This is a genomic window from Psychrobacter sp. CX21 (genome assembly GCF_057396255.1).
This window is the reverse complement of sequence record NZ_JBXYJG010000016.1, coordinates 1-57,671: the sequence shown is the minus strand read 5'-3', so window position 1 is coordinate 57,671 and position 57,671 is coordinate 1. Positions and strand designations below refer to the sequence as shown.

Below are 57,671 nucleotides of genomic sequence, written 5' to 3'. Positions count from 1 at the left end.
TTAATATGGTTAACCTATCACATTGCATATTAAAAGTTTATAAACATATTTATGAATTAACCTAAGAATGCGTTGTACATCCAGATAAGTTTCTCTTGCTCTAGTACATAGTCATCAACTAAGTCAGCTGTACCTTGGTCTTCAGCTTCTTCAGCGGCTTCAGATACATTACGCTGCTCTTCAATAAGCTCTTGAAGACCTGATACAACACCGCGAACACAGTCGTTACCAGCGAAAACGTTTTTATCTTCACTTATTTTACTGTGCTGAGAAAAATCGCTATAAGCATGTAATGGGGTCCCACCAAGCGTTAGTACGCGTTCAGCAATTTCATCAATTTGAACTTGTAAATCAGTATACAGTTCTTCAAACTGCTCATGTAGTGAGAAGAAATGCTCACCTTTAACGTTCCAGTGATAACCACGAACGTTGATATAAAAGATATGGTAGCTTGATAACAAGTTATTTAGTTTTTCAATAACAATTGACATATCTCTTTTTTCAAGACCGATTTGGTTAGTAGTCATAACATTTATCCTTATTTTTATTAATTATTAATTATTGATTAATTTAATTTAGACCGTGTGACGATCTAAATTTTTAGAACTTATCTAAAATTAAAATACTTTAGCGATTATAGAATACCTATAACTATGGTTAAAACTAATAAGAATTAAATCATATACATTTTAACTAAAGTAAAATTGGGCATAGGTTTTATACACACCTATATAAGACATAACATAATTAAGCCATAACCTAAATATTATATCGCTCAAATATCTAGTGATTATTATGATAACAAATGAATATAAATAATTAAAATTGAACGTTTTTATAATAGTGATTTATTATTCTAATCATAAAAATTTAATTCAAATATTTTAGATAAAGATTCTTTATGGTATCCACTGGTATAAATGTAAATAAGCTTTATCATCTAGATGTTTCGTTTATCTGATTCATATATTAGCGATAAAATAATACGAACTAAATAGTTAGATACATATATATAAGGAAAGCCAACTTATTCTAACTCTATAATTTATAATGTTATAGAAAGATGACGAAAGTTGGCTTAAATATAGGGTGGGTTAACAACTCTGTGTTCATCAGTTAAGACTTATTTACTGTGTGATTGCTTGAGTCTGTAAACCTTTTTCTGGAATAACTTCTAATAAATGGGTACGAACGGTATCAATAGGAAACTTATTTGCTTTTAAACGCTTTGGAATGATTTGACTGCCTTGTTGACCTTGCATTTCAAATAACATAAATATGTAATCGTCGGTCTCTTCCCAGCTTTTAATCGATGTCCACGGAATAACCGCTTGTTGCATATTTGAAGCTCGCATTTGCATACCTCGCATAGACTTTGGCTGCATACCTGCATTTGGCGCAGGCATTGACATAATCAAACCATGCTTTTGTACACCAAGTTTGAGCTGCTTCATTTCATCAGGCATCTCTTGTTCAGCCATCTGTTTTTCAAACTCTCTTTTAACGTACCACTTCATTCCAAATGTCCGCACTAACAGATAGATCACCACTAAAGCTAACATGACCCAAAATATAATAGTTGAATAGCCATTAACGTACAATAATCCAGCCACTGCAGCAATAACCGCAATAGCCATAATTATCCATTCTTTAGGCTTAATACTGGACAATCCGAAAGAGGGGTTGGTTTGTTCAAATAATTCGTACTGAGCTTGATGAAACTCTTCTTCAGTTAAATTTATATCGATAGGTTGGAGGGTGTAGGGGTAGAGAGCCATAGATTTACTCAAATAAATGTTAAATAGGTCGAGGATTCAAAAAATAGTTGTATTAGCAGGCGATCCGCCTTTGTATCGCTATCTTACCTAAAAGTAGTTACAAATGAAACTTATAGATGCTTATCTATTTAATTCAATTGAAGTTAAAATCAGTGCAAATCAACATCAATGCGATTTACTAATCATCCAATATATTAATTCAATATATGTGAATGTTTTTATCCACATAGATCCTAATTATTAAAAATAAATTATAAAGATTCGAATTTACTAAAAGCAATGAATGAACACACGGTTACTAAAATTTTTAAGGTTTGTACATTTTTGAAAGTTTAAACATAGTCAAATATGCTTTCAATTGATATCATACCCCTTAACCAAAATGCCATAATCATATATTTATTAGTTATAAAAAAATTATAAAGGTGCGCCATGATAGACCCAAAATTACTTCGCCAGGATTTGACAACCTTAAAGGATAAACTTGCCACCCGTGGTTATGCATTAGACGTACCTTTCTGGGAAGACGTAGAGTCGCAGCGTAAAACGTTACAGGTCAAAACCGAAGAGCTGCAAGCACAAAAGAATGCTGGTGCTAAGAAAGTAGGCATGCTCAAAAAGAATGGTGAAGACGCTACTGAGTTACTCGCACAAATGCAAACCATCAGTAGTGATATGAAGCAAGCAGAAGAACAATTAAAAACACTACAAGACACAATCAATAACGCTGCGCTACAAATCCCCAATATCCCAGCCGATGACGTACCTATAGGCGGGTCAGAAGAGGACAATGTTGAAGTTCGTAAGTGGGGCGAACCACGGCAGTTTGATTTTGAGATTAAAGACCATACTGACATTGGTGAAGCTTTAGGGTTGCTTGACTTTGAAACCGCTGCTAAAGTTACGGGTAGTCGCTTTAGTGTGCTTAAAGGGTCACTGGCACAACTTCACCGTGCCTTAATTCAATTTATGCTTAACACGCATATCAATAAATATGGTTATACGGAATGCAATGTACCTTATATTGTAAACTCCGATAGCCTACAAGGCACAGGGCAATTACCAAAGTTTGAAGATGATTTATTTAAGCTGACCAATCATACCAATAATGACGGCACTAACTTCTATTTAATTCCCACTGCCGAAGTACCGATGACCAACTTGGTACGCGGTGAGCGCTTACATGCTGATGAGTTACCGCTTAAATTCACTGCGCATACACCTTGTTTTAGAAGCGAAGCAGGCTCGCATGGTCGTGATACACGAGGGCTTATCCGTCAGCATCAGTTTGAAAAAGTAGAAATGGTAAATATTGCCAAACCCGATGAATCAGACGATCTGTTAGAAGCCATGACCGCCCAAGCGGAATTTATATTGCAAGAACTGGACTTACCGTACCGCGTGGTTAAATTGTGTACTGGTGATATGGGATTTAGCGCCAAACGTACTTACGACATTGAAGTCTGGTTGCCAAGCCAAGATACCTACCGCGAAATATCAAGTTGTTCAAACTGTGGCGACTTCCAAGCTCGCCGTATGGGTACGCGCATTAAAGAGGGTAAAAAAACCACGTTGGCGCATACCCTTAATGGTTCAGGCTTAGCAGTTGGGCGTACCCTGCTCGCCGTCATGGAAAACCATCAGAATGAAGATGGCAGTATCTCCATTCCAGAAGTATTACGTCCATTTATGGGTGGGGTAGATAAGATTAGCTTGTAAACTCAATTATCAATAGGTATCAGTAATTTGAAACCATATATATAAGCAACAGACCCTAATAAGTAGATAACGTTTTTCAATACACAAATCGACTATTAATTTACTTTATTAATCTCTAGTTTAAAGGTAGGTTTCTAACTTTACAGTTAGATAGTATTTAGGATTAGTTTTAAAGTCTAAGCACATTTTAAAATCAAATTATAGCGACTGCCAGTACGGCTAACTTCATGTTAGAATAGCGCCGAATTTTATATGCTAGATAATAAAATTGTAAGTGCTTTATTAAGATCCTTTACCTGTTTTGCAATCTCTTCATACTTTATTTAAAACCTAGGATACTCTATGTCGACCCCAATAGCCGAGCGTAAACTTGCAAATGCCATCCGTGTACTCTCATTCGATGCGGTACAAAAAGCCAACTCTGGTCATCCGGGTGCGCCCATGGGCATGGCAGACATCGCTGAAGTGTTATGGCGTAAATTCTTAAAGCACAACCCTGCCGACCCAAAATGGCACAACCGTGACCGCTTTGTTCTATCCAACGGTCATGGCTCTATGCTGATTTATGCGCTATTACACCTCACCGGCTATGACGTCAGTGTCGAAGACCTAAAACAATTTCGTCAATTACACTCTAAAACCCCTGGTCACCCAGAGCTTGGCTACACTCCTGGTGTTGAAACCACCACAGGTCCACTCGGGCAAGGTATTGCCAATGCCGTAGGCTTTGCCATTGCTGAAAAAACGTTAGCGGCACAATTCAACCGTGACGGTCACAACATAATCGACCACAACACCTACGCATTTTTAGGTGATGGTTGCTTAATGGAAGGCATCAGTCATGAAGTCTGCTCGCTAGCTGGTACGCTAGGACTTGGTAAACTCGTTTTCTATTACGACGACAACGGTATCTCAATCGACGGTGACGTTGAAGGTTGGTTCACCGATGACACCCAAAAACGTTTTGAAGCCTACGGCTGGCAAGTCATCAAAGTGGACGGTCATGACACTGATGCCATCACCCAAGCCACCGAAGACGCCCTAGCGGAGACCAGCAAACCAAGTCTTATCATCTGTAAAACCATCATCGGTGTCGGAAGCCCTAACAAACAAGGCAAAGCCTCAAGCCACGGTGCGCCGCTTGGTGACGAAGAAATTGCACTAACTCGTGAAGAGTTGGCTTGGAAACATGCCCCGTTTGAGCTAGACGACGAAATCTATCAAGCATGGGACGGCAAAGTCAAAGGCGACGTCCAACAAAAAAACTGGCAAGCCGACTTTGACGCCTACAAAAAAGCCTACCCAGAGCTTGCTGAAGAGCTTTTACGTCGTCTAAATGGTGACTTACCAAGCGACTTTAATCAAAAAACCCAAGACTACATCGCTCAATGCCAAGCGCAAGGCGAAGACGTCGCCAGTCGTAAAGCCAGTTTTAATGCGATTAACACCTTCCAGCCCATGCTACCTGAACTCATGGGCGGTTCAGCCGATCTTGCAGGTTCCAACTTAACCCTGTTTAAAGACGCTAAAGGTATCGACACCGATGCGGACGGCAACTACATCTACTACGGCGTGCGTGAATTTGGTATGACCGCCATCGCCAACGGTATTGCCCTACATGGTGGATTTATTCCTTACGTCGCCACCTTCCTTATGTTTATGGAATACGCGCGCAATGCTGTTCGCATGGGTGCGCTTATGAAACAGCGTGTTATTCATGTTTACACTCATGACTCCATCGGTCTTGGTGAAGATGGACCCACGCACCAGCCCATTGAGCAACTTACCAGCCTACGCACCACGCCAAACCTACATACCTGGCGTCCTTGTGACACGGTCGAAACGGCAACCGCATGGACTGAGGCTCTAAAAGCGGATAGTACCCCAAGTGCGCTTATCTTTAGCCGTCAAGGTTTACCGCATCAACAGCGTGACGATGAACAAGTCGCCAACATCGCTAAAGGTGGCTACGTACTTGCTAAAGAAAAAGGCGGCGCTGATAATGAACTGCAAGCTATTATTATCGCCACTGGTTCAGAAGTTGGGTTGGCGATGGATGCTTATAATACGCTAAGCGAGCAGGGCATTGGTGTTCGTGTGGTCTCCATGCCATGTGCCGAAGTGTATAGCCAACAAGATGCTGATTACCGTGAGTCAGTATTGCCATCAAACATTTTGGCGCGTGTTGCAGTCGAGGCGGGTCATGTGGATTATTGGTACAAGTTTGTTGGACTTGACGGCAAGGTTATCGGCATGACCACTTATGGTGAATCTGCCCCAGCAAGTGAACTGTTTAAAGAATTCGGCATTACGGCTGATGCGGTGGTTGAAGCGGTCACCGACTTAGTTAAATAAAACTAAGTCTCTAAATTGCAAAATAATAAAGAGTTGACAGAATTACTGGCAACTCTTTTTTTTGGTTTAAATAAAGATTTTTGAAGCTAATCTCGCTTTTCACGCCTATCTTACTTGCCCACTGGGGCGGTGACTAAAGCCAGTAGCGTTCCTGTTGCCTCGATAACACTCCTAGCTAAGTCACCGCAACCCAGTGGTCAAGCAAGTATATCCGTTTCAATCGAGGCTAAACCGCTCCTCCGTTGCAACTTTTTATTGTTACTCATGATGAAATTTATAATAGTAGTTGGGTAGAGTAGGCGTTAACCTGTGACATGAAGTATTTCTTCGTAGGGTTTTACTTCGCTTAACCTACCTACATTACGTTTTATAAATTTTATAAATTAAATAAAAATCTCTATCCCCATATTAACCCCTAAAAAAAAGCCAATTGCAACTCATCAAACACAGCTATTAAATCAATATCTTCAGGCTTAACCAATTCATTCTCAAATAACCGTTCTTGCCAGCCTATATCATTACTATCATCAGCTGAAGGTACATAACAGATAGATTCCAACATATCTATATATAACGTACTTTTCTCTAATATGAATCCGATTCTATTACTACACTTTATCGACTGTCCTGTCTCATAATCCAAATAAAACCCATTGTTATCGTTATATAGCTGACTGCTGAATAATTTAGGTACCGAGGCATAACCTATATTTAGATTTTGACTAATCGTTTCATGGGTATTAAGGTCTGTTATCACTATCATAACGTCCCCAAATAATGATGAGTCGCAAAATGCTTGAGAGTTATCACTAGGGCGAAGTAACGCTATCAACTCCTCGACACCGTCTTGGGTTAAATCTTGCTTAATAACAGATTGAACTTGAAGTAAGTCTGATATTGACCATAAAGATGAGCTGTCATTAAACACCTCGTTCTCAATAGTACAGTTGCTTGAGAACTGCTCAATTGATATCACCTGTAATGCACTTTGCATAATGGCTTGATTTTCGAGCAAGGTAGATGTTGTCTCTACTTTTTTTTGGACATTTGTTTGGGTACAAGAACCGGTTAATAATAAAAGACAAAGCAGTGGTATAAATCTCATTAAACAACGCTCCAAAAGCGGTAAGACTAAATTTAGGTGGCATTTATGTTACGCTTATGTCTTCCTGACTAATACAGTGATTTTACTTAAATTATGTCATAGCGCTCATAAAATTTGTGCAACCTCTACAACATAAGTATTGCAATAGTACAGTCAAGGCGTACCAAAGGAATATATTAAAGTCATTAACAGGTGTGAAAATATTGACGACTAAACCCTACTGTAACTTATCGTTGGAGAAATAATATGTCCCTAAAATCCACCCTAAAAGGTATGCTAGGCGAAGCGGTTATTAATGTCGGCACTTGGCTAATGCTCGATAAAGAAGTCTATCACCGTATCAACAACGTCACCTTGCCATTACCTGATGGCGGCAGTACTCAAATCGATCATGTTATTGTCTCAAAATTTGGTATCTTTGTGATTGAAACCAAAAACTACAAAGGTTGGATATTTGGTAGCGAAAACCAAGCGCAGTGGACGCAGGTATTGCACAAACGCAAGTTTAAGTTTCAAAATCCATTACGCCAAAACTACCTGCATATCAAAACGCTTAGCGACTTACTACAATTAGAAGAAGACAAGTTTCATTCAGTCATCGCATTTATAGGCGACTGCCAGCTAAAGACAAAAGATAAGTTACCCAAAAATGTGTTGGCTAATGGCTGGATTCCTTATATTAAAGACAAACAAACAGAGTTGCTAACGCCACAGCAAGTATCTCAAATAGTCGCAAACATTGAGTCGGAACGTTTTAGCAAATCCTTTAAAACTAATTTACATCATAAAGCCTATGTTAAGCAAAAGGTTAAAGACAAGAATAATATAAAACTTAACCAAACGTCGAATCATCAAATGCAAGCGTCGCAGAATCCAGCCCTACCTAAATTTGCTACATCTACAAATGAACAAACTCAATCAACGCATAACCAAACTACACATAATCAAACAACACATAGTCAAACAACCACTTCAAAGTCATTATGTGACGATAAAATCGATGACAATACGCTATACTTAAATACCTCAAATCTAAAGGCTCAAAAATCGCCACAGACCTCATCTACGGGTGGCGTAGCTATCAATGAGCCTACGATAGAGCAAAGTACACCGATGTTTACAGTGGCAACCTGCCCAAATTGCCATGGCGAAATGATTAAACGCAAAGCCAAAAAAGGGGCTCGTCAAGGTCAAGAATTTTACGGCTGTGCTAAATTTCCTAAATGTCGTGGCGTTGTTAATATTACATAAATTGTTGATTTGAATATGAGACTTTAATGATAAAAATAAATCAGTTATTTATTAGCGTACTGATTAGCCTATTGCTATCTAGTTTATGCTCACTAAGTGCAACTGCTAATACTAATAACAGCGTAACCGATAGTGTGGCGGGTCAATATGAGCCTGATGCTACAAATATAAAGCTTAAGCAGGATAAAGCACTGATAGAGAAGATTGATGCACAATTTTCATTACAATATTCTAAATGCGATGCTGATAATATAAAAGTCGTAAGCTATTATACCAATTCGCATAATTGGATTATATGTGAACCATCTCAAGGTCATAGGATCATTAGCATCAAGTCATTAGAAGACTATATAGAGATGGGCGAAATTTATTATGACATCAATAATGAAATTATTTACGCTATGGAATGGGAGTATGTAAAATCTAATGATGCAGAAATCTTAGATATTTGGAACTATCAGTATTATTTTAAAGATGGTGTATTGAATGGCGAGACCTCACTTGGACATGGTAAATCTGAACGTAGTGATTGGAATCCTGAAAACATCGTCAACATCTATAAAAATAGGCTAGACCAGCTAGATAATTTAGATTCTATAAATCAGGCTCATAAATAGTAACCACCGCGCTTATTAAAGAATTGGCAATAGATAGATTGATAGCTGCAATCGAATTAAAGCGATTCAATATGACCAGCCAAAGTTTTTAAATGCGGCACAATGTACGTAATATAATCAGTTTTATTCCATACCGCTCTTGGCACACTGGCGTTGATAGAATAATGATATTCACCAGTAAGAGAATCGTATAGAGGTACGGCCACCGCTAATATATCTTGTGAAAACTCCCCATCTGAATAGCAATAATGATGTTCTTGATAAAACTCAGTTGCCTCGTTGAGCTTTTGAAGTGAATCTTCTCGAATCTCGCGACTACTTTTTCCGTTATTAGAATGTGTGCATTTATTTTTATCTGGTTGATTATACTGCTCGTTTAGACCTTCCATGCCTAAGTTCAATTCATTTATAAGTTGCTGCTTAAGAACAGGGCTTAACGCAGCATAGTAAGCCCGCCCAATCGCAGTTTGTGCTATAGGTACGGTCGAGCCTACTGCTAAATTAACGGCCAGTCTCGCTGGGCTGCGGTAACATGCTAAATAACGCATTTCACCTTCGCTTTGAGTCGCAATATTCACTGATACTTGATGTTTTAACGCAAATTCTTTTAACAAAGGTAATGCTTCTTCAACCATATCATGGTTTTGCAGGGCGCTCGCACTAAGCTTGAGTAAGTTTTTACCAAGTTTATAACGCTCGTTATGAGTGCGGTTAATAAATTTTAAGGTTATTAAGGTATGCAATAGTCGACTTATGGTAGCCTTTGGCAAGGCTGTTTTATCGCACAATTGATGATGGGTCAGTTCCTGTTCATCCTCAAACACGCTCAATAATAACAATCCTCGTGCTAGCGCCGTGATAAAGGCTTTATCTTCATGTTCTTTAGCGCGCTTTATATCATCCATTATGCTCGTACGCAGAGTATTCATATTTTTTATATTCATCCATTGTGTGTTTGTGCGACATGCATCGGACATCTTTATTCTTATAAATCGAATTATAGTCCATGAAATACTAAACGATTACGGTGTTAACCTCGCTCGCCCTACTATAGTCAGCGAACTTATAAAGAGTCACGGTGTTAACCTCGTTAAGCCTACCCTAGTAGTACTTGCACTCGGTTACCTTCTAAACATTTTAGATTTCTTTAACTGTGGCTCGAAGTGTTTGGAGCTATAAATTTGAAGATCAATTAGCTTTAGTGCCAATAGTAATTATAAATTTAATCGCAATGTCTTTACTTAACTAAAGGAATTTGGTTTAATAATTTCAATAAACGAAACTTTGTTCCGCTATACGAAACATGATAAGTTTATCAGCTATTTTATTATTTGGCTATAACGCTAAACGTCGATTAATCAAATCATTTTAGTTAATCTGTTTCTTAAGTTATAGACACATCTAATCAACCATCAATTAACTAGCATAATTTAGCACCAGACAAAAAGTTATCACCAAACTATTATCTTTAAATAATTAAACGGAGTTTGTTATGTCATCAGATACCAATACCGCTTACGCAACCGAGCGTCCAACTTTTGAATGGTCAGATGCATTTTTATTAAACAATCAGCTCACCGAAGAAGAGCAGATGGTGCAAAAGTCGACGCACGATTTTTGTAAAACTGAATTGATGCCAGGTATTTTAAAAGCCAATCGTCATGAAAACTTTGATCGTAACATCATGCGCCAAATGGGCGAGCTTGGATTATTAGGCGTGACTATCGACGGTTATGGGTGTGCAGGCTTATCAAGTGTCGCCTATGGCGTTATAGCAAGAGAGGTTGAAGCCATAGATTCAGGCTACCGTTCTGCGATGAGTGTTCAATCAAGTTTGGTTATGCATCCAATATGGGCGTATGGCACAGAAGCACAAAAGCAGAAATACTTACCAAAACTAGCCACAGGGGAATATGTGGGTTGTTTTGGTTTAACTGAGCCTGATGCGGGATCTGATCCAGGATCGATGAAGACGCGCGCAAAAAAGGTAGAGGGTGGCTATCGGTTAAAAGGCAGTAAAATGTGGATCACCAACAGTCCTATTGCAGACGTGTTTGTGGTATGGGCGAAAGACGATCACGATGAGATTCGCGGATTTGTTTTAGAAAAAGGCATGGAAGGATTATCTGCACCGAAGATTGAGGGTAAGTTCTCACTACGCGCTTCAATAACGGGTGAGATTGTCATGGATAATGTGTTTGTGCCCGAAGCAAACGCGTTCCCAGAGATACGTGGACTAAAGGGACCCTTTGGATGCCTAAACAAAGCGCGTTATGGCATCGCATGGGGCTCTATGGGTGCGGCAGAGTTTTGTTGGAAAGCGGCGCGTCAGTACACGCTCGATCGAAAACAGTTTAACCGTCCTTTAGCGGCGACTCAGTTGGTGCAGTTAAAACTGGCAGATATGCAAACTGAAATCTCACTAGGTCTTCAAGCCGCTTTACGTGTCGGACGCCTAATGGATGAGCATAACGCCGCCCCCGAAATGATTTCTCTTATTAAGCGTAATAATTGCGGCAAAGCCCTAAATATAGCTCGCGTGGCTCGTGATATGCATGGCGGCAACGGTATTAGCGATGAATATCATGTCATTCGTCATGTTATGAATCTTGAAGCTGTCAATACCTACGAAGGTACACACGATGTGCATGCATTGATATTAGGACGTGCGATTACTGGCATTCAGGCATTTGCTTGAGTCTACTGTGTTTTTTTCAATTTGTGCTTGCCATATTACCTTATGGTTGATGTATCGTTCAAAACATCTTTCTCATTGTTTATTTAATGGTGAAATGAATGTTTTGGACGATTCTTAGTTTAACATCGTTTCATTATTTTAAATCAGGTTCGTGCTTGGTAATAGGTCAACTTCTCATCTCAATCAGTAAGTAGATAGACTTTAAGAGAGTACATTATGCTATCAAATCAATCATCGTCTGATCCTTCCAATCATCTGTCTTCGAAAGCCCCTAATGCAGCATTAGCACAACAAGCATTAAAAGGCATTAAGGTTCTCGATTTATCACGAGTATTGGCAGGGCCGTCGTGTACCCAGATATTAGCTGATTTGGGAGCCGAGGTTATCAAAGTTGAGCGTCCGCTTATCGGCGATGAAACCAGACATTGGAACCCGCCTAGCTTTGTAGACCCGAAGGACGGTACAAAAACAGCAGCATACTTTGCGACTGTCAATAGAAATAAAAAATCAATCACGGTCGATATTACAAAACCTGAAGGGCAGCAAATAATCAAAACTTTAGCCGCCGATAGTGACGTACTGGTTGAGAACTTTAAGGTCGGCGGGCTTAAAAAATATGGTCTAGATTATGAGACTATAAAAGAGATAAACCCCAAGCTTGTATATGCTTCTTTAACCGGTTTTGGGCAATATGGTCCTTATGCTAACAAACCTGGATACGATTATATTATCCAAGGTCTGTCGGGGCTCATGAGCATCACAGGCCCCGCTGATGGAGAGCCCCATAAAGTAGGTGTGGCTGTAGTTGATCTGTTTGCTGGACTGCAATTGACCATAGGTATTGAAGCGGCGCTGCTGGCACGTGAAAAAATGGGTAAAGGTCAATATGTCGATGTGGCCCTATTGGATAGTGCAGTGGCTATGCTAGCCAATATTGGTATGAACCAATTGGCATCAAATACAACGCCGCCGCGACTGGGTAACGCGCACCCTAATATTACCCCTTATCAAGTATTCGAAACGGCTGATGCCAATCACTTTATTCTCGCTTGTGGTAATGATAGTCAATTTGCAAAAGTCTGTAAGCTATTAGAGCTACCCCTAAATGAAGATAAACAATACGCTACCAATCCAAATCGAGTGGCTAATCGAGACCGCTTACAGGCCATGTTGTCTAAAGCTTTTAAACAAAATACTCGGGATTATTGGTTAAGTGAGCTTCAAGCTATGGGTGTGCCCTGTGGTCCTATTCATAATGTCACAGAAGCTTTGGCCATGCCTCAAGTTGCCGCGAGAGAAATGATTGTCAGCTTCGAGAATAGTCCAATTAAAGCGCTTGGAAGCCCGATAAAACTATCAGACTCGCCGGTAAGCTATCGCACACCGCCGCCTAAACTTAGTGAACATACTGATCAAACCCTATCTGCACTTGGGTATGACCGCGAAACTATAGATAATCTTAAAGCAGATGGTATTATTTAGATTTAAAAATATTGAACAATAAAGGAGTATTTTTAAGGTTTGAATGTTAACTTAATTATTAAGTGTATATAATAAACTAAGTCCTAAACTTTATACCTTATACCTTTTGCTAGGGATCGCGCCTTGAACAAAATTTACCTTCAACTTTATAAGGCTCTATTATTGAGCCTTACCTTTCTCATACCCCTAAATGCATGCACCAATGAACCTGATCAAACCTCCCACAGTGATGAAGAACGTCCTTCAGTATTTAATTATACCGGCAATCCGGTAAATGGTTTTACAGATGTATACTCAGCTGCATTGAATGGTGATGAGATCGCTCAAATTCAGTTGGCACAAGTTTATGAGGATGGACTTGGTATACCACAGGATTATGCCAAAGCAATTGAATGGTATGAAAAAGCCGCTAATCAGGGTAATAGAGTGGCTCAATATAATTTAGGTACGATTTACAATGATGAGAACAGTGGTGTTCAAGATTTTGATAAAGCTATGCATTGGTATAAAAAAGCTGCGCAACAGAACTACCCATTAGCGTTAAATAACATTGGGTGGATGTACTTTGAAGGTAGGGGTGTAGAACAAGATTATCAAAAAGCGATAAATTGGTTTGAAAAATCGGCTGAGTTTAAAGAACCCTCAGCGTTAAATAACATGGGATGGGTATATCATCAAGGAAAAGGCGTCCCCAAAGATATAAAGACAGCTTCGAGCTGGTATAAAGAAGCAATCAAATACAGTAGTTTTTTGGCGCGAAATAATCTAAACGCTCTTGAATTAGAACAACGAAAACCTTGTGTAGAATATAATAATACAAGCAAGCATTTCAAAAAGACGCTTAAAGCCGCTGAGCACGGTAGTAAACAAGCACAGTATGAACTAGGTGAGATTTATCAAAGTAGTGATGAGGTCTGTCCAAATATTGATAAAACAGTCGAGTGGTTTACTAAATCTGCTGAACAAGGGCATGCTAAAGCATTAAACGATTTGGCGGTCCTTTATGAATATGGGCAGGGCGTTGAACAAGATATTGATAAAGCATTCGTTATGATTAAAAAATCCGCGAATAAAGGCAATACAATTGCTATTTTTAATCTTGGGACATTTTATTTTAATGGAAAGTCTGTACCTCAAAATATTGATAAAGGTATTGAACTGTATACTAAAGCTGCAAATGAAGGATTAGATATAGCTCAATATGAATTAGGAATAATCTATGAAAATGCTAAAGGTGTTCCTAAGGACTCGACGCAAGCATTATACTGGTATAAAAAAGCTGCAGAACAAGGCCATGCTTTAGCTCAGTATAATCTCGGAATCAACTATCGCGATGGTTTATATGTAGAACAGGATTATGCAAAAGCCATGTACTGGTTTAAACAAGCCGCAGAGCAAGATCTTCCCTTAGCGCAAAATAACTTAGGCTGGATGTATCAGCAAGGTGAAGGTGTTGATGTGGATTATGAGAAAGCCTTGATGTGGTATCGCAAGGCGTCAAGTTGGGGAAATGAGACGGCTAAGATTAATCTTGCAAATCTTAATGGATATGTTGATTGAGTTAGTATTTAAACGTTATTTCTTTAGTTGTATAAATTTAGATTTCGCTTAACAGAAATAGTAAAACTATAAATGACCCTATAATTAAAAGCTATAAATATGAAACTTCTTTTATGGAAAAAGATAGTATCTTTTTCAAAAACACTAAATTCGATTAACCAAAATTTTATCAGACCCGAACTTAAAATAATTAGTAACTGTTCTGTACTGTCCTTTGTCATTTTCAGCTTAATTGCCAGTGCCAGTGCCAGTGCCAGTGCCAGTGCCAGTGCCAGTGTCAGTGCCAGTTCCAATATCAACGAAAAGGTTGCCGCGTCCTATGTTAGCACTGACTCAACTAAAGTTTGTCTCCCGCAAACGGTGGAGGATATAGATCACGATGACTATAATTTAAATAATCCTTATGGTTTAAAAATTAGAGTTCATGGTGCTACATATGAATTAGTTGATAAGTATAATAATACCCTATTTTCAAATATTTATAATATAAGAAAATTCAGTGACTTTAGAATAATTGCTAAGAGAAATGGACTCAAGGGTGTTATTGGTTCAGACGGTAAGCTTATACTTGATTTTAGTTATCACGATATATTGCCAAGTCATGACCCTAGTGTTTATTCTGTCAAAATTGTGGATGGCAATTCAAAAGGATCGGCTTTAATTAATGATAAGGGTGAATGGATATTCCCTAAAGCTAGTGAGAATGAGAATGCTCTTGAATTATCTAAAAAAATTAAAACAATATATCCGATCCATACAAATTTTGAAGATAATAAAAGTTTTTTTAAGGTAATTTATAAAACTAATATTCAGTTCGTCGATAAAATTAAAAACAAAGGTGTGATAGATCATACTGGTCAGATTGTTCTTCCTATAGAATACTACCGAATTGACACAAAATATAGTTGTTTAACCAATAAGCTAATATTCGTTCACTATGTTAATAATAGGGTTGGAGTTACCGATGAAGATGGTAAAACTATTGTTGAAGAAGATTATCGTAATAATATAAATATATTTAATGATGAAATTAACCTACTACGTCAATCAATCTCACTATTTAAAAGTTCGCCAAATGATTTTCATAATGGTAATAATATTATATTAGAAAGGATAGTTAATGATAAAGGTGAAACCATCATTGAGTCTTCACGTAGTCTAAAAGGTTTAGGCGATGATATATATCAATTTACTATAAATGAGAAACATGGCCTTATTGACGGTAGTGCTAATGTAATATTACAACCTATTTATGATGACATTATAGATTCATATTCTATCAATAAACCTATAGTCGTTGAACAAGACAATAAACAATCAGTTTTGATCTTTGACACAACAAATAAAACTTTAAAACCAAGTTTTTTCTATGATCACATACATCCATTGAGTAGACTACATCCAATTGATTTGGATAACATGACATCAGGACCTAAACCAGGTTCGCTCAAATATTCTATACCAACGAATAATGAACTTTATTTATCATCCAATAGTAATTCAAAATTAACACCCTTGATTATAGATAGCGACACTAGTTTGAATTATAGCTACTCATATGATGCTAACTCTATATTTATGAATACCTTAAATAATAAGCGTGGTTTGGTAACCGCTCATAATGAAATTATCATTCCCAATATTTATGATGATATTTACCCTCAAGACAGGTTTTTAAAAGTTCGCCTTGGTGATAAGTACGGGTTAGTTACCGTGTTTAATGAAGTCATATTGCCAATTGAATATGACGCTATATCCCAGATAGGTTCTAATACCAATCAACCTGATGAAAAAAAACTATATGAAATTAAGCGTAATGGATTAACAGGTATTTTAGATGCTAACGGTCAACTGGTTGTACCGATGCAGGATATGACGATACCAGTTTTAAAAAATTCTGGTTATGATGATTATCTATTCATTGAAAATAAAGGTTTGTTTGGATTGATAGAGCTTACTCATGGAAAGCAAATTCTACCTACTGTATTTCAGGATATTAACGCTGATGAATATAATGATTTTATCCTTACTATAAATAATGGGCACTACGAGCTATATAGTCTTAATGGGGAATTGTTATTAAAAGCAGAAAATAGTATTACTTTAGTTGAACCTTTGAATACTCAAATTTTAATCGATAAAAACGGTGACAGTAATGAATATTTGAAACTTCAATCTACTGAACAGTTTATTAGGCTAGAAGATATCAAAGGATATTTGAGTTTATGGAATTTGAATAAAGGTAAAGAGGTTATTAAGGGTAATTATGATGATATTAAATATGCAGGAATTGCAAATACCAAAGAAGATTTAATAAATAATATTATTACCCCAATGTTTATAGTGACTATTGGTGACAATAAAGGAGTGATTGATGCTAATGGTGATTTATTGTTTTTGGATAAATATATAGGTATAGCTTCTATTAACTATCCTCCTCATTTCATTGCTGCAAAATCTGTTACGATTAAAGGTGAATATGATTCAGATAAATTAACGAAACAATTGGAACTTGATGGATTATCTGGCGAATCGTTAAATAACTCTAAAGTAATAAAATTTGGCTTAATTGATAAGTCAGGTAACGTTTTATTGCCATTCGACTATGATTATATTGAGGTTTCTTATGCCGAAGATGAGGTTTATATTTATGCATTTAGTAAAGGTTTAGTACATAAATATGATCACGATTTAAATCTAATAGAAATTAGTCATGATTCTAAATTTTGATATACACAGTTATTCAAAAAACTAAACATATCAATCAAATACGCTCACGTTTATAAAGGCATACCCATTGATAGTCTATAGAAAGCAGTTTTTAACCTCACTACTTGTAGCCATTATCTGTATAAGTCATACCACCTATAGTTATGCTGATACTGATACTGATTTTGATGAGTTTTATTTAAGACAGCTAACAAGTGATGATCACGCTTATAGCGGTGATATGGATGAAACTATTTTTAAAGTTTTAATTGATTATACAACTGAGGGTTATCGTAACATCAGTAGAATAGATCCCATAAATTTTGATAAATATGATTTTACCAATGCAATAGCTGGGTCTATCGAACGTACTGATTACAATATTGGAATCATAGGCAGTAATTACCAACGTTTAATTATGAAGATCGATCAAGTTCGACAAGTTCCCAATCAATTTCAGCGTTATCAAATATTAGGGACATCTAAAGTTAAAAATAATTTAAATGATTTTGAAGGCGTATTAACTCTTAACGATATTTATATCTACGCAGATTTTGATTATGGGGTTGATGAGGAATATAAAAACAAAGGATTGGTTGAACAAGGATTTGCAGTATTCGATTACGTATTAAAAGAGAACCCGAACCAAAAATATAGTGGTGTATTTAGTGGTAAGCTTTATAGTAAGTGGTATTTGACAGACGATAACGTAATGCACTACAACTATATTAACTATTATTCTGATAGTTACTTCAACAATCTATACTATGGTAAATGGTCTCCCTATGCGAGCGATAAAACTAAGATAGCTGTCTGGGCCGACTATAAATTAATTAATGAAATTGTCCCTGATTTGAACATCGGTGCAGGCGGCTTTTCGCCTAATCCAAAATATCTTAAATATGGGTGGGCGGATTACCATAAACAATTCCAATATAATAGCGATTAAATAGTAAACCCTATTCAACTGCCTCCCATCCGCGCGGAAATATCCTTGGCTAATGCAAGCAAAGCTTGACTCACCACTTCGCGCTGACACTCATATTCTTGTTTGACAAAACTCACGGCCATTCCTGCAATGGGCTGACCTTCAGCATCAGCTATATAAGTACCCATACAATACATACCTTCACGAAGCTGACCATCATCTAATGAGACGCCAGTTTGACGAACCTGATCCAATTCACTTAATAGCTTATCCAATGACTGTACACTTCGAGAAGTATAAGGTTCTGGCATTATGTCACCTAATAATTTAAGAAGGGTTTCATCATCATAAGCCGACAGCATTGCTTTACCAGTCGCTGAAAAAGGCGCCGGCACGCGAACACCTGACCTAAAGGTAAACCCTAAGGGAGCTGGAGACTCATGACATGCTAGAAATACTACCTCAGTACCGTCTATTTCTGACAGAGTTACTGTATGATCCAATAGAGTAGGGTGCTGCGATATCACTTCATGAAAAATATCAATAATACTGTTCTGCTTTTCATATTTACCCGACCAGTACAAAAGATATGACCCCAATTGAAAACGATTATCACGATCTTTGTACACGATATGTTTGGCCAATAAGCTTTGCAAAATATTGTGTGTGCTACTACGCGGTAACTTTAATTCTTCAGCAATTTCAGCGGAAGTTAATGGGTAATTGGTATCCGTAATTAAATCAAGAATGAGACACATTTTATCAATAGCTGGTACGCTTACCGCTGGCTTTTTATGATTAGATTTCAATATTTTAATCCTATGTAGGTATGACTAAATTTAAAGCTACACATTTTATGTTTCGCATTATAAGTGTTGATGTTATGAGAGCATAGTACTAAAGCTATATTAGGGCATTTAAAATAGCCTAAGCAAAATTATTCGTAAATCTTATTAATATGATTCATCTAAAATAAACTTCAATAATGGTATTGCATTATAAATAAGTTTATACCTATAATAATTCATCTTGTATATGAAATATGAATTCAATATATTGAATTATATCATTATTACCTTTTATTTAGAATATATTATTTCAATTTAAAAAAGGTTTTAGCAGTTACTGTTCATTTCGTTTAAAAAATTTAAAACTTACTTATATCAATACAATAGCTATTTAAAGTCAATAACATTGCAATCTCAAGGACGGTTAAAATGATAAATCTAAAAAATAAACATTTACTAAAGTCTCAATGTCTAGTTGGTACTGGCTGGATCTCCGCAGAAGATGAAGCTTCTATAGATGTTGTGAATCCTTATAATGGTGAAAAAATAGGTCACGTTCCTAGTCTGACTCAGTCACAAGTTGAACAAGCCGTCAGTGATTCAGAATCTGCACAGCGAAGCTGGGCAAAAATGACCGCAGCTGAACGTGGCAAGTTACTTAATAAATGGGCAGATCTCATTGATGAGAATCATGAAGATTTGGCAGTTATTATGACCGCAGAGCAAGGTAAGCCGCTAAAAGAATCGCGCGGTGAAATTACTTATGCAAACAGCTTTATTCGCTGGTTTAGTGAAGAGGGTAAACGTGTATACGGTGATGTCATACCAGCCACCAAATCTTCACAGCGTATTACCGTTCTAAAGCAGCCAGTAGGCGTATGCGCGGCCATTACACCTTGGAACTTTCCGTCGGCCATGATTACACGTAAAGCTGCGCCTGCATTAGCAGCAGGTTGTACCATGATAGTTAAGCCTGCGACCGAAACTCCTTTATCTGCATTAGCATTGGGAGAGCTTGCTATACAAGCTGGTATTCCAAAAGGTGTCCTGCAAATTGTTACGGGTAAGTCAGCTGTCATTGGTGACGTACTTACCTCAGACAAACGTGTCCATAAGCTATCATTTACCGGATCAACTGAGGTAGGACGCACACTGATGGCGCAATGTGCACCAACTATAAAAAAACTGTCATTAGAGCTTGGTGGCAATGCACCATTTATTGTATTTGATGATGCCGATTTAGAAAAAGCAGCTGATGGCCTTATCGCTGCCAAATATCGCAATGCGGGTCAAACCTGTGTTTGTGCGAATAGAATTTATGTACATGAAGCAATTAAAGAAGAGTTCTTAACCGTATTTTTACAGAAAGTAAAAACCTTAACCGTTGGCGATGGACTAAAAGAAGGTGTTGATATCGGGCCACTTATTAATAAGGGTGCGCTAGAAAAAGTAACCGATCTTCTTAAAGACGCATTAGACAAGGGTGCTGAATTATTAGCAGGTGGCGATCTAAACGAGGCCTCCGAATTAACGATGAATCCAACTGTGATTAGCAATGTGACACAAGATATGGACATTGCGCATGAAGAGATTTTTGGACCAATCACAACTATCTTTACTTTTAATAACGAAGAAGAAGTTATAAAAAAAGCCAACGATACAATTTTTGGGCTTGCAGCGTATTTTTATAGCAATGATTTGGCACGCTCGTGGAGAGTGTGTGAAGGTTTGGAATACGGTATGGTTGGTCAAAATACAGGTATTTTGTCAACTGAAGTGGCACCATTTGGCGGGGTAAAACAATCTGGCTTTGGCCGTGAAGGGTCCAAATATGGTATCGATGAGTATGTGAGCATCAAGTACTGGGCTCAAGAGCTTGGTTAAATTAAACTTGATTAATTGAAGCTTGTTTAATACAAACTTCTCAAAAGTTAAAGTTGTAAAGATTACTCTTTGAAAGTTTAGTTGCAAAGAGGTGGTTTAATTGGATTAAATCAATAAAGATCTACTATAAATTGGAACAGTCTCCAAGCTAAGTTTTTTTATACGCAATCTTAAAAATGAACATTAAACGTTATTTTATAGAACAATTCATTAATTAAGACAAACAATAATACTGAATTAAGGATGCATTGGCATCAAATTACAAAGGATGTGGCTATGAGCAATCTAACGAATCAATCTTTATTAGAACGCCGCAAAGCGGTTTTACCAAACGGACTTGGTATTGCATTTCCTGTATTTGCAGAAAAAGCATTGAACTCTGAGTTATGGGATGTTGAAGGCAATCGCTATATCGACTTTATTGGCGGAATTTCTGTACTTAACACAGGTCATAACCATCCAAAAATCACTGAACGTGTACGTGAACAATTAGATAAATTTACGCACACTGCGGCGCAAATTGTCAGCTATGAGAGTTATGTCAGCTTGGCTGAAAAACTTTGCGAGCTTGCGCCGATTAGCGGCGATAATAAAGCGGTATTCTTCACCACGGGTGCAGAAGCGGTAGAAAACACCATGAAAATTGCTCGTGCGAGCACTGGTCGCTATGGCGTTATCTCATTTGCAGGCGGCTGGCATGGACGTACTCATATGTGCATGGGCTTAACTGGAAAAGTCATCCCTTACAAAAATAACTTCGGGCCTATGCCTGCATCAATCTATCATGCACTATTCCCTGCGCCAGAATTGGGTGTGACTGAGGAGCAAGCTTTAGAGAGTATCGAGACGATCTTCCAATCTTGTATTCATCCCAGTGATGTGGCAGCCATGATTATAGAGCCTGTTCAGGGTGAGGGCGGATTCCATCAAGTTACGCCATCATTTGCCAAAGCATTACGCGAAATCTGCGATGAGCATGGCATCTTATTGATCTTTGATGAAGTCCAAACCTGTTTTGGACGTACAGGCACCTTATTTGCAACTGAGCAACTAGGGGTTGAGCCAGATATGATGACCAGTGCTAAAAGCTTAGCCGGTGGTTATCCAATATCAGCAGTTATTGGACGCGCTGAGGTTATGGACGCGCCTCAACCAGGCGGGTTGGGCGGTACGTATTCTGGTAATCCTCTTGGCTGTGTGGCGGCGCTAGCTGTTATAGAAGTGATCGAGGAAGAAAACTTACTTGAGCGTAGTAACGTTATTGGTGATCGTATTGCTGAATTTTTGAAAAATCTGAATAGTAATAAGATAGGCAATATTCGTCACAAAGGTGCGATGCTTGCTTTTGATATTGTTGATTCTGAAGGTAACCCTGATGCTGAAACAACTGCAAAATTAAGAGCCGATGCGTTTGAAAAGGGCTTATTATTAGCCTCTTGTGGTCGTCATGGCAATGCGATACGTATTATGGTACCACTAACTGTCTCTGATGAGGTTTTACAAGAAGGTCTGGATGTTATTAAAGCTGTGATCTAATAGGTTGCTTTGTGGGTGATTGAATTGTCATTATTAAATCATACTCATATCATTAGTTAAGAGCGCTATAACAGATACTATCAAGGAGAGAAAGATGTCTGGATTAAAGAAAACTTTAGGAATGGTCGATATTGTGGCCTTAGCGTTCGGCGCTATGGTAGGTTGGGGAATGGGTAGTTCTCGCAGGTGGATGGGTGCTGTCTGCTGGAATATGGGGCGCAGTCCTAGCTTTTTTAATTGGCGGTTTGGCGGTTATCTGTATCGGTATCACTTATGCAGAGCTCGCTGCGTCAATGCCCATCACAGGCGGTGAGCACACTTATACGCATCGAGCATTAGGAGTTCATGCTTCCTTTATATGTTCTTGGAGTATTTTATTTGGTTACCTGTCAGTTGTGGCGTTTGAAGCTGTGGCGTTACCGACAGTAATCGAATATCTCATCCCTAACTTTAATCAAGGTAAACTTTGGAATGTTGCGGGATGGGATGTTTATGCCTCTTGGGCTATTGTAGGTATGATTGGGTCCATACTTGTGACATGGCTTAATATACGCGGTGTGAAGGTGAGTGCATGGTTTCAAAAGCTAGCAGTTACCGGTATTTTATGTGTGGGTACGTTACTTATTGTAGGTGCCATACTTTATAGCCCTGATCAAAGTGCCGCTCAAACCCCTGCATTCATAGGCGGTGCTGGTGGTATCATGGCCGTTATAATTATGGTTCCGTTCATGTTTGTAGGATTTGATGTTATTCCTCAGGCTGCTGAAGAAATTGATTTAACCCGTCCAAAGATTGGTATCTTTTTGATAGTATCTCTCATAGTTGCCGTAGCATGGTATGCTGGTGTGGCTTGGAGTGTGGGACGTACTTTACCCCTTGCAGAAGCTAAAGAGTCAACATTAGCGACTGCCGATGCCATGACCAATGCTTGGAATGGTAAGTGGGCAGGGGTACTATTAGTCATCGGTGGCGTGTTAGGTATTTTATCGAGCTGGAATGCATTTTTGGTCGGTGGTAGCCGTTTGATGTTTGCAATGGCGAAGTCGCATATGTTACCAAGCTTTTTGGCCAAGCTACATCCAAAGTACAATACGCCTGTGAATGCCATTTTACTAATCGGCGGACTTGCTACGCTCGCACCTTTGTTTGGTCGCAAGATGCTTGTTTGGATAGTTGATGCAGGTGGCTTTGGTATTGTTATTGCCTATACCTGTGTTGCGATCTCCTTTTTAGTCTTGCGCTACCGCGAACCTGATATGGTAAGACCATTTAAAGTACCTGCAGGTAAAGTGTTAGGTATTATAACTATCATACTAAGTTTGGGATTATTAGTACTTTATATGCCAGGTATGCCGTCTGCGTTAACTGGCATTGAATGGTTAATCTTTATTGGATGGATCATATTAGGCTTAGCTTTATACCTTTATTCTTTAAACAAAAACCCTGGTAAGAGTCAGGAATATATGGATGCTGAAATTGATGCCGTAAAACAGCTCAATGTAGAATGGCTAAAAAATAATAAACTAAAGTAGTTAAGTGACTGACTTGTATCTTTAACCGTACCTATGCTCTAAAAATACAAAAAAACTCCGCAACAAAGCGGAGTTTTTTTGTTTATTGACTAAAGACTTATTGTCCAAGTTATATCAAAGTATACGTTGATAAAAACATCAATTGTTGGTTTTGTTAGATTGGTATAGTTTATTCTAAAATTCGTTGAGTTGGATTGTTTTAACTATCATATATCAATGATTTGCGATAGCAACCATACAATATTTTCACTCCAATATGCCTTCAGAAATATCGTAATTTAACTATACCGATTATTAAAATAGTTTTACGAATGCTGATCGATCCAGTTTTGCATTAACTCGATTTCTTGATTTTGAGCATCGATAATAGTTTGAGCCAGTTTCAGCATGTCATCGTCTTTACCATATTTAAGCTGAACTTCGGCCATATCTATGGCACCACGGTGATGCGGCAACATGCCTTTAGCAAAGGCCATATCTGGATCAGGATCTAATATTCCCTCCATCATATCCCCATGCATAGCGTTCATGCCATCGCTATAAGCTTGATGCATCTCAGCGGTATATTCCTGAACAGGGGTATCAGGATGATTATCTAGCCAGTTATCCATTTGCTCAATTTCAGCATTTTGCGTTCTGATAATATTGGACGCTAATTGGCGCATGGTCTCATCTTTGCCGTATTCTAATTGTATTTCCGCCATCTCTACTGCGCCTTCATGATGGGGGAGCATGCCTTTAACAAATGCTACATCGGCATCATTGGCCTGCATGCCCTCCATCATATCTTCATGCATATCATACATGCTATCAACGTATTCTTCGCCAAATTCAGTAGTCGCTTTAATATCCGACATATCATGATCGTCATCACGGTCCATATCTACCGTTTTCGCAGTAGGACTACTTGGCTCTACGTCGTCTACAGTGGCTGTGTCTGTATCGCTTGTCGTATCTACAGTGGGTTCGTTGTCTGTGTTGGGTTGACATGCGCCTAATAAAAGCGCCGTATAACACAAGCTCGCCACTGCAAGTTTTTTGGTAGTGGAGGTTTGTATAGTGCTTTGAATCCTATTAGTTATCATGGTTTTGTTGGTATAAGTTTTCATTTTTATCTCCTTATTTTCGTAACCCTCACTATATACATCGTATTATTTAATTTATTTTCAAGGTTGTGAGCTTCCGCTTTCAAGATTATTTAAAAAGGTTGCAAATCCGCCTTCGGTTCTGACTTGTAAACGACTACTTGTCGTGACCCGTACTTTATTCGTCCATATAATTTGATAGCCGTGAGTCTCAAATTTTTCGACCAGTGCCACATCTTCATGACACTTTAAAGTATCAAAACCCCCCACGTTAACATAGGCGTCGCTAGTAAAGCTTATGTTAGCGCCGTGTATATGGTGGTGATTCATACTGTCATTATAATGAGTTAAATAATTTATTTTGGTTTGAGGATGTAGGTGCTCCCATTTATCTATCGAAACCACGCCGCAAACCATCTCAGCACTATCTTGAATATGATGCACCATTTGCTGGTATAGCCAATTTTTGTCAACGGTGGAATCTGCATCGGTACATGATATCCAAGTTGCATCAGACTCAATTGCATGACGTATTCCAGCGTCTCTGACTTTTCCCACACACTTATATTCACAGGTTAAATACTCAACTCCTGCAGCTTTGACGAGATTAAGTGTATTATCGGTACAAGAGTCAAGCACCACAATCGGATAAGCATGGATGGTAGGGGGCAACGCTTTAATGGCTATTTTAATAGCGTCTAGACAGTCGTTAATGGTATTCGCTTCATTGTGAGCTGGGATAACTATGGCAATCTTAATAGCTGACTCAAGGAGTGGGGTAAGAGCTGTTGCTTCTAAAATAGGCACTTGAACATTCACATCTTTAGATTCATAAGGCTGTGTCAATAGTTTGTTATTGTTATTGCTATTTGAATTTATATCATGATAGGTCATTTAATACCCTAACTAGTTGGTCAACCCTTCTTGCATGGCGACAGTCTCTAAAGTATTCACCCAAACATCAACTAAGAAGTCTTTATCTTGCAACCGGCTCTGATGCGTCAATTGATGATTTGATTGAGGGGTAAGGTTAGAGTGAGGCGATTGCGATGAATTATCTAATGATTTTAAATTGTCAGACTTAGTTAATTCATGGTTATTATAGGCATCATACAAACGTTGATGTACCAGTTCACCAGTCATCTCAAACCCATCTATATCATAGCGCCAGTGACAACATATTAGGGTACCGCCTATCGCTAAATGCTTTAATACCCAATCTATGACGATATCTATATCGCTCGCTGTCAAATAATAGAGTACCTCGCTGATCACTATCAAATCGAATGAAGAGCCGCTATAGGTTGATGATTGGTTATTTAAGCCATTGTCCAAATCAGTTTTTAGATATTCATTTAAACCATCCTTCATATATTTTGCACTAAATAAAATATCAGGAATAACACCTTCAATGAGTGTTATGTGCGAAATTTGTTTTAAATTATCCTCAGCGAGCTCAATGGCTTTTGCATTGGCATCAATACTTGTTAATGAATGACAACGTGCTGCAAGCAGCTTACTAAACACCCCATTGCCGCAGCCTAACTCAAGCGCATTGTTATAATGAGGTTTAGGCAGTAAGGATAAACATATTTCTCGCTTGCGCGCTTCATACCAGCGCGTTTGATACTCCCACGGGTCATCGTTTTTATTATACAATTTATCAAAATAATTTTTAGGATATGTGGTTTTCTGTTTATCAGGATTGATCATAAATATATACTTCCCAAGGCTGATTAATTCGGTCAATAGTGTGGGCAGATAATATCGGCGCATTGCCCGTGCTTTCATCGGTACTGATCTGGCTTTTAAAACAGAGTATGGCATCAGCTTTTTGCAGGTTTTGTTGGGTATCTAAATCAACTCTATAAGCATTATGCCAAGGGATACGCTCATCATTAGGCTTAGCCCAGTGCCAAGCCCATATCAGCACTTGATAGCATTTTAACCCGTTTTGTTTTGCATATTCGCTCACAGTTTGCCCAGTTACTTCATGATCGGGATGACCATCATGGGCAAACGGTGCTACTAAAATATCTTGAGGTTGCACCACTGTGTCTAACTCTCGTTTTAATAGCGCTTGTTGGTCAGGTACCTGACCGTCTTCAATCTCAAAAGATAAGGTCTTTACTTTAGATGCTATGCCTAATGTTTCTAAGGCTGCCATACTCTCATTCGGCCTTATAACATTAAGTTTATGCGGCGGGTAAATGCTTGAATCGGGATGACTTTGGGTGCCATTAGTGACATATACGATTAAAATTGGAATATCATTGGCTGCCAACTGCTGTAGTAAGCCGCCACAACCCAATATTTCATCATCGGGATGGGGTGCAAAAATACAGACGCGAGGCTTTGAGTTATCTTCAGATATAAAATGATCTGCCACGTTTAGTCGGGGTAAATCACTCAAACCTTGCCAGTTCTGCCATGCTTCCCGGCTAGTACCTTGACCTTTAATAACTCGATCGCCCACAATAGGATGAATACGATGAGGTTCGTTAGTTGATGCATCGTCTACTAGGTTAGACATTATTCTCTCCCTAAAGATAGCAAAATTGTAGCAAAGCCTAGTACTTGACTACCTTGCATCTTTTTAGCAGCATTAAACATGCTGTATTAGAATCAGTTTTCTGCAACGCCATTTTTGACGTTAGATTTATAGATTCCATAAATTTTGTTCTTCTGCTATCGACTCATTAACCAATTCAGCAATACGCTTGAGATCAAATGCAGCATGACTTTGACGGATAAACACACTCAAATCAGCCGATAGAGTGGCAAAATGCGCATGACCACAAAATGGAGCAGCACCTAAAGCTTTACCTACTATGGTTAAAATCAGTGTTGCCAATGACTCAATATTGGCTCTTAATTGGCGAATTTGTCTTTCATGATTTACCTTGCTATTTGAGTCTATTAAGTAAGCAGTGTGATATAAATAAGATTGTGACACGGCAACTGCGGTACTAATGTCACCCAAATACATGGCTTTGTAATCGTTGGGTTTGTGATGAAATGATGTGCTTAAATAGTTAGCAATACTGATAGCGGCCCCGTACCAACATGATGCTACACCTGCGGCACCATGCCAAAATCCAACTCTATCAAGATAGTCATTGGGTTGACCCACTTTGGTAGCCATTACTTTATTGAACGTAATGGTGGCCGTATCGGTGTCCTTCATGCCTACCGCTTGCCAGCGGTTATTATCCATCTCGATACCGTCTCGACTCATATCGACAATTACTAAGTTTGACTGTCCTGATTCATCACGGTATGTCATTAACCCATAGTCAACAATATGCGCCCCTGAGCACCATGCTTTATTACCCTCAATGATACCATCGTTATAAACGATAGGTTCCGAATGACCATCTGCCGCCCATACTGCCCACAAGCCAGTAGCAGAGTGTTCATAGTTTAATTCAGCTAGAATACTCAGCGCATCTAAATGAGACTCAAACCACTTAGCCAGGGTCAAATCGATACCAGATACATATGATAATATCTGCCAACGAAGCAGTGTTTGAGAACAAAGGGTTTGAGAATAAAGGGTTTGAGAATAAAGGGTATTAGAATGAAGGCTTGAAGCGCTCGTTGAACTGTCATTGCTTAACACTTTAAGATTTTTATTTGAATTAGAGATAAATCCACTGGCGGGATGCGGTATCTTGGACGAATAAGAGATCAAAATATCTAACAACTCACGTCTCATTTTTTCATCAATTTGTAGTGTAGGATGAGAGGCTATGTTTTCAATTTTGGGAAATTGTTCTTTTATACCTGCTTTGATGTCATCCAACAATTGATTGTCTACATTAAAAATGTGCATATCCCATTCCTTTATTAACGACGCTTATTTATTCTATACTGCCCTTAATTATTGCATTATCAATAATATTAAGTTGGTGAATAACAATTTACATAGAGTATATTCGTATAGATCTTTTATATTAATCCATTTTTAATAGAGCCATTTTAAATCAATTAAACTTAATCAGGCTAAAGCTTAAGTGTCTCTCTTATTTAAGTTATAGATATCTTAACGAAGATCGTGCATAAACCTGTTTTGCCACCACTGTAAATCCTGCTGCTTAAGACCCTCTAAAAGCTTAGAATGTTGCTGTTTGCGCTCAAGCAGCGGCATTGATATTGCTTTTTTGAGCCCATCCATGACGCTCGTTATGTCCAGCGGATCAATAATAACTGCCTCATGCATTTGATGACTGGCACCTGCATAACAAGATAGAATTAAAACCCCAGGGTTTTGAGGATTTTGAGCCGCTATAAACTCTTTAGCAACGAGGTTCATACCATCTTTAAGCGAATTTACCCAACATATATCACTGTGCCAAAATAATGACATAAGTTTCTCATGACTATATACGTGTTCGTTATAGACGACTGGTTGCCAAACGTAGTGAAACATCAAATTAGTGATGGTATTTTTTAAATTTATATTAAATCTATCAAGCGGTTTTAAGTTTAATAGCTTTGTTTTATATTCATAATTTGTTAAACAGGTGGTAAGCTCTTTGGAGTCATCATTGAGCTTATTACCTTCAAATTTATTTACATAAAAATTATCTAATTTAAGTTTATTTACATTAAGTTTATCTACATCAAATCTATTTATATTAACAACGCTAGATCTGACATCTTGATAAAACTCTCTATACGTAGTCAGATCTAATCGGGTAGGGCACGCAATCTGCAATAGGTGTAAGTGGTGTTCATATTCAGGATGATGTTGAAAAAAAGTGCGAAAGCTGTCGAATCGTTCAACCAATCCTTTTGAATAATCAATTCGATCTACAGCGATGATTTGCTGATAGTTTCTCTTTTTATCCGCATATGTAGATTCATTCGTTTGTAAATCATCTAAAGTATCTGTATTTATATGAGCGACTTGCTGCTCTATTTTCCCGACGTTAATACCTATAGGGTAGGTATCTATTATGAGATGATGTGCATGTTTATCATTAGACTTTAAATCTAGCTTTAAGATTAGCTTATTTGGGGTTTGATCTGTATATTTTAAGTTATCATCGTTTGCTAAAGTATCATCAGACTTTGTAAAATACTTGATCACTTCTGCACAGTTACGTTTGTCAGCTAAAGTTTGAGTGCCTATCACATCATAATGTGCGAAATGACTAATAAGAATGTCGCTCGATTTAATCGACAGCCAATACTTTAAAGGGGCAAAAGGGATGTGTAAGAAAAATCCTATACGATTATCCATACCAAGTTTACGGCAGTAATATGCCACACTCATAAAATGATAATCATGCACCCAAATGACATCATTAGGCTCAATAATTGAATATAGCTTTTTGGCAAATAGCTTGTTAACGGATTGAAAGGTTTCAAAATCTTTTGGATCATCTTTGATTAGTTCTGGCTGCTCATGCAACATTGGCCACAGCACATTGTTTGCATAGCCACAGTAATAATGCTGATACTGACTTGATGTCAAAGGCGTGGTTAAGTAATTTATCTGACCTTCTAGGCCATGTTCAAAGCCACGTTCAAAGCCACGTTCTAAGTCACGTTCAAAGCCACCTTCTAAGCCATTTTCTAAGTCGCATACTAAATCACGTTTTGAATAGTCATCGCTTAAGCGAATAGATTTATATGTAAATCTGTCTACATCATCCCTATTATTCACTTGAGTAGGAGCGTCAATAACCTCGCCGTCCCATCCCATCCATATGCCTGAGCTTTGTTTTAAAATTTCACAAAGGGCAACTGCCAACCCGCCTGCCATCGGTGTATCTTGTGGCATTTTAACGCGGTTCGATAATACGATTAAACGACTCATAAATCAGACTTCGATATCCGTTTAGACATAGGTTTAGATGCCGATTTTGCAGATAAATTAGACGCTGAATCAAACATTGTAATCGACTCAGACGCACAGCCGATACGTTCATTATTAGGGGTTAAATGACTGGATGTTAATTGAATGGATGTTAATGGATTGGATGAAAAATGCTGAGCCTCTATAAATTCTAAAAAGGTCGCCAATAATCTCTGTACTTGATTGATATCTTTAACATAATAGCTGGCATGAGTGGGTTCATCCCCAACTTTGATAGTTATCGCATTTGAAGCCTCTGTGTAAGAATGTATGGCTTTGAACCCCGCTTCATCTGTCACATCATCACCAAAGAATATTGGGCATAGCGGTGGGTCAGCTAATTGATTTTGAGTGTTAAAATCGTCCGCGACTGGATTCTTATTACGCCCATTTTTTAATGTTTGAATAGTTGAGTTTTCAGCTTTAAGTTTGTCAGCATTAAATTCTTCAAGCAGTGTCAAAATGGCTGAGCCTTTATTGATACCTTTAGGGACTATCTCAAACACATATTTACCTTTTTGAAGCATCCAATTAGTAAATTTAGTTTCTGTTTTTCTCATTATAGAATGAGCATCGTTTTGTAATTCAGGATGTTTGCGATAGTGTAAGGCACAAGAGTAGGGCTTGTCTTCAAAAGCTAAGCTAGGATACCGCTTTATTGATTCTTTGATAAATGATTTGATCTCATTGAGCTCATTTATAAATGTATCATTGAATAGACTTAGTGAATTGTGACTTTCGGTATTACCGTCTTGTTTAAAATTAATTTCTAAGCCATGTGTCGCAGCGATACACACATCTATTGGTGAAAGCATCTGCTGTGCTTCACCCAAACTACGCCCTGTAACAGCCGCTATAGGTATACCAATATTAAGAATCTTATTAAGTAAATCTAGGGTCTGCTTTGGTATGAAACTGTCTTTAGGGTCGAGCGTGAACTCCGCTAAGGTACCATCTATATCCAAAAATAGAGCATAGTGATTAGAACGTAACAACAGACTCTTGAACTGCTGCTCATCTACAAACTTGGCATGATGATTAAATGATGTGTTATCTGTCATCACAGTTAATCCTTTAGTAAGGCTGTTGTTCATTGGATGTTGAGGAACATTATATAAGTATGTTTCTACTACAATGACAGCTACTTATGGCATAGTCGATAACGATAATGTATCTAATAGTATAGGATTAATATGTTTTAATTATTTTGAATGTTTAACTGAAATGAAAGGATCAATTGAACTGATTATAAGACGTGTTCTAGCCTGTAATTAACAAACTTACAGCGACTTCAAAAAAGTCTTCGTCTTTTACGGTAATGCTAACCTCCCCGTTGTGCGCGTTGGCAATAGCTTGAACTATTGACAGTCCTAATCCAGTACCTGAATAGTATTGACTCGTTTTATCATGACGATGAAACCGCTCAAATAACCGATTTGCTTCAGTTTGCGTCATCGGTTCGGCAAGTTTATTAGTAATCGTCACAATCAGCATAGGTTGAGTATTAAGCGTATCGCTTAGATGATTAATATTACTGACTCTCTCAACACCACCTTCAAACAACTTAGCGCCTATCTCAATGGTACTATTGGACTTAGCATAATAAATGGCATTGGATATAAGATTAGAAAATAGCCGCTGTAATAATCCATAATTACCCTTAACGTTAACAGACGACAACTCAGCAGACGAGCCTTCTATAAATAAACCCGACTTATATAAAACAATATCCCTATCCTCTGCTAGCAACTCATAATACTCAACAAGTTGACCGATTAAGCTTCGCATATTAATTAGTTTTAACAGCTCTGAGCTCATTCCCTTTTGAGTTTTAGCCAGCACTAACATATTGTTTATCATGCCAGACAATTGCTGTAAGGTTTCAAGCTGGTGATGTAATTGCTCTATATATTCCTCAGCTTCTCTAGGTTGACTAAGCATAACTTGAGTTTGAGTCGTTAAAGTAGCAATTGGCGTGCGCAGCTCATGAACAATATTATCTGAAAACCGGGAAAGTGATTTAAAATTGTCCTCAAGCTCATGCATCATAATGTTGTAGGATTCAGCAAGTAGCCTCAGCTCACTAGGCATATCAGATACTGTTATCCGTTCGCCAAGTTGTTGTAAGTTAATGCTTTTCATACGTTGAATAAAGGTAGTTAGAGGCGAGAAACCCCAATACACACTTAAAGCCGCTATTGACACTAATAATAAGGTGATCATAAATAATATGATCTTTAATTCAAAGGTGAATTGGTTTAAATAGATATGGTGCACGTCAATTGGTAATGCCAGTAGATATATACTGTTGTTAAGAGTAATAATGATACTGCGATACGGTCTATCGCCTAACTGTAATTCAAACTGCTTATCACCATACTGGTTTTTCAGCTCATTAATATTAACCCTATTTATATTCTCGAACTCTGAACTTTTATCGGTACTATAATTGGTATTTGAACCTGTAATAAGTTGACCGTTACCATTAAACTGAAACACTTTAATAGTGTAATCTAACCCATCATTATGACGATGAACTTGATTGGTGTCTTGCAATACGTTTTCTGAATTTATACTAGATTTTCGCAAATTGAATACGGCGTGGGTTAACATCTCTGCATCCATCACCTCAAAATGGCTTTTGACAGAACGCTGAATCCAAAAATAAACCATCACTTGAGATATCACCACAAATACGGTGAGTAATATAACGGTTCGCCACAGTAAGGATATTCTAGTATTCATAGTGCATGGATTCTTATTAAATGAGGGTAGATAAACGAGTTAGATGAAGGGTGTAATAAACCCTATTTTAGTTATTCTCGTTATCCAATTTATACCCCATGCCTCGTACCGTATGAATTAGCTTCGACTCAAACCCATCATCAACCTTTTTACGCAGACGCCGAATCGCTACATCAATCACATTGGTATCACTATCAAAATTTATATCCCATACTTGCGATGCAATTACCGAACGGGGCAAGACTTCGCCTTGACGCTCTAGCATAAATCGTAATAATGAAAACTCTTTGGCGGTCAATTTTATGGCGGTATTACCGCGGTGTACACTATGCTTCGCTAAATCTACTTTTAGGTCAGCAAACTCCTTTATAGTGCTTTGAAAATCCGACTGATTTGCCCGTCGTAGCAGGCTTTTAATACGTACTAATAATTCTGCAAAGGCAAAAGGTTTGGTTAAATAATCGTCCCCACCAATCTCGATACCATTGACCCTATCCACCAAATTATCTTTGGCAGTCAAAAACATAACAGGCGTAAAGTAACCTGCATCACGGTAACGCTTGACTATCTCAAATCCATTGATGTCAGGTAACATAACATCCATTATGACTACGTTATAATCATCAGACATCAGCGCATGAAAGCCATCCAACCCTGTTGCTTGATGCTCAACGACAAACCCAGCCTCGCCCAGTCCTTTAACAATATATTCTGCAAGTTTGGCTTCGTCTTCTACCAGTAATATTTTCATGCATACCTTAACTTAATGTATGTGTGACATGCTTTATATAATAGGACAATCGTCAGTGTTTGCCTAATAAATGAGTTGTAGATGACAAAAATGTAATGTTGTTGTCATCTCGTAGTCAGATGGTTTAATTTAAAATGTACTTAACATACTAGAACAAATAACATTTTGGAGTGAATTATGATGCGTTTTGGTTTAAGTATTTCAAACAATAAGACAAAACTAGTAGGACAATTAGCACTAATAATGATGTCCATGTCTATATATGCTTGTAGTCAAGATGAAAGCGTAGCTTCAAATGCTACTGATAATGTGGATACAATCAATAGTATTAAAGCTGAATCATCTAATCAAAACATGAATACTGCTATTGATGACACATTGACACTCAATAAAGCAAACAGTGACTTAACTATAAGTGAAAACAAAGGGCTAATGAATGTCTCAGCCACCGTGTACAAAGACCCAAATTGCGGATGCTGTGGAAAATGGATTGACCATGCCGAAGATGCGGGTATGACAGTCAGCGTACAACATCCTAAGCAGCTAAATCTATTTAAAGACCGCTACGGCGTACCTCAAAATATGCGCTCCTGTCACACCACAGTGACCGAAGACGGCTATGTCTTTGAGGGGCATATTCCTGCCAAATACATTGCCGAATTTCTTACCAATCCGCCCAGCGACGCCATTGGACTTAGCGTACCTGGTATGCCAGTAGGTAGCCCTGGTATGGAATATCAAGACAAATTTATGCCTTATGACATCTTACAAATGAATAAAGACGGATCAACTGAGGTTTATGAGAATGTCACATCAATAGACGATCAAATATAAAACTAAAACCATAAATATTATATCCAATATTGCATCGCTGATAATTAAATTAAGCTTGGAGACACTCATGCAACCCACACAGCATAATACGCATTCGGATAACACTAATTCAAATCATTAACAAAGCCAGCACTCTGGCATGAATCATTATGCCAAGTTTGCGATGATGATTCTGACCTCAACCTTAATCATGTACATCATGATGTAATTTAATAACCACATCTGGGATCACGTTTATATTAGCGAAACCCAAGCCTATATAGTTTTACATGGCTCTAATTATGGCAATAGTCATGATAGCGTTAATGCGTAATATGTATAAAAACAAAAAATTAAACCTAATCATTTATGGGTTAATTGCCGTGCAATTGGTAATGACAAATTAAAGACAGGGTTAAACAGTTCGATAAACAACTATCAGACCAAGCAGATAGTCGTCGTAGCAAGGGTTAAACGATGATGTATGTGGCGGCTGATAACCATCTAGCAGGACTTATCTTTGTGGCCGTCCCTATAAAAACCAGTACCAGCAAGGCAATTAATAACGGCTTTAAATAATCCAACTAAAATAACACGCACAAAAAACCCCGCTAGATATATTGTAGCGGGGTTGAAGCTTTGTATATAGTCAAAAACTAAACTAGTTTTAAAATATGGCGCAGCGGACGGGACTCGAACCCGCGACCCCCGGCGTGACAGGCCGGTATTCTAACCAACTGAACTACCGCTGCTAGTCGCTTTAGAATATTTAGACACTTTCTAAAATAAGTGGTGGGTGATGACGGATTCGAACCGCCGACATTCTGCGTGTAAGGCAGACGCTCTACCAACTGAGCTAATCACCCTAAGAAGCGTTAATAAAAGTCTGTGAGACTTTTTAGCTTCGCAAGATAAAATCACTAAAAGAGGATATTCTAAAAACTTGATACCTTTATTAGGTATTATAAAGAAAATCCCATAATAAGAATTTACTGTACACTCAACAGATATATAACCTCTGAATGTAGGAGCGTATTATATAGAATATTACTAAGCTGTCAAATATATTTTTTAAATTTACATCGGTAAAGTACTTATATAACGTTTAAAATTAATAAGATCATATTTCATCAGGTCAGTTAGGTGAATGGCTTAGCTTATAACTTAAAGGAAGTAATATGTGCTCAAACTTTGAACCTGCAAGCCCTAATCAAATCCAGAAAATTATTGAAAATAAACAATTAGAGTTAGACTTTAAATATAAAAAAAGAGTATACCCCGCAGATTTCTGTCCGATCATAATCTCTACCGAAGATGGTTTGCAAGTCGTAAAAGGTCAATTTGGATTAAGTCCGAAATGGGCGAGCAATCCAGTCGACTATGCCACCTACAATGCCCGTATTGAGACTATTGAAGATAAGAAAACTTTTAGATCTGCCTTTACTCAAAATCAGTTTTGCTTGGTACCAATGTCAGCATTTATGGAGCCGTATTATCAAAGCGGTGACCCTAAGGAGAATGAATGGCAACGAATCTATCAGAAGAACGAGGTGCCCTTTACGATAGCAGGTATGTATGAGTACAATTCTCACTTTGACGATCCAGTGTATAGCTTTACGTTGTTAACTCACAATGCAGACGATGAGCCATTTATGAGCCAATTTCATAAACCGCATAAAGAAAAGCGGTCCATATATTTGGTTGAACCCGAAAAACGTTTGAAATATTTACAAGCCTCAAGAAACCAAATTACTAAAATTATGAGTAATATAGAAGCGGATAGGTTTCAATTTGAGCAAGCTTAACCAAACCTTTGAGTTATTCTTAACATCTGTATATATATTTAAGGTAACCAATAACTAACTTATAGACGAATAAATAATAGGTACTAGAACTTCTTAAAGTCACATCTTTATTACTAGTCATTGTTAGTCATCATATATATAAAAACTTACGAATAAACTTAATAGCTTTTAGTTATAGATAGGAAGCTTTACTACAAATAAATGCTTGTTTTAGTCTATATTATACCCATATAAACCATATTTTTTTGACTGTACCGATTTGTTAAAGCGTTAACATTATGTTACTGTCCTTTACAATTCAATGAATATGGTTCAGTTATGTCGGATGTATCGCTCGATAAAGAAGTGGACGTAAAAATTAGTAAAACGCATAAACCCCTTGATAGTAATTCAAACCTAACTCTCCCAAAATTAGAAGTCAGGAATCTATACAAGATTTTTGGCGAACATCCCAAAAAAGCCATAGAGCTTGTCAATAAGCAACAAAGTAAAGATGAGATATTTGCTAAAACAGGCAACACTGTTGCGGTCAATGATGTCAGTTTGAGCATTCAAGAAGGTGAAATCTTTGTTGTAATGGGCTTGTCTGGATCTGGTAAATCTACACTCATACGCTTATTAAATCGATTGATAGAACCCACTGCTGGTAATGTATTTGTCGATGGGGAAGATGTTGTCAAAATGAATGATGACAAACTTCGTCAGACGCGCCGTGAAAAGATGAGCATGGTGTTTCAATCCTTCGCATTAATGCCTCATTTAACCACCCTACAAAACGCAGCATTTGGTCTTGAACTTGCAGGTATGGATGAAGAGTTGCGGCATAAACGAGCTATGATCGCTTTAAAACAAGTCGGACTCGACGCCAACGCCAATAGCTACCCAAATGAGCTCTCTGGGGGGATGCAGCAACGAGTTGGTCTTGCCCGCGCATTAGCGAACGATCCAGATATATTATTGATGGATGAAGCTTTTTCTGCTTTAGACCCTTTAATTCGTACCGAAATGCAAGATGAGCTACTTAAGTTACAACAGCACGATAAACGCACCATCGTATTTATCACCCACGATTTAGATGAAGCCATGCGAATTGGTGATCGTATAGCCATTATGCAAGATGGTGTGGTCATTCAAGTTGGCGCGCCTGATGAAATCCTTAATAACCCTGCCAATGATTATGTCTCCTCATTCTTTAGAGAGGTGGATGTCAGTCAAGTGTTTACGGTTGGTGATATTGCGCATCGCAGTCAACTAACCTTAATTCTAAAACCAGATACTCCGCCAGGGCAGGGTATACGTACGGCATTAAAGCGAATGAGTGAAAATGATAGAGAATACGCTTTCGTGTTATCTCAGCAGCTTGAGTTCTTAGGCGTTGTATCGTCAAAATCTCTAGAAGATGTTCTGATAGAACAAAAAGATACTCAAGCAAATTTAACACTGAGTGATGCCCTATTAGATGATGTGGCAGCCGTTCCTGCAGATACAAACATTGGCGATATTTATAACCAGTTAGCACGGACACCTTACCCGCTACCCATTGTTGATGCTCAAGGTAAGCATATCGGAAGTGTGAGTTATATCAACTTGCTAGAGACGTTAGGAAAGAATTAAAGCTTGAGTATGTTTCATATACAAAAACATTCATCAAAGCAGTTAACTAAAATTATAAAACGTGAAAAATATGCCAGATTCAAATGACGATCAAAGCTTAAATTGTGCTTCAAATAATGCATCTGAAATCGTTTCCGATAGCGCCACTGACTCACTAGTAGATAGCCCGATAGTAGCCCCAGAAGCAACTGCCAACGCATGGGACAGCGCGGGCGCAACAATCAATGGTACCTCAAATAGCAGCCTTTCGAGTGAATCAACCAGTTCAATGAGTAGTATGTCCTCTGGTGAAATAGAAAAAGCTGACTTCTCATGGTTAGACCCATTCGCTCAAACCCTTATACCCTTAGACAATTGGGTGGATAGCGCCATTGGATGGATCGTTACGCAATTTCGCCCTTTTTTTATCGCCATCAAAGTACCTATTGATTGGACGCTTAATTCTATTGAAGCTGGTTTATCCAGTATTCCAGCGCTATTATTTATTGTGCTTTTTAGCTTACTCGCATGGCAAATGGCAGGTAAAAAAATGGCCGTAGGAACATTTATCGGAATGACGATATTGGGCGCCATTGGGGTATGGGAGGAGTCTATAACCACGCTCTCTTTGGTGCTAACCGCAGTATTGTTCTGTATGATTATCGGGATTCCAAGCGGTATCATGATGGCACGAAGCGATACGATGGCAAAGATTATGCGCCCAACATTAGATGCGATGCAAACCACGCCGGCATTTGTTTATTTGGTTCCGATTGTCATGCTATTCGGGATAGGTAATGTGCCGGGCGTTGTCGTTACCATCATATTTGCCGTGCCGCCTGTTATCAGACTAACCAATCTTGGCATACGGCAGGTACCTGAAGATTTAATCGAAGCGGCCAATTCATTTGGCGCAGATAAAAAACAACTGCTATATAAAGTTCAGCTGCCTTTAGCGATGCCAACCATTATGGCAGGTGTCAATCAGACGTTAATGCTCAGTCTATCGATGGTGGTTATAGCTTCTATGATTTCAGTAGCAGGTTTGGGTCTTATGGTTCTGCGAGGTATTGGACGTTTGGATATTGGGCTTGCGACTGTCGGCGGATTAGGCATCGTTATCATGGCGATTATTCTTGATCGAATGACGCAGTCGCTAGGTCAGAATAACCGTGATAAAAAGCATCAAAAGTGGTACCAGTCCGGGCCTATTGGATTGGTATATAGTGTATTTAACAAGTCTTAGTTTTTTAACCCTGTTTTTTTAACAATAAATTTATAACTATAAATTTATAACCATAAATTTATAACCAACAATTTTTTAACTATGTATAAGGAACATATTAATGAAGTTATTTAATCAAACCGTATTATCTATTGCGATCGGTGTTACTGGTTTATCGCTTACTGCGTGTAATCCCACCGAAACCGAAACATCAGAAGAAACAACCTCCACAGAAGCCACTACCGAATCTGGGGACGTGACCGCTAATGAGGCTGGTGCTGAGAGCATGCCAGGTGAAGGTATTAGTGTTCAAGCCATTCAAAGCCCAATTTCAGAAGAAAGCTTTCAGACAATGGTTGTCAACCAAGCGCTAAAAGATTTGGGTTATGATGTAGAGCCAATCAAAGAAGTAGATTATAGTGCAGGCTATACTGCTATTGCTTCTGGCGATGCTGAATATGCACCTGTGAATTGGTATCCACTACATAACGATATGTACGAAAATGCTGGTGGGGATGAAGCGTTTTACCGTGAAGGGCACTTAATTGAAGGCGCCGCTCAAGGTTATTTGGTTGATAAGAAAACGGCAGAAGAATACGGTATTACCAATCTAGAAGCATTTGCTGATCCAAAAATTGCCGCTTTGTTTGATACAGATGGTGACGGTACGGCTGATTTAACTGGTTGTCAAGCCGGCTGGGGCTGTGAAGCGGTTATCGAACATCAGTTAGATACCTATGGTTTGCGTGATACTATCACTCATAACCAAGGTCAATATGCTGCTATTATTTCAGATACCATTGCCCGTTACGAAAGTGGCGAACCCATTTTCTATTATACGTGGACGCCTTACTGGGTTTCTGGAAAACTAGTGCCTGGCGAAGATGTGGTCTGGTTGGAAGTGCCTTATACCGCCAACCCTCATTCAGATGATACGACTGCGCCAAATGGCAAAAATTATGGCTTCTCGGTCAATAGTGAGCGTATTGTAGCCAATAAAGACTTTGCAGAAGCTAATCCAGCTGCTGCTAAGCTGTTTGAAGTTGCAAGCATTCCTTTAGCGTCAGTAAGTGAAGAGAATATGCTTATTGCGAATGGTGAAGATTCACAAGAGCAAATTAAGCAACATGCTTTAAACTGGATTAAAAACAACCAAGAAGTTTATAACGGTTGGTTAGAACAAGCACGCGCAGCTGCAAAATAAGATGATATAACTAAGTTCAAGTTTATACGTTTAACTTGAATGCGTGTTTAATTTATATCGTTTGATTTATATTTTTTATTTTAAAAAGACGAGTAGCTTAAATAGTTACTTGTCTTTTTTGTGGGGTAGGTGGGGTGGTTCTGATGGGTCTGAATTTTAAAAATTTAAACCAGGTCTATTGAGCCATTATACTATCGATCTTATTAAAGAGAGTTTCAGTTTAAAAATTTGTCAAGCTTATGGATGAACTAGATAACTTTACAGTATGAAGTATAAATACATTAAAGATTTCAATCAATAATTCTACTAACCACTAATGTATTAATCCAATATAACAACTTCCGTAAAATCTTTAGTTGGTTAAATACGATCACTGATAATTAACGCATTATCTACCTTGACCCCTGCTGTCAAATCCGTACAATTAAATTTGGAAGATTTAAGTTATGCAACCTGATGACAATAATCAGACCACACCTGTCTTGGTGATTTATAGACTAAAGACTTTTAAATACTTGGCTGATTGTAGTACTGCTTAATATAGCCAATCATATCACCGATCGTTGCAAATCTCGTTTATATAGTCAAAGAACTTTAAAGTAGTCATAAGGCAACCGAGTGCAAGTACTACTAGGGTAGGCTTAACGAGGTTAACACCGTGACTCTTTATAAGTTCGCCGACTATAGTCTTGATGGTATACCATATCATTCTTTAATACGTTCCAGAAGCTTTCTATCGGAACGTTGTCATAGCAATTACCTTTGCCACTCATTAAGCCTATAAATTGCTGCTGCTTGATGATCTTTTGATACGCATGGCTACATTACTTGCTACCCCAATCAAAGTGAACTATTAACCCTTTGCCGGGTCGTTTGTCATTAATGGCCATATTTAGAGCACGTCATACTAGATCGCAGTCATACGTTTGTAGTTGGCATAGCCGACAAGCTCTTTGGTATACAGGTCTTAAACACCAGCCAAGTACAGCCAGCCCTCGTTTGACCAAATATTATTAATATCACTGACCCAAATTTGATTAGGTCGACTGGATTCAAACTTTTTATCCAGCAAGTTTGGATATACTAGCTTGTTATGGTTAGAGTCACTAATTTACCAAGTATTCCTCTACGGTTTCTTCAGCATAGTTCAATGAGTATAATTAATGAATTAAGCAACCGAAACCACCACCCACAAAAAAACCCCGCTACATGCACTGTAACGGGGTTAAAACTTATCTAAACTAAAAGTCTAAAACTGTTTTAAAATATGGCGCAGCGGACGGGACTCGAACCCGCGACCCCCGGCGTGACAGGCCGGTATTCTAACCAACTGAACTACCGCTGCTGATCTCATTAGTAAGTTTAACCACTAACTAATATGGTGGTTTGCAATAACGGATAAACCGCGAACATTCTGACTATAAGACGATTGCTCTACCAACTCATATGACGGAAAAGATATTGACTAATATCAGTCATTCTCGAATTGGTGCACGCTATTTTATACATAAAATCGAATCTGTCAATTCTTTAAATCAAAAAACTCAAATAAATCTTCCATAAACTAAGCTAATTTGTCTAAATCAGACTTGAACTCAAGCAAACAGAAACTATAGTCAGCGAACTACTAAACGGTTACAGTGTTAAGCTCTTTAAGCCTACTCCAGTAGTACTTGCACTCGGTTGCCTTGTAACCATTTTAGACTTCTTTGACTATAAATTAGAGGATTAAATAAGCCTTTAGCCAATTATGGTAAACTATACCATACTAAAATTATTCGCTATTTTATCAAAATTTAACCCCTTACTAATTATAAAAACCCATATACAAGAGATGCCCAATGAATAATCCTAATAATCCAACGCGCATAGTCATTGACCTCGATGGTAGTTTGGATGAAATAGATGATGATGACATCACCTTGCCAGATTTGCCCAGTACGCAAGATATTCCTATTATTGAAACGCCTCGTGTTGAAGAGCCAGAAGCGGTTATTCCAGCATTTCAGACAGAGCTACCCTCAGAACCTATAGAGCCTCAAACCCCTCCAGCTGACCCCGTCATTACACCGCCTCAAGAGACTAGTCAGCAAGTAGAAGATGATAATAAAAAACGCGGTGGCTGGTTCTCACGTATGAAATCAGGCTTGACCAAGTCGCGTAAGAACTTAGCCGAAGGGGTAGCAAACATCCTAATCGGTGGTAAAGAGATTGATGATGAGCTGCTTGAGGAGGTCGAAGATCAGCTATTAATAGCCGATATTGGTGTGGACGCTACTAACAAAATTATCGAAAGCTTAACGGAGCAGACCGCACGCGGTGATTTAATTTACTCTCATTCTTTATATAAAGCGCTACAAAAAGAGTTGGTAGAAATTCTAGAACCAAAAGTTGCACCGTTGGTTATTGATACCACTAAAAAGCCATTTGTTATTTTAGTAGTGGGTGTGAACGGTGTGGGTAAAACAACCACCATTGGTAAACTTGCTAAGCGTTTACAATCAGAAGGCAAGTCGGTCATGCTAGCAGCAGGGGATACCTTTAGAGCGGCAGCTACCGAGCAATTGCAGGTATGGGGTGAACGTAATAACATCCCAGTTGTGGCTCAAGGTCATGGTGCAGACAGCGCATCAGTAGTATTTGATGCCATGCAATCTGCTAAAGCCAAGAATATTGATGTGTTAATCGCTGATACAGCAGGACGTCTACAAAATAAGACCCACTTAATGGCTGAGCTTGAAAAAGTGGTACGTATTATGCGTAAGTCTGATCCGACTGCGCCGCATGAAGGCATGGTGGTACTCGATGCAGGTACGGGTCAAAATGCTATAAATCAAGTCAAAGTTTTTAATGATGCAGTGCCTTTAACCGGTATAACCATTACCAAACTAGATGGTACTGCTAAAGGCGGGGTCGTGTTTAATATCGCCAATACCACTGACATTCCGATACGTTATATTGGTGTCGGTGAGTCGATTGATGATTTACGCGCCTTTAGTCCGAAGCAGTTTGTAGCAGCACTTTTTGAGACCGATGAATAGTCGATTAAACCTTTATCAGGTTTTAATGATTTTAGACAGCCCTAATACAGCCCCTAATATTGTTTACATTTATTCATATATATATTTATAAAATTATGGCACCTTAATAGGTGCCATTTTTATTTCATAAGGGAAGTTGAATGATAGCGACCATTACCTATATAGATAAATACCCACTGTTGTTAATAGCAGGGTCAGATTTTGATGCTCAAAATAAACTTATACCAAAACTATATACGGTTGAATGGCTCGCAGACAAACAAAGCTGGGAACAGTCTAAATCAATCGATAAATTAATAAAACATTATAAAGTGTCTAAAGCTGATTTAACGTTGATTGATAAAAATAGCCTAAGCAAAAATAATCAATTACAGTCCTTATTATTAGATACCATTTCTCAATTAGAACAGTATCAAGCTGGCAAGTTACAACAGTTTGATATCCCACTTGAATTGTCTTTAGGTACAGCGTTTCAGCAGCAAGTTTGGCATGCTTTACAACGTATACCGTATGGTGAGACTATTAGCTATGCAAAGCTTGCGTCAAACATTGATAAACCTACCGCTTTTAGAGCGGTGGCCAACGCCAATGGTAAAAACCCATTTAGTATTATTATTCCTTGCCATAGGGTAGTGGCGAGTGATGGAAGCTTAGGAGGATATACTGGGGGACTTGATAAAAAGCGGCTGCTACTTAATATCGAGCAATAAATATATAGATTCTATTTTTAGTGTTTTAAACCTTTTGACTATTCATTTTGTATAAGCACCTAAATTTATGGTTATTAAATCAAATTGATGGTTAAGCTATGCTGAAAAAACCGCAGACAAAAACTTTTTAAATTAAATAAGATAACTTGAAGCTTACCATGACTAATAAAGTTAAAGATACAGTTAAGAAATTAAAGCAGAAGCGGTTAAGGCAATGGAGAATAATGTTGGCTGTATCAGTGCCACAGCAAGGCAGTTAGGGCTACCAATGCAAACACTGGCTAATTGGCTACGCTAAGCCATTCAAGATAAGCTTAGAGGTGCTAAACAGTTTGATCCTGTGCCAATGGCTGTTATTGAAGAGAATAAGTGTTTATAGTAAGAATAAGAGATTGAGTGTTATAAGCGAGTGATATTAAATGAAGAGGAATAAAGCGAAACACTGCTTCGCCCCGACACATGGCAAGCGCCATGCTCAAGTGGAGTCAGGATTCAGCAGAGTTTAGATATGATATCGCCAAGACAGGTTTAAATGGATTTATATTCAAAAGCTAAATCAAAATCTACCAAGTTTAGGTGTACGGATTTGACGGCGTAGTCAGTAGGCTTAACGAGCTTAACGCCGTAATCGTTTAGTAGTTCGCTGGCTATATGTTTAAAACGGTACTGTTTATCTTTTAATGTCGATATGTCTATAAGTTTTTATTGATCAAACAACACTTAAGATAGCTGCTCTAATATCTCATCTGGGAAATCAACATTTGTATGCACGTCTTGCACGTCGTCAATATCCTCAAGCATATCTATCATTTTCATAACTTTTTCAGCATCATCTATATTGTTAATGATAGCCGTGGTTGAGGGCGACATAGTGACTTCTGCATTTACAGACTCATACCCTGCCTCATTCAATGCGTCTTTGACACTACCGAAATTATCAGGTTCGGTGATGACCAGTAGGCTCTCTCCATCATTTTCGATATCCAAAGCACCCGCATCTAAAGCAACCAACATAATGTCGTCTTCCAGTGTCACATCATCAAATACAATCTCACCACGCTTGGTAAATAAATAAGCCACTGAGCCTGCTGTGCCCAGATTACCATCATATTTGGTAAAGGCATGACGCACTTCACTCACGGTACGGTTTACATTATCTGTCATGGTTTCAACTAAAACGGCAACACCGCCTATCCCGTAACCCTCGTAGGTGAGCTCATCCATTTCACCGCCTTCGGTATTACCGGCGCCGCGTTCGATTGCCCGCTGTATCGTATCTTTAGTCATATTCGCTGAAAGCGCTTTTTCAACAGCAGCACGTAAACGTGGGTTTGTTTCGGGATCTGGATCGCCCTGTTTGGTCGCTGACACCAATTCTCGAATGATTTTAGTAAAGACCTTGCCACGTTTAGCATCTTCTTTGGCTTTTTTATGTTTTATGTTTGCCCATTTGGAATGACCAGCCATAGTGTATTTATCCCTATTAGAAATGTTTAGGTGTATTATAAACTTATTTATAGCTTGTTATATTTTGATAAATTATAACAGACCTTATTTCATTCAATTCATAAATTAACTTAAAACAAATATGAGTATAGAGTCACATTATTAGATTTATGAAGTATAATGAAGCACAATTATAGGTTAGCTGCCCGTATTTATGAAAAAAATTAGCTCAAATAGCCTCAATAGTTTGCGAAATAGGATTCATGTTGTCATTGAAGGCACCGACACGCCTTTAGGTAAATTCTTTGATATAATTTTATTAATTGCAATTGCTGCAAGTGTTGGTGTGGTGATGTTAGACAGTGTTCTATTTTTGCGATTGCAATATGGGACTATATTTTGGTATGCAGAGTGGTTTTTTACAGTTTTATTCACCCTTGAATACGCATTAAGGTTATTTTCTGCGCCCAATCGTATACGGTACGCGTTTAGCTTTTTTGGTATTGTTGATTTATTGTCCGTATTACCTAGTTATCTTAGTATTATTTTTGGCGGCGTACAATATCTATTGGTGGTACGCATACTGCGTATTCTTAGGGTCTTTCGAGTTCTTAAGCTTAAGTCGTATATGCAGCAAGCGGGATTTTTGGCATCCGCGCTCAAAACCAGTCAGCAAAAGATCACTGTTTTTTTCTTATCCGTATTGTTGCTTGTCACCATATTCGGCTCCGTTGTCTATGTGGTCGAAGGACCGCAAAACGGATTTACCAGTATTCCTGTGTCCATCTATTGGGCGATTGTGACTTTAACGACAGTAGGGTATGGTGATATTTCTCCAAAAACTCCCATAGGTCAAGCCATAGCGAGTATGGTCATGATTACAGGTTATTCTATTATTGCCGTGCCAACGGGTATCTTTACCTCTGAATTATCAAAGAGTATGCGTCCTCAACTGCACCCAGTGACTTGCCCGCAATGTGGCAAGTTTGGTCATGCTGCTGCTGCACAATTTTGCGATCGCTGTGGTCATGAGCTTCATATTTAATTAGCTTTATATTTAATTAGCTTTATATTTAATTAGCTTCATATTTAAAAAGCTACAGATTAAATAGACAACTATTGATTATTTATTAAAGCTGACCACTACAATCACTATGTTAAAACCAAACTAGCACCCTTTAAAAAGTAGGCTGTAAACTTATGCCAGGAATATTAAAAAAATCTTTTAATGTCGTCAATCGTGTGCGTCATACAGCAAGCGTTGCCGGGTTATCCGCTTTACGAGTGGCTAAAGGGGAACGTCCTGACGCAGTTATGCTTCGAGAAACCTTTGAGCAGCTTGGCACAACGTATATTAAAATCGGTCAATTTATAGCCAGTACGCCTTCCTTGTTTCCACGCGACTATGTCATTGCGTTTCAAGACTGTTTGGATCAGACCACACCGCTATCGTACAAATATATCGAACAAGTGCTTAAAGAAGAGCTGCTTAACGGTGACGATAGCTTTGACGATTATTTTCAAAACATTGATAAAACTCCTTTGGCTTCTGCAAGCATTGCGCAGGTTCATGCTGCTACTTTAAAAGACGGTCGTGATGTTGTCCTTAAAGTTCAAAAGCCGGGCGTAGGCACCATCATGCAAACGGATTTAGGTGTTTTACACGCTGTTACCAAGATTTTAGAACGCGTTGTGCCGAATATGAAGTTTGCAAGTTTGTCTCCTATTATTGATGAGATAAGAACGCGTATGCTATCTGAGACCGACTTTATTGCAGAAGCGCAAAATATACGTGACTTCCAGCAGTTTTTGCAAATGACTGGCAATACCAAAGTGGTTGCACCAGAGGTGGTCGATGAGCTGACTACAAAGCGTGTGCTAACCATGAGCCGTTTGTATGGGATGTCCATGGTAGATGAAGTGGCCATGCGCCAGTACTGTGATGACCCTGCGCAAGTTATGGCAGATACGCTTAATACTTGGTTTGCCAGTCTAATGTATTGTAATAGCTTTCATGCAGATTTGCATGCGGGCAATTTGATGTTGTTAAAAGATGGTAGAATTGGATTTATAGACTTTGGCATCGTCGGGTCATTAAAACCTGAAAGCTGGCAGGCCTGTTTGGGCATGATGCAAGCCTTACAACAAAACGATTATGTGACCATGGCGAGTTGTATGATTGACATGGGCATGACACATGATCGCGAAAAAGTCGATCAAGGGCAGCTGGCAGGTGATTTGGCCAAAATGATTACGCGAATTATGGCTGAAGATAAGACTTATACCAGTGGTAAGCCTTTTAATAGTAAAGAACAAGCGGATGAGCTTAATCAAATGATGCTTGAGATAGTGGAGGTGGGTAAGCGTCATGGTATTCATTTCCCACGTGATTTTGCATTATTAACCAAGCAAATGTTATATTTTGATCGTTTTATGCGAACGCTTGCGCCTAATATGGATATGTTTGATGACGCCAGAGTGAGTTTACTCGGTCAAATCAATCAGTAGTTGAATGAATTATCTTATTTAAATTCTAAAAATTAACACTATTTACAGTGATTATTGAAGGCTTATGATAACTAAGTTGCCTTTATGGATATTAATAGGCGGGGCGGTATTAGCATTTAGCGCAGGTAGCGTTAATATTATTGCACTGAGTAGTTTTACCAATCTTTCGGTATCACATGTTACTGGGAACGTAAGTTTGTTTTCGTCTGCGATTGCAAACTTTGATGCCTCATCAATTATATTTATCGGTGCATCTTTACTTTCTTTTTTAACCGGCTCTATATTAAGCGGCTTTTTAATCGGTCAGCATTCTTTGAGGCTTGGACGCCGTTATGGAGTCGCCTTGTTTATTGAAGCCGCTTTATTGTTCTGTAGTTTCTTATTATTCTTTCAGCATGATTATTTTGGTCAGTTATTAGCGGCTATGGCATGCGGGCTTCAAAACTCTATGGTAGCGACTTATAGCGGAGCTGTTATACGCACCACGCACTTAACGGGGCTCACCTCTGATATGGGCGCCGCAATAGGCAACTGGTTGGCGGGCAGACCAATTAATATCATGATTCTAGGTTTTCAAACCATCATATGGTATAGCTTTTGCGGCGGGGGTGTGCTTGGCGCCTATGCATACTTCAAGCTTGGATATACCGCCATGTTGATACCAACGGGTATTGTGATATTAGCAGCGCTATTTTACCAGTTGGCTTCCAATCGTTTACCAGAAAAGCGTGTCTTACCATCTAAACGTTAAGGTCACTTGATCTCATAATTGAATTAAATTTTTCAGTTCTACGTTGATCAAGTTATTCAGCTATTGAGCTATTTAACGATTTAACCACTCACCCTCAATTATTTGATTATTCCTCTATTAAATACCTCACGCAGCTCAAAGCTGGTATGTACCTGACTGACCCCGTCCAAACGATTTAATCGATGTAATAAGAACTCTTCATAGTGCGCCATGTCGCGAACCACAACTTTTAATAAATAATCTTCTGTGCGCCCTGTGACGATACTACAGCTGACCACTTCATCAAACTCTTGTACTCTATCTTCAAATTCTTGAAAGCGTTCTGCAGTATGTTTATCCATACTAACTGCTATAAATAAAGACAGTCTGTAGCCGAGTTTTTGGGGGTCAACACTGGTATGATACCCTGTAATAATACCCGCTTCTTCTAAACGCTTGATGCGTCTAGCACAAGGTGTCGCTGATAAATGTACCGCCTCTGCCATATCGGTTATACTCATACGCGCATCTTGTTGTAGCAACGCCAATAACTGCTGATCTATTTTATCGATTGAATAAGTATTAGCGTCATTTGTATTGTGCTGGTTTAGGTTGGTTTTATTAGTCATAGAAGTTAATAATATTATTGATAGTAGTGATTTTCACTATAACATACCTTAAAATTAATGAAATAAACTATTTTATAACTTTTATAGCTTTAATTTAGTGTAATTTTCGAAGTAAACTTTGATAAAATAACCCTCATGATAAATAACTACAGTCATTTAAACAATTAACCCTTATTCATATACTTAATTATAGATAGTAAATTTCTTATCAACTTTAATTCAATTATTCAAATAGAGTAAAGCCATGAGCCAAGTTACTGATCGTACGCCATCTACTGAACCTAAAGTAAAGCCTAAGTTTGAAGCTTTTGACTTTCGTAAATATCAGCCTTTTGCATTTGCGCCGCAGCTAAGTGATCGCACTTGGCCTGATAACACGATTACCAAAGCACCCATATGGGCAAGTGTAGATCTACGAGATGGTAATCAAGCATTAATTGATCCAATGACCATCGATCAAAAAATGCAGTTTTTTAAACTCCTTGTCGATGTAGGGTTTAAAGAAATTGAAATTGGTTTTCCCTCAGCTGCGCAAGTTGAGTTTGATTTTGCACGTAAGTTAATTGAGGAAAATCATATTCCTGATGATGTAACTATCCAAGTTTTGGTTCAAGCCCGTGAGCACTTAATTGAACGTACTTTTGAAGCTTTGCAAGGGGTTCGTAGAGCTGTCGTACATGTCTATAACTCAACCAGCAAAGTTCAGCGCGACAAAGTCTATGCAAAAGATTTGGAGCAAATCAAAGACATCGCGGTAAAAGGCGCACATATGTTAAAAGATCATGCTGCCAAGCACCCTGATTCAGAGTGGGTATTCCAATATTCGCCAGAAAGCTTTAGCCAAACGGAACCTGATTATGCCATTGAAGTCGTCAATGCCGTTAATGCCGTATGGAAGCCTCAAGATGGTCAAGAGGTTATCATCAACTTACCAGCAACCGTAGAGTCATCGATGCCAAATGTATATGCCGACCAAGTTGAATACTTCTGCCGTCATATTAATCATCGAGAGCATGTGATTATAAGCTTGCACACGCATAATGATAGGGGAAGTGCAGTAGCAGCTGCTGAACTTGGCGTATTGGCTGGCGCTGATCGTATCGAAGGTACCTTATTAGGAAATGGTGAGCGTACGGGAAATATGGACATTATGATTATGGCCATGAACTTATACAGTCAAGGCGTAGACCCTGAACTTGATCTTAGTGATATGAGTAGAATTGTACAGGTCGTTAGTGAATGTAATAATTTACCCATACATCCACGCCATCCTTACGTTGGTGAGTTGGTATTTACAGCCTTTAGTGGATCGCATCAAGATGCCATAAAGAAGTCATTAGACTTTAATGAAAAAAATAGCGATACCACTCAAAATATATGGGACGTTGCTTATCTACCAATTGATCCTGCTCATATTGGCCGTAGCTATCAAGATGTAGTGCGTATAAATAGTCAGTCTGGTAAAGGGGGCGTTGCATATATCTTGCAGCGTAACTATGGCTTTAACTTACCCCGCTGGATGCAGATTGACTTTAGCCGTGTTATACAGCAAAAAGCGGAAGACGCAGCGCGCGAGCTTAAAAACGACGAGATTCTTGAAGCGTTTGAGAGCACCTATTTACAAAATTCTGACTATCAATTATTAGATCACAGCGTCAATAATAAAGGTGGAGAAGTTGAATTTAACGGTCAAATTACTCTAAATGGTGAAACGGTGGACATATCAGGTAACGGCAATGGCCCGCTTTCATCATTCATAGATGGGGTTGCTCGCCATACAGGTAAGCAGCTGCATATCATTAACTATTCTGAACACGCGATTAATCCTGAGTTTCAGCAAGAAGGCGGTGGTGATAGTGATAAAACCAATGCCAAAGCGGCCGCTTATATTCAGCTTAATGTAGATGGGGAGATTTACTCAGGAATTGGAACTCATACCAGTACCGTTTCTGCGATGTTGAAAGGGGCGTTATCGGCGCTTTCTCAAGCGCTTTAGATAACTTACTATTGTTATCATTTAAAAGACCTATCATAGTTATAGGTCTTTTTTATTTACAACACGCTATTAATATTCCCCTAGAAGCCAACCGCTAATGTATGCAAAATACTCTCTAAACCATGCATTATAACGAATATTAAGCGGGGTAGGGCTCGATACGGGTACAATGTCGGTATAACCTTGATGCTTTGCAATAGCAATGGAGCGCGGTATGTGAAAATCACTGGTAACAATAGCAATAGAATCAGTCATATGCACACCCTGTTTTTCCAATATAGGTTGACTATATAACAGATTCTCTTCAGTACTGGTGCTTTCTTCCTCTGGAGTTATTAGCTTTTCATCAATGCCATGAACTTGAGTAAGGTAAGTCTTCATGACCTCACCTTCACTGAGCTCTTGAGAAATTCCAATACCGCCACTGGGTACGACGATAACTTGTGGGTGCTGATTTATAATTTGAGCGGCTATATCTAGCCTGCTGGCAAGTGTCGGCGTGGGTTTGTTATTCTTAACGCCGCCGCCTAATACAATTACCGCTTTTACATTTTTGATATCATCTTCGTATGTATGGCTGCTACTTAGCGAGATTGCAAAAGCAATAAAACTGAACAACCATATTATAAATCCTGACCACAATCCGCCCCAAATATATCGGCGCAGCTTGCTCGTATTGATAAAGTTTTGAATTTGATGCCAATATAGGGCGTGTATTATAAATATAATACCGATTAAAAAAGGAACGACGGTACCGAAGTTGATTTTAAATTGCATCAATAAAAACAGACAATCTAAAACCAGAACGATACCACTAACGAGTAATATAAACTTTACTATTTTTAGGTAAATAGGCGTTGAATAAGTCATGGTTTAAAATCAATAAAGTATTAGAAGTGGAGATGCCAAGATATTTAGCAGTTGTTATATAATTTAAAAACTTTCAGAGTATATCAACCTTATAAAACATCTTATTTCTGGTCATTTAAGGCGTCGAAATGAATCACACTGCGAATGCTTTTACCTTCATGCATTAACTCAAACGCTTCATTTATCTCTTCAAGGGACATGGTATGCGTAATAAACTCTTGAAGTGGGATCTCACCTGCTAGATAGCGTTCAACATAACCCGGTAATTCAGTACGACCTTTAACCCCGCCAAACGCTGAGCCTCTCCAAACTCTACCGGTTACTAACTGGAAAGGGCGCGTAGAGATCTCTTCACCCGCGCCTGCGACACCAATAATGATAGACTCGCCCCAACCTTTATGGCAGCACTCTAGAGCCGAGCGCATCACATCAACGTTACCGATACATTCAAATGAATAATCCACGCCGCCATCGGTCAAATCAACGATAACTTCTTGAATCGGTTTATCGTAGTCTTTTGGATTGATGCAATCGGTTGCGCCTAATTTTTTGGCCAATTCAAATTTGCTTTCATTCACATCTATACCAATAATGCGTCTGGCTTTGGCCATATTTGCACCGATAACAGCAGATAGACCAATACCGCCTAAGCCAAAGATGGCGACTGTAGAGCCTTCTTCAACTTTAGCTGTATTCATCACAGCGCCCATACCCGTAGTAACCCCGCAGCCAAGTAAGCAGACTTCTTCAAGAGGTGCTTCTTTATTGACTTTGGCCAAAGAGATCTCTGGAAGTACAGTATATTCAGAGAACGTAGAGCAGCCCATATAATGATATATAGGTTCGCCGTTTTTATAAAAACGGGTTGTACCATCAGGCATTAACCCTTTACCTTGAGTCTCGCGAACCGCAGAGCATAAGTTGGTTTTGCCAGAACGGCACATTTTGCAAACACCACATTCCGCAGTATATAAAGGAATGACATGATCGCCAACCTCAACACTAGTTACACCTTCACCTACTTGTTCTACAATACCGCCGCCCTCATGGCCTAATATTGCAGGAAAGACACCTTCAGGATCAGCGCCTGATAGTGTATAAGCATCGGTATGACAAACTCCGCTGGCTAATATCTTAACCAATACTTCACCCTTTTTGGGTAACATGACATCGACTTCTTCGATCTTTAGTGGCTCTTTAGGACCCCATGCTACAGCAGCTTTTGATTTAATAAATTCTTGAGACATATAACCCTCTTATTTTTATAGTTTGATTTACGTAACTTATAATAAATTGTTTAGATGAAATCTTATTGTTCTTTATTATTATTTGATAACTCAACAATGTCATTTAAACCACTTACATGAATGCTGCGCTGTGGATAAGGTATATCTATATCATGATTATCTAGTGCAATCTTGAAATCTTCAAGAAGCTGACACTGCATGGCCCACCAATCATCATTACTCGTCCATATGTTCAACGTGAGATCAACGGAATTATCTCCCAAATTTGTCACTCTTATAACTGGCTCGGGATCAGAGTAAGCTAAAGGGTTTTCTTTAGCGGTTTGCATGAGTACTTCTTTAGCCAATTTAAGATCGGCATCATAGCCGACGCCAACCGTAATATCTACGCGGCGATTAGGTAAAGACGTATAGTTAGTAATCGCTGAGGTACTAATATCACTGTTTGGAATAACCACATCATGGTTATTGACCGTGGTCACATGTGTATTGATTAAGGTTATATCAGTAACGGTACCTGTATAGCTACTAATCTGGACATAATCGCCACGTTCGAAAGGACGGAACAGTACAATTAATACGCCAGCTGCAAAGTTTGAAAGTTGATCTTTAAGCGCTAAACCTACTGAAACTGCGACACCACCTAATATAGCAACGACAGAAGTCGTATGTACGCCTAATTTACTTAATGCGGCTAAAACGACAATCACCAATAAAATGCCATATAAAATACGACTTAAAAACCCTGCTACCGTTTCATCCAAACGGCTACGGCGCATAATATTGTGACTAAAGTCAACAATTCTCTTAGCTATCCAACGTCCTATAACGAATATGAGAATGGCAAAGATAAGTTGAGTTATTAAGTATATGGCATTCTGAGTTAGCGTTTGAACATCAAACGTAAAACCTAATAGTTCCATAGTTGATCTCGCATAAGTAAATTTAAAAAAATAACATTTTTACTTTAATATCTTTAAGTATTATGTTCCCTATGCGAAAGTATAATAGTGAAACGGTCTATTACCAATTAGTTTTACTAACTATCAACATAACGTATATATTAGGCGGGTTGGAATTGAAGGGTAGGTTTAACTGGTTTATGCTCACATGTGATAATAAAAACTTGGTTATCAAAATTGGATGAATAGGCGTTATTTGTTAATAATTAATATAAATACACTAAATAAATTATTAGCGATTGAAGAAGGCAAGTTTTGAAAATGGATGTTTTTAATGCATGAATAATCCCTTAAAACTGAATATGTAGTGATTATTCCGCAAAGGATTTGTATTAATTTTAGTAAATATAAAGTCATTCATTTAATTCTTTTATTACTTTTAATTAGACTTTATTCTTATCTTGGGATAAATATAAACAAAATATAAAACCGCCCATAAAACAGGTAAAACATAGTAAATATCAGCGTAAGGGGTAATTGATCGTAGTTCTATAAAGATATTAACTTCTTGAATATTTATAAAGTTGTCATATATACCAACTATTAAAAACCAAATTGCGATAATCAAGTTAATTACAGCGACAAACATCAAAGTAAGAGTTTTTTTATTTAATTTAATATATTTAATAGATAATACAGCTATAACAACATGTATTAAAAAGATAATCGTATTAAATCTTATTAAAGCGGTTTCATATTTATCAAGATTACTAAGACCAAGAATTTGGAAATTATTTTCAGAATGAAAATACCCGTAGGTTTAAACGAAATATAAGATGATTTCAGCTATAATTATCAAAAATAAATATAATTTATGTCGGTAAAGCATACATAAACCTTTAGCAAACTGTTGATTACTAATAATGTCATATTAATAATTTAATTAAAGTGAATTATTCATGTAGTATTTTAAGTCTATTGATTTTGAAGTAGTTCAATTTCTCTTTTTAAATCCAACCATACTGATTTTAAAAAATAACTGTAAATCAATCCGAGTATATTTGACTTAGCTAGATATAATTTGCTGCTTTGCATTTTATTGATATGTAGCCTTATATTATCTATAAACTCGTGTTTGTCGTACGCCAACCATTCATACGGTACTGGCGTAAAAAATACCGAACCGTAAATAGGGGCTACTTCATAAAACAATGTATAACGTATATCTTGCAAAGAGCTTTGATAAATAATTGAGGCGATGAGACTTTCCCAAACTTTGTGTAACTGCTTATAATCCATAGTAAAGGAGAATAAGCAATGACAAAACAAACAGAACTAAAAAAACTAGCCGAACAAATGGCCAAACACGTTGGCAGCTTTGAAGACATCAAAGCATTTCAAAAAGAGCTCATGCAGTCATTTATTGACACTGCATTAGAAGCCGAGATGGAAGAGCATCTAGGCTATCCTAAGCATGAAAAGGCGGATACCCCAAACAAGCGCAACGGTCACACCAAAAAGACAGTGCGCAGTGACACAGGTGAGATTGAAGTATCTACACCCAGAGACCGTGAAGGAAGCTTTGATCCTGTATTGGTTGCAAAGCATCAAACTCGTATCACTGGGCTCGATGATAAAATCATCATGTTTTACGCCAAAGGCCAGACAACCACTGAGATTGTTGAGAGTATCAAAGATATCTATGACGTTGATATCTCAACCAGTCTCGTATCAAGGGTTACTGACAACATCATAGATGACATCACAGCATGGCAGAATCGTCCACTAAGTAGCTTATATCCTATCGTATATTTAGACTGCATTGTCGTTAAAGTACGTCAAGACAAGCAAATCATTAATAAAGCCATCTATCTGGCCTTAGGCGTCAATCTTGAGGGCAAAAAGGAGCTACTGGGTATGTGGCTATCGGAGAATGAAGGCGCTAAGTTCTGGCTAGGTATTCTCACTGAACTACAAAACCGTGGGGTTCAAGATATTCTTATTGCCTGTGTGGATGGTTTAAAAGGCTTTAGCGAGGCAATTAATACGGTATATCCAAACACACAGGTTCAGCTATGTATTGTGCATATGGTACGTTACTCTATGAAGTTTGTACCATGGAAAGATAGAAAAAAAGTAGCGGCTGGTTTAAAGGCGGTTTATGGTGCTGATACGCTTGAGCTGGCAGAGGCTAGCCTTGAGCAGTTTAATGAGATCTGGGGCGATAAATACCCGCATGTGGTTACCTCTTGGCGCAATAATTGGGAGGGCTTAACCGTGTTCTTTGATTACCCGAAAGACATTAGAAAAGCCATTTATACGACCAATGCTATCGAGTCATTAAATAGCGTGATTCGTACCGCTGTGAATAAGCGTAAGATATTCCCATCTGATCAAGCGGCGTTAAAGGTTGTTTATCTAGCGACTCAGCAGGCGTCTAAAAAGTGGTCGATGCCCATCCGTAACTGGACGTCTGCTCTTAATCGATTTATGATTATGTTCGATGAGCGTGTTAGTAAGCATTTAATCTAAATTGCAGTTACACAGAATTCAGGATGGGCTC

44 protein-coding genes, 3 tRNA genes and 2 pseudogenes are annotated in these 57,671 nt (G+C 38.3%); 25 read left to right on the top strand and 24 right to left on the bottom strand.

All coding sequences use genetic code 11. The annotated features are described in order from the left end of the window. Positions 1-56: 56 nt before the first annotated feature. Both AC2SLP_RS09730 and AC2SLP_RS09725 read right to left on the bottom strand, forming a co-directional pair. Positions 57-527 (bottom strand): Dps family protein, encoded by a 471-nt coding sequence (locus tag AC2SLP_RS09730; RefSeq protein WP_486536479.1) that lies wholly within the window; start codon positions 525-527, stop codon positions 57-59. Positions 528-1,127: 600 nt separating this feature from the next. Further along, the gene (locus AC2SLP_RS09725; protein WP_486536478.1) at positions 1,128-1,778 is read right to left on the bottom strand and encodes a YcxB family protein; all 651 of its coding nucleotides are present in this window, start codon (positions 1,776-1,778) and stop codon (positions 1,128-1,130) included. 432 nt (positions 1,779-2,210) lie between these two features. Between AC2SLP_RS09725 and serS the strand changes: the two genes are divergently transcribed. Further along, positions 2,211-3,497: a serine--tRNA ligase gene (gene serS, locus AC2SLP_RS09720; RefSeq protein ID WP_486536477.1), complete on the top strand. Its 1,287-nt coding sequence runs from the start codon at positions 2,211-2,213 to the stop codon at positions 3,495-3,497. Between the two features lie 342 nt (positions 3,498-3,839). Then, entirely contained in the window at positions 3,840-5,852 is a 2,013-nt protein-coding gene (gene tkt, locus AC2SLP_RS09715; protein ID WP_486536476.1) for a transketolase, read from the top strand. Between the two features lie 415 nt (positions 5,853-6,267). Here the strand turns inward: tkt and AC2SLP_RS09710 are convergent, their stop codons facing one another. Next, positions 6,268-6,957 carry a hypothetical protein gene (locus AC2SLP_RS09710; protein WP_486536475.1) on the bottom strand — a complete coding sequence of 230 codons (690 nt, stop codon included), beginning with the start codon at positions 6,955-6,957 and terminating at the stop codon, positions 6,268-6,270. A gap of 246 nt (positions 6,958-7,203) precedes the next feature. Here AC2SLP_RS09710 and AC2SLP_RS09705 point away from each other — a divergent pair, with 246 nt between their 5' ends. Continuing rightward, a complete protein-coding gene (locus tag AC2SLP_RS09705; RefSeq protein ID WP_486536474.1) occupies positions 7,204-8,208 on the top strand; it encodes a nuclease-related domain-containing protein in 1,005 nt (334 codons plus the stop codon). A gap of 26 nt (positions 8,209-8,234) precedes the next feature. Next, on the top strand, positions 8,235-8,825 hold the full coding sequence (locus AC2SLP_RS09700; RefSeq protein ID WP_486536473.1) for a hypothetical protein: 591 nt from the start codon (positions 8,235-8,237) through the stop codon (positions 8,823-8,825). 56 nt (positions 8,826-8,881) lie between these two features. On the opposite strand, the gene AC2SLP_RS09695 is transcribed toward AC2SLP_RS09700, so the two are convergent. Continuing rightward, positions 8,882-9,802: an IclR family transcriptional regulator gene (locus AC2SLP_RS09695; protein ID WP_486536472.1), complete on the bottom strand. Its 921-nt coding sequence runs from the start codon at positions 9,800-9,802 to the stop codon at positions 8,882-8,884. 515 nt (positions 9,803-10,317) lie between these two features. Between AC2SLP_RS09695 and AC2SLP_RS09690 the strand changes: the two genes are divergently transcribed. From AC2SLP_RS09690 to AC2SLP_RS09670, 5 genes are all read left to right on the top strand, one after another. After that, positions 10,318-11,523: an acyl-CoA dehydrogenase gene (locus AC2SLP_RS09690; RefSeq protein ID WP_486536471.1), complete on the top strand. Its 1,206-nt coding sequence runs from the start codon at positions 10,318-10,320 to the stop codon at positions 11,521-11,523. 216 nt (positions 11,524-11,739) lie between these two features. Further along, positions 11,740-13,005, top strand: a complete 1,266-nt coding sequence (locus AC2SLP_RS09685) for a CaiB/BaiF CoA transferase family protein (protein WP_486536470.1) — start codon at positions 11,740-11,742, stop codon at positions 13,003-13,005. A 162-nt stretch (positions 13,006-13,167) separates the two neighbouring features. After that, on the top strand, positions 13,168-14,565 hold the full coding sequence (locus AC2SLP_RS09680; protein WP_486536469.1) for a tetratricopeptide repeat protein: 1,398 nt from the start codon (positions 13,168-13,170) through the stop codon (positions 14,563-14,565). A 99-nt stretch (positions 14,566-14,664) separates the two neighbouring features. Further along, on the top strand, positions 14,665-17,295 hold the full coding sequence (locus tag AC2SLP_RS09675) for a WG repeat-containing protein (RefSeq protein WP_486536468.1): 2,631 nt from the start codon (positions 14,665-14,667) through the stop codon (positions 17,293-17,295). Between the two features lie 67 nt (positions 17,296-17,362). Further along, the gene (locus AC2SLP_RS09670) at positions 17,363-18,223 is read left to right on the top strand and encodes a hypothetical protein (RefSeq protein WP_486536467.1); all 861 of its coding nucleotides are present in this window, start codon (positions 17,363-17,365) and stop codon (positions 18,221-18,223) included. A 14-nt stretch (positions 18,224-18,237) separates the two neighbouring features. Here AC2SLP_RS09670 and AC2SLP_RS09665 read toward each other — a convergent pair whose 3' ends face one another. Further along, positions 18,238-19,011 (bottom strand): IclR family transcriptional regulator, encoded by a 774-nt coding sequence (locus tag AC2SLP_RS09665; protein ID WP_486536466.1) that lies wholly within the window; start codon positions 19,009-19,011, stop codon positions 18,238-18,240. A gap of 408 nt (positions 19,012-19,419) precedes the next feature. Between AC2SLP_RS09665 and AC2SLP_RS09660 the strand changes: the two genes are divergently transcribed. From AC2SLP_RS09660 to AC2SLP_RS09650, 3 genes are all read left to right on the top strand, one after another. Continuing rightward, the gene (locus AC2SLP_RS09660) at positions 19,420-20,874 is read left to right on the top strand and encodes an NAD-dependent succinate-semialdehyde dehydrogenase (protein ID WP_486536465.1); all 1,455 of its coding nucleotides are present in this window, start codon (positions 19,420-19,422) and stop codon (positions 20,872-20,874) included. A gap of 276 nt (positions 20,875-21,150) precedes the next feature. Further along, a complete protein-coding gene (gene gabT / locus AC2SLP_RS09655) occupies positions 21,151-22,410 on the top strand; it encodes a 4-aminobutyrate--2-oxoglutarate transaminase (protein ID WP_486536464.1) in 1,260 nt (419 codons plus the stop codon). Positions 22,411-22,604: 194 nt separating this feature from the next. Further along, a complete protein-coding gene (locus AC2SLP_RS09650) occupies positions 22,605-23,942 on the top strand; it encodes an APC family permease (protein WP_486536463.1) in 1,338 nt (445 codons plus the stop codon). A gap of 305 nt (positions 23,943-24,247) precedes the next feature. Here the strand turns inward: AC2SLP_RS09650 and copM are convergent, their stop codons facing one another. From copM to AC2SLP_RS09605, 9 genes are all read right to left on the bottom strand, one after another. Next, positions 24,248-25,051: a CopM family metallochaperone gene (copM, locus tag AC2SLP_RS09645; protein WP_486536462.1), complete on the bottom strand. Its 804-nt coding sequence runs from the start codon at positions 25,049-25,051 to the stop codon at positions 24,248-24,250. 57 nt (positions 25,052-25,108) lie between these two features. Then, a complete protein-coding gene (locus tag AC2SLP_RS09640; RefSeq protein WP_486536489.1) occupies positions 25,109-25,786 on the bottom strand; it encodes a glycosyltransferase family 2 protein in 678 nt (225 codons plus the stop codon). Between the two features lie 147 nt (positions 25,787-25,933). Beyond that, on the bottom strand, positions 25,934-26,740 hold the full coding sequence (locus AC2SLP_RS09635) for a class I SAM-dependent DNA methyltransferase (RefSeq protein ID WP_486536461.1): 807 nt from the start codon (positions 26,738-26,740) through the stop codon (positions 25,934-25,936). Continuing rightward, a complete protein-coding gene (locus AC2SLP_RS09630; protein ID WP_486536460.1) occupies positions 26,727-27,560 on the bottom strand; it encodes a PIG-L deacetylase family protein in 834 nt (277 codons plus the stop codon). Before AC2SLP_RS09630 ends, AC2SLP_RS09635 begins: the two co-directional genes overlap by 14 nt. 126 nt (positions 27,561-27,686) lie before the next feature. Next, a complete protein-coding gene (locus AC2SLP_RS09625; protein WP_486536459.1) occupies positions 27,687-28,862 on the bottom strand; it encodes an acyl-CoA dehydrogenase in 1,176 nt (391 codons plus the stop codon). Between the two features lie 210 nt (positions 28,863-29,072). After that, entirely contained in the window at positions 29,073-30,854 is a 1,782-nt protein-coding gene (locus AC2SLP_RS09620) for an alpha,alpha-trehalose-phosphate synthase (UDP-forming) (RefSeq protein WP_486536458.1), read from the bottom strand. Continuing rightward, positions 30,851-31,954, bottom strand: a complete 1,104-nt coding sequence (gene otsB / locus AC2SLP_RS09615; RefSeq protein WP_486536457.1) for a trehalose-phosphatase — start codon at positions 31,952-31,954, stop codon at positions 30,851-30,853. Before otsB ends, AC2SLP_RS09620 begins: the two co-directional genes overlap by 4 nt. A gap of 199 nt (positions 31,955-32,153) precedes the next feature. Continuing rightward, positions 32,154-33,638, bottom strand: a complete 1,485-nt coding sequence (locus tag AC2SLP_RS09610) for an ATP-binding protein (protein ID WP_486536456.1) — start codon at positions 33,636-33,638, stop codon at positions 32,154-32,156. 67 nt (positions 33,639-33,705) lie between these two features. Further along, positions 33,706-34,389 carry a heavy metal response regulator transcription factor gene (locus tag AC2SLP_RS09605; protein ID WP_486536455.1) on the bottom strand — a complete coding sequence of 228 codons (684 nt, stop codon included), beginning with the start codon at positions 34,387-34,389 and terminating at the stop codon, positions 33,706-33,708. 177 nt (positions 34,390-34,566) lie between these two features. Here AC2SLP_RS09605 and AC2SLP_RS09600 point away from each other — a divergent pair, with 177 nt between their 5' ends. Continuing rightward, positions 34,567-35,223 (top strand): DUF411 domain-containing protein, encoded by a 657-nt coding sequence (locus tag AC2SLP_RS09600; RefSeq protein WP_486536454.1) that lies wholly within the window; start codon positions 34,567-34,569, stop codon positions 35,221-35,223. A 654-nt stretch (positions 35,224-35,877) separates the two neighbouring features. Here AC2SLP_RS09600 and AC2SLP_RS09595 read toward each other — a convergent pair. Together AC2SLP_RS09595 and AC2SLP_RS09590 are read right to left on the bottom strand one after the other, a co-directional pair. Continuing rightward, a tRNA-Asp gene (locus AC2SLP_RS09595) sits at positions 35,878-35,954 on the bottom strand. Between the two features lie 38 nt (positions 35,955-35,992). Beyond that, positions 35,993-36,068, bottom strand: a tRNA-Val gene (locus AC2SLP_RS09590). Positions 36,069-36,380: 312 nt separating this feature from the next. Here AC2SLP_RS09590 and AC2SLP_RS09585 point away from each other — a divergent pair. The 4 genes from AC2SLP_RS09585 to proX all read left to right on the top strand — a co-directional run bounded on the left by AC2SLP_RS09585 (position 36,381) and on the right by proX (position 41,029). Then, positions 36,381-37,007 carry an SOS response-associated peptidase family protein gene (locus AC2SLP_RS09585; protein ID WP_486536453.1) on the top strand — a complete coding sequence of 209 codons (627 nt, stop codon included), beginning with the start codon at positions 36,381-36,383 and terminating at the stop codon, positions 37,005-37,007. A gap of 318 nt (positions 37,008-37,325) precedes the next feature. Further along, positions 37,326-38,621, top strand: coding sequence for a glycine betaine/L-proline ABC transporter ATP-binding protein ProV (proV, locus tag AC2SLP_RS09580; RefSeq protein ID WP_486536452.1), 1,296 nt, complete (start codon positions 37,326-37,328; stop codon positions 38,619-38,621). Between the two features lie 70 nt (positions 38,622-38,691). After that, entirely contained in the window at positions 38,692-39,846 is a 1,155-nt protein-coding gene (proW, locus tag AC2SLP_RS09575; RefSeq protein ID WP_486536451.1) for a glycine betaine/L-proline ABC transporter permease ProW, read from the top strand. 100 nt (positions 39,847-39,946) lie between these two features. Then, positions 39,947-41,029: a glycine betaine/L-proline ABC transporter substrate-binding protein ProX gene (gene proX / locus AC2SLP_RS09570; protein ID WP_486536450.1), complete on the top strand. Its 1,083-nt coding sequence runs from the start codon at positions 39,947-39,949 to the stop codon at positions 41,027-41,029. Positions 41,030-41,709: 680 nt separating this feature from the next. Here proX and AC2SLP_RS09565 read toward each other — a convergent pair. Together AC2SLP_RS09565 and AC2SLP_RS09560 are read right to left on the bottom strand one after the other, a co-directional pair. Next, a pseudogene (locus tag AC2SLP_RS09565) lies at positions 41,710-42,137 on the bottom strand (DDE-type integrase/transposase/recombinase); the annotation flags it as partial. 160 nt (positions 42,138-42,297) lie between these two features. After that, positions 42,298-42,374 (bottom strand) — tRNA-Asp (locus AC2SLP_RS09560). Positions 42,375-42,870: 496 nt separating this feature from the next. On the opposite strand from AC2SLP_RS09560, the gene ftsY reads away from it, so the two are divergent. From ftsY to AC2SLP_RS09545, 3 genes and pseudogenes are all read left to right on the top strand, one after another. Continuing rightward, positions 42,871-44,070 (top strand): signal recognition particle-docking protein FtsY, encoded by a 1,200-nt coding sequence (gene ftsY / locus AC2SLP_RS09555; RefSeq protein ID WP_486536448.1) that lies wholly within the window; start codon positions 42,871-42,873, stop codon positions 44,068-44,070. Between the two features lie 140 nt (positions 44,071-44,210). After that, complete coding sequence (locus tag AC2SLP_RS09550; protein ID WP_486536446.1) at positions 44,211-44,780, top strand: methylated-DNA--[protein]-cysteine S-methyltransferase; 570 nt, start codon at positions 44,211-44,213, stop codon at positions 44,778-44,780. 214 nt (positions 44,781-44,994) lie between these two features. Continuing rightward, positions 44,995-45,156 (top strand): annotated as a pseudogene (locus AC2SLP_RS09545) (IS3-like element ISPar1 family transposase); the annotation flags it as partial. Between the two features lie 344 nt (positions 45,157-45,500). Here AC2SLP_RS09545 and AC2SLP_RS09540 read toward each other — a convergent pair. After that, a complete protein-coding gene (locus AC2SLP_RS09540; RefSeq protein WP_486536445.1) occupies positions 45,501-46,247 on the bottom strand; it encodes a YebC/PmpR family DNA-binding transcriptional regulator in 747 nt (248 codons plus the stop codon). A 193-nt stretch (positions 46,248-46,440) separates the two neighbouring features. Here AC2SLP_RS09540 and AC2SLP_RS09535 point away from each other — a divergent pair, with 193 nt between their 5' ends. The 3 genes from AC2SLP_RS09535 (at position 46,441) to AC2SLP_RS09525 (ending at position 49,485) form a co-directional block, all read left to right on the top strand. Beyond that, positions 46,441-47,271: an ion transporter gene (locus AC2SLP_RS09535; RefSeq protein WP_486536443.1), complete on the top strand. Its 831-nt coding sequence runs from the start codon at positions 46,441-46,443 to the stop codon at positions 47,269-47,271. A 155-nt stretch (positions 47,272-47,426) separates the two neighbouring features. Then, positions 47,427-48,734 (top strand): ABC1 kinase family protein, encoded by a 1,308-nt coding sequence (locus tag AC2SLP_RS09530; protein ID WP_486536442.1) that lies wholly within the window; start codon positions 47,427-47,429, stop codon positions 48,732-48,734. Positions 48,735-48,798: 64 nt separating this feature from the next. Then, a complete protein-coding gene (locus AC2SLP_RS09525) occupies positions 48,799-49,485 on the top strand; it encodes a YoaK family protein (RefSeq protein WP_486536441.1) in 687 nt (228 codons plus the stop codon). A gap of 98 nt (positions 49,486-49,583) precedes the next feature. Here the strand turns inward: AC2SLP_RS09525 and AC2SLP_RS09520 are convergent, their stop codons facing one another. Beyond that, on the bottom strand, positions 49,584-50,093 hold the full coding sequence (locus AC2SLP_RS09520; RefSeq protein ID WP_486536440.1) for an Lrp/AsnC family transcriptional regulator: 510 nt from the start codon (positions 50,091-50,093) through the stop codon (positions 49,584-49,586). 244 nt (positions 50,094-50,337) lie between these two features. Here AC2SLP_RS09520 and leuA point away from each other — a divergent pair, with 244 nt between their 5' ends. Further along, positions 50,338-52,089 (top strand): 2-isopropylmalate synthase, encoded by a 1,752-nt coding sequence (leuA, locus tag AC2SLP_RS09515; RefSeq protein WP_486536439.1) that lies wholly within the window; start codon positions 50,338-50,340, stop codon positions 52,087-52,089. Positions 52,090-52,158: 69 nt separating this feature from the next. On the opposite strand, the gene AC2SLP_RS09510 is transcribed toward leuA, so the two are convergent. The 4 genes from AC2SLP_RS09510 to AC2SLP_RS09495 all read right to left on the bottom strand — a co-directional run bounded on the left by AC2SLP_RS09510 (position 52,159) and on the right by AC2SLP_RS09495 (position 56,407). After that, entirely contained in the window at positions 52,159-52,959 is an 801-nt protein-coding gene (locus tag AC2SLP_RS09510; RefSeq protein ID WP_486536438.1) for a YdcF family protein, read from the bottom strand. A 101-nt stretch (positions 52,960-53,060) separates the two neighbouring features. Further along, a complete protein-coding gene (locus AC2SLP_RS09505) occupies positions 53,061-54,206 on the bottom strand; it encodes an S-(hydroxymethyl)glutathione dehydrogenase/class III alcohol dehydrogenase (protein ID WP_486536437.1) in 1,146 nt (381 codons plus the stop codon). 62 nt (positions 54,207-54,268) lie between these two features. Beyond that, on the bottom strand, positions 54,269-55,129 hold the full coding sequence (locus AC2SLP_RS09500) for a mechanosensitive ion channel family protein (RefSeq protein WP_486536436.1): 861 nt from the start codon (positions 55,127-55,129) through the stop codon (positions 54,269-54,271). Positions 55,130-56,083: 954 nt separating this feature from the next. Continuing rightward, entirely contained in the window at positions 56,084-56,407 is a 324-nt protein-coding gene (locus tag AC2SLP_RS09495) for a DUF7079 family protein (RefSeq protein ID WP_486536435.1), read from the bottom strand. A gap of 18 nt (positions 56,408-56,425) precedes the next feature. Here AC2SLP_RS09495 and AC2SLP_RS09490 point away from each other — a divergent pair, with 18 nt between their 5' ends. Further along, positions 56,426-57,640, top strand: a complete 1,215-nt coding sequence (locus AC2SLP_RS09490; RefSeq protein ID WP_486535535.1) for an IS256 family transposase — start codon at positions 56,426-56,428, stop codon at positions 57,638-57,640. Positions 57,641-57,671: the final 31 nt, after the last annotated feature.

Excerpts from the sequence above, each read along its gene's own strand:
- AC2SLP_RS09730 (WP_486536479.1), bottom strand. The coding sequence starts at position 527 with ATGACTACTAACCAAATCGGTCTTGAAAAAAGAGATATGTCAATTGTT.
- AC2SLP_RS09725 (WP_486536478.1), bottom strand. The coding sequence starts at position 1,778 with ATGGCTCTCTACCCCTACACCCTCCAACCTATCGATATAAATTTAACT.
- serS (WP_486536477.1), top strand. The coding sequence starts at position 2,211 with ATGATAGACCCAAAATTACTTCGCCAGGATTTGACAACCTTAAAGGAT.
- tkt (WP_486536476.1), top strand. The coding sequence starts at position 3,840 with ATGTCGACCCCAATAGCCGAGCGTAAACTTGCAAATGCCATCCGTGTA.
- AC2SLP_RS09710 (WP_486536475.1), bottom strand. The coding sequence starts at position 6,957 with ATGAGATTTATACCACTGCTTTGTCTTTTATTATTAACCGGTTCTTGT.
- AC2SLP_RS09705 (WP_486536474.1), top strand. The coding sequence starts at position 7,204 with ATGTCCCTAAAATCCACCCTAAAAGGTATGCTAGGCGAAGCGGTTATT.
- AC2SLP_RS09700 (WP_486536473.1), top strand. The coding sequence starts at position 8,235 with ATGATAAAAATAAATCAGTTATTTATTAGCGTACTGATTAGCCTATTG.
- AC2SLP_RS09695 (WP_486536472.1), bottom strand. The coding sequence starts at position 9,802 with ATGTCCGATGCATGTCGCACAAACACACAATGGATGAATATAAAAAAT.
- AC2SLP_RS09690 (WP_486536471.1), top strand. The coding sequence starts at position 10,318 with ATGTCATCAGATACCAATACCGCTTACGCAACCGAGCGTCCAACTTTT.
- AC2SLP_RS09685 (WP_486536470.1), top strand. The coding sequence starts at position 11,740 with ATGCTATCAAATCAATCATCGTCTGATCCTTCCAATCATCTGTCTTCG.
- AC2SLP_RS09675 (WP_486536468.1), top strand. The coding sequence starts at position 14,665 with ATGAAACTTCTTTTATGGAAAAAGATAGTATCTTTTTCAAAAACACTA.
- AC2SLP_RS09660 (WP_486536465.1), top strand. The coding sequence starts at position 19,420 with ATGATAAATCTAAAAAATAAACATTTACTAAAGTCTCAATGTCTAGTT.
- gabT (WP_486536464.1), top strand. The coding sequence starts at position 21,151 with ATGAGCAATCTAACGAATCAATCTTTATTAGAACGCCGCAAAGCGGTT.
- copM (WP_486536462.1), bottom strand. The coding sequence starts at position 25,051 with ATGAAAACTTATACCAACAAAACCATGATAACTAATAGGATTCAAAGC.
- AC2SLP_RS09635 (WP_486536461.1), bottom strand. The coding sequence starts at position 26,740 with ATGATCAATCCTGATAAACAGAAAACCACATATCCTAAAAATTATTTT.
- AC2SLP_RS09630 (WP_486536460.1), bottom strand. The coding sequence starts at position 27,560 with ATGTCTAACCTAGTAGACGATGCATCAACTAACGAACCTCATCGTATT.
- AC2SLP_RS09625 (WP_486536459.1), bottom strand. The coding sequence starts at position 28,862 with ATGCACATTTTTAATGTAGACAATCAATTGTTGGATGACATCAAAGCA.
- AC2SLP_RS09620 (WP_486536458.1), bottom strand. The coding sequence starts at position 30,854 with ATGAGTCGTTTAATCGTATTATCGAACCGCGTTAAAATGCCACAAGAT.
- otsB (WP_486536457.1), bottom strand. The coding sequence starts at position 31,954 with ATGACAGATAACACATCATTTAATCATCATGCCAAGTTTGTAGATGAG.
- AC2SLP_RS09610 (WP_486536456.1), bottom strand. The coding sequence starts at position 33,638 with ATGAATACTAGAATATCCTTACTGTGGCGAACCGTTATATTACTCACC.
- AC2SLP_RS09605 (WP_486536455.1), bottom strand. The coding sequence starts at position 34,389 with ATGAAAATATTACTGGTAGAAGACGAAGCCAAACTTGCAGAATATATT.
- AC2SLP_RS09600 (WP_486536454.1), top strand. The coding sequence starts at position 34,567 with ATGATGCGTTTTGGTTTAAGTATTTCAAACAATAAGACAAAACTAGTA.
- AC2SLP_RS09585 (WP_486536453.1), top strand. The coding sequence starts at position 36,381 with ATGTGCTCAAACTTTGAACCTGCAAGCCCTAATCAAATCCAGAAAATT.
- proV (WP_486536452.1), top strand. The coding sequence starts at position 37,326 with ATGTCGGATGTATCGCTCGATAAAGAAGTGGACGTAAAAATTAGTAAA.
- proW (WP_486536451.1), top strand. The coding sequence starts at position 38,692 with ATGCCAGATTCAAATGACGATCAAAGCTTAAATTGTGCTTCAAATAAT.
- proX (WP_486536450.1), top strand. The coding sequence starts at position 39,947 with ATGAAGTTATTTAATCAAACCGTATTATCTATTGCGATCGGTGTTACT.
- ftsY (WP_486536448.1), top strand. The coding sequence starts at position 42,871 with ATGAATAATCCTAATAATCCAACGCGCATAGTCATTGACCTCGATGGT.
- AC2SLP_RS09550 (WP_486536446.1), top strand. The coding sequence starts at position 44,211 with ATGATAGCGACCATTACCTATATAGATAAATACCCACTGTTGTTAATA.
- AC2SLP_RS09540 (WP_486536445.1), bottom strand. The coding sequence starts at position 46,247 with ATGGCTGGTCATTCCAAATGGGCAAACATAAAACATAAAAAAGCCAAA.
- AC2SLP_RS09535 (WP_486536443.1), top strand. The coding sequence starts at position 46,441 with ATGAAAAAAATTAGCTCAAATAGCCTCAATAGTTTGCGAAATAGGATT.
- AC2SLP_RS09530 (WP_486536442.1), top strand. The coding sequence starts at position 47,427 with ATGCCAGGAATATTAAAAAAATCTTTTAATGTCGTCAATCGTGTGCGT.
- AC2SLP_RS09525 (WP_486536441.1), top strand. The coding sequence starts at position 48,799 with ATGATAACTAAGTTGCCTTTATGGATATTAATAGGCGGGGCGGTATTA.
- AC2SLP_RS09520 (WP_486536440.1), bottom strand. The coding sequence starts at position 50,093 with ATGACTAATAAAACCAACCTAAACCAGCACAATACAAATGACGCTAAT.
- leuA (WP_486536439.1), top strand. The coding sequence starts at position 50,338 with ATGAGCCAAGTTACTGATCGTACGCCATCTACTGAACCTAAAGTAAAG.
- AC2SLP_RS09510 (WP_486536438.1), bottom strand. The coding sequence starts at position 52,959 with ATGACTTATTCAACGCCTATTTACCTAAAAATAGTAAAGTTTATATTA.
- AC2SLP_RS09505 (WP_486536437.1), bottom strand. The coding sequence starts at position 54,206 with ATGTCTCAAGAATTTATTAAATCAAAAGCTGCTGTAGCATGGGGTCCT.
- AC2SLP_RS09500 (WP_486536436.1), bottom strand. The coding sequence starts at position 55,129 with ATGGAACTATTAGGTTTTACGTTTGATGTTCAAACGCTAACTCAGAAT.
- AC2SLP_RS09495 (WP_486536435.1), bottom strand. The coding sequence starts at position 56,407 with ATGGATTATAAGCAGTTACACAAAGTTTGGGAAAGTCTCATCGCCTCA.
- AC2SLP_RS09490 (WP_486535535.1), top strand. The coding sequence starts at position 56,426 with ATGACAAAACAAACAGAACTAAAAAAACTAGCCGAACAAATGGCCAAA.